The following is a 53195-nucleotide window of genomic DNA, read 5'->3' on the forward strand; positions in this document are numbered from 1 at the left end:
CCCACGGCTGTCCGGTTTAGGTTTGAGGAAGACTTAGGCACATCTGCCGCTGATCTTGGACGGTCGGCGGCGGGGCGAGCAAGTTGTCGATACGGCGGCGTTGCATGAGATTAGCGCGAACCAGCCTTGCGAAGACGAGCGGACTTCGAATGGCTTGCTGCGTGGCCTGAGCGAGGCGCAGCAGCAGGAAGGCGATCAGGGCAACGGCAATCTGGATTCGCACGGCGTTTTCTGAGGTGCCAACGAAGCGAGTGATCTTGAGGGTCTGCTTGACCCAGCGGAAGAACAGCTCGATGGCCCAGCGGCGGCGGTAAAGATCGGCGATGTCCTCGGCGCTGGCATCGAGATCGTTCGACAGCAGGCGCAGCACCTTTCCTGTCTCGGTGGTGATGCGCACCTCGCGCACCGCATCCTGCATCGGGTTGCGGCGGCATCTGGCTTGGCGTGCCGGGAGGAAGCCGATGCGATCGGACAGGATGTTGCTGCCCGGGGTGACCGGCAGCTCCTTGACCACATCGATCGGGGTGTTGGATTTGAACCGGCTGACAATGCGGCAGCCGACGGCATCAAGCTCGGCCCACCAGGCATAATCGTAATATCCGAGGTCGAAGACATAGGTCGCACCCGGCGTGATCGGCATCTGATGGGCTGCAGTGATGTCGTTGACGTTAGCAGCACTGACCGCGGCATAGATCGGACGATCGGCGTCGGCATCGTAGATCACGTGCACCTTGGCGCCGCAGACCCCGGACGAGAACCGGGCCCAGCCGGAGCTGTGCTCGCTCAAACGCACACTCGTGGAATCAATTAGATAGGTCGTCTCGGCGAGCTTGCGGCGCAGCCCGCGATGGGCCTGCTTCATCATGACTTCCAGCAGTTCGCCGAACACCGCAACAGGCCGCTTGGCATTGGCATCCGACATCGTCGACCGGCGGACCGGATCCGCGCCCAGATGATAGAGCCGGGCCGCGTGGCTCGAAAGCCCGGTCACGATCTCGCGCAAGCCCGAGGCGCCCGACAGCTGGCCGTAGAGCAGTGCCACAAACTGGCCCTTGGTCGAGAGCCGGCGAACCCGCGCGTCGGCATCATGATCGTCCACAAGCGCCTCGAACCGATGCCACGGCACAAGCTTCAGCAGATCGCGAAATACTGTATTGTGGTGCGGCATGGCGCTGATCTCCATTCGTGTCCCGGAACGCTTGCAGACGTCCAGGATCGAGTAGAATCAACGCCATGCGCTTCGCCAATAAATTTAAACCGGACAGCCGTGGGTCAAGCCCGGCCATGACGATGTGGAGAGGCCTGACCCCAGTCTAGCACCGCGCCCTTTGAACATCCGCCCGTCCTATGCGACAGATGTTCATCCGCCATTCAGCAATCTCCAGCTGATATCGGCCGATCTCGCCTCGTATTCTCACCGGGACCTCATTCGTGGCTTTGATGGTGGCTTGGCGCCGCGTCGTGTTTGCTTTGCCGCTGCTGGCGCTGCCGCTGGCCGGCGCGGACAGGGCGTGCGCGTCCGATGCAATCGAACTCGCGCAAGCGCAGACACAAGCGCAGCCGCAGGCCCAACCGACACCCGCGCCCTCGCCAGCCCCATCGGCCTCCCCTGCGCCGGCCGCCGATGCACAACCCGCGGCCGTTGAGCCGATCGGCAACGTCGCGACCGTGACGGGGATCGCGACCGTGATCCGCGACAAGAACTCATATCCGCTGAGAGTGCGTGACGACATCTATCTCAACGACGTCGTGCAGACCTCCTCGAACTCGTCGCTCGGCATCACCTTCAACGACGCCACCACGTTCAACCTCTCCGCCAGCTCCAAGATCACCATCGACAATTACGTCTATGAGGACGGCGGCAAGCAGAATTCGGCGATCTTCGATGTCGGCAAAGGCACGGTCGCGTTCGTTGCCGCAGCCGTGGCGAAGACCGGCGACATGAAGATCGCGACGCCGACCGCGACGCTCGGCATCCGCGGCACCACCGGCGTCGTCGACGTGCCCGAGGGCGCGGCCGCGAGCAGCGCCAACAACGTTAACATCAAGCTCTATCCCGACGCCGACGGCCGGGTCGGCCATATCGAGGTCAACGACCGCGCCAGCGGCACGCGGCTCGGCGCGCTGACGCAGGCCTCCAGCGGCTTTGCGATCCGGCCGGGTGCGGCCGGCCCGGGCGGCATGCGCTTCGCCGCGGTGCCGATCACGATCCCGCCGCAGCAGATCGCGCGCGACCGCGGCTTCGTCAGCCAGGTTCACGCAGCGCAGACCACCGGCCGCCAGATCGTCACCGAGCAACGCGACTTCCGCCGCGCCAATCCGGCCGCGATCAGCCGCATTCCGCGGCCGGCGCAGCCGCCGCAGCAACAGCAATTGCGCCCGAATCCGGCGCCGAGCCAGCAGCCGCAGCGACCGAACGGACAACCGGGCCAGCCCGGTCAGAACAACCGTCCGGGCCAGCAGCCGCCGGGTGCGCCGGGTCGCCAAGGAACGCAACCGGGCACGCAGCAACCGCAGCGCCAAGGCGGCGGCGCCCAACCGAGTACGCCGCGCGCGGGCCAAGGTCCGCAGCAGCCCGGCCAGCAGGGCGCGGGACAGCCGGCCGCCCAGCCGCGCACCGGACAAGGCACGCAGCCCGGCGCCGCGCCGCAGACGCAGCCACAGCGCAGCGGACAACCGCCGCAGCGGCCAGGCGCGATCACGCCCCAGCCGGGCACGACGCCACAGCCGCAAACGCCGCGCACCGGATTGCAGCCCGGCGGACGGCCGACCGCCCAGCCGCAGCAAGGCGCAGCGCCACGCCAGCCCGGCTTCCAGCAGCGCTTGCCCGCCGCGCCACGCAGAGCCGCGCCTGCACCGGCGCCAAAGGAAAAGAAGAAGCGATGAAGAAGCGATAGAGTCTGGTGTGCGCTGAAGCGCTCGGTGCGCTCCCTCGCTCCGCTCTTGCGGGGAGAGGTGAAAGAGAGGTCTCACGCCTCGCCGCGCAGCCAGGCTCGCACCTTCTGCAGCAAACCGTGTCGCAGCTCATCGACGGAGGCGGCCTCAGCCGGCGTCAGCGTCTGCAAGGCCGCGTCGATATCATCGGCGGCCAGTGTCGGCGTCGGCTCAGTTGCCGCAGGCGCAAGCCCGGCCGCCGCGACCGCGATCGGGCCGACCTGGGTGAGGAACGCGCGCTCATATTCGCGCGACAGGCGCGCCAGCGCGTCGTCCAGCGTCAGCCAGTCGACGGCCTTGATGTCGTTCATCAGCTTCCGGACCGGGCCGCCCTCGGCCTCCATCCGCCAGAAATGCACGACCTTGGAGCGGCCTCCCGACTGGTACACGAGCGTGCCCAGAAATTCGTGCATCGCAACGTCGTGACCGGTCTCCTCCAGCACCTCGCGGTGCGCGGCCTGCTTCGGCGTCTCGCCGTCGTCGAGCTTGCCCTTGGGCAAAACCCATTCATTGCGCTTGCGCTGGCGTACGACCGCAATCAGCGGCGCGTCGCCCCGCCGCAGTACAATCCCACCCGCCGCCATCACCGGCGCCCGCGCCATCGCCAATCCTGTCGTGCCGTCTCGCCGTCCCCGCCGCCGATATAGGCGGCGGGGACGGCGGATTGAAGGCTAGTTTCTTTTTAGCAGCGCTTGACCGGCGCGGATGCGCGTGCCTTCGGCGATGCCGTCACAGAACGAAAAGTCACCCGGTGTGAGGATGATAATGGTCGAGCCGTGCTCGAACCAGCCGAGCTCCTCACCCTTGATCACGCTGACGTCGCAGGGGAAATTGACAGGTCCCTTCATCTGCGCGTTCAGCACCATGTCGAGGAAGTGCAGACGGATGCTCGCGACCAGGATTGCGGCCACCGGCACCAGCGTCACGGCCTCGCCGGTCGACAAATGCGTGCGGATCACCGCGCGCTCGTTCTTGCAGAACAAGCGCTCGACCCGCTTGAGCGCGATCGGATTGACGTTCCAGACATCGCCATGGATCAGCGTGACGCGCTCGATATGCGCATCATGGGGCGCGTGGAAGCGGTGATACATGCTCGAGGTCAGCCGCAGCGTCACGAAGCTTCCGTTGCGGTGCTGCTCGACCAGCGCGGGATCACCCAGCAGGTCGAGCAGCGAATAGGGCGCGCCCTTGACCTGAAACAGCTCGGTATCGGCGATCTTGCCGTGGGCACCGACGATGCCGTCCGAGGGACTGGCGACCACCGAAGGATCGGGATCGAACGGACGCAGGCCCGGCTTCAGCTCACGGGTAAAACAGTCGTGCAAGCTCTTGAAGTGGGTCTTACGCGCCTCCGACAGATCGAGGTCGGAGAACAGCTTCCACAGCGCGATCGAGAAGTCGCGCACCAGCGGGTTCTCGATCTTGGAGAACCAGCCCATGAAGCGGGTCAGGCCTGCGCGCGGGATGCGGTTGGTCAACAGGAAGTTGAGGTCTTCCTGCTGGGTGAAAGAGGCGATGAGGGCTTTGACTGTCATGAATCTGTCAGCTCACAGTATTAGCGCTTGTTGTCATGGAAACGACACTCCCGATTCTCTCGATGTCCGTGGCCGCCGCAGCGTCTGCTGCCGCCGTCCTCCCGAAGATCAAGGCGCGGGTCGAGTTGTCCCGCGCCAAGCACCGCTCGCTCGCGGGGCACTCCAAGATGTCGCGCCGGGTGGCAAAGCTGCTCCCGTTCTACGAGTTCGCGGGCGACAAGTATTTCGGCTGCGACGGCGCGCCTGACAACGTGGTGAAGCAGCGCAAGGATGCCTTCTTCCGCCTCGCAGCTCTCTACGCCGAGCGCTACCCCAAGGGCCGCGCGATGACGAAGGAGGCGGCGGAGACGATCTCCGACCTCAACTTCACCGAAAGCTACCGCGTGCCGTTCCAGTTCTCGCGGCTCATCCGCGAGCATCTGGGCACCTCGACCTTCATGGAGTCCTCGAGCGGCGTCACCGTCACCGATGTCGACGGCAACACGTCCTACGATCTCACCGGCTCCTACGGCGTCAACATCTTCGGCAACGACTTCTACAAGGAGTGCATCGAGGGCTCCGAGAAGCGTGCTCATGCGCTGGGTCCAGTGCTCGGCCCCTACCATCCCGTCATCCTCGAGAACGTGCAGCGGCTCTGCCAGATCTCGGGCCTCGACGAGGTCTCGTTCCACATGTCCGGCACCGAAGCCGTGATGCAGGCGGTGCGGCTCGCGCGCTACCACACCAAGCGCACGCATCTGGTCCGTTTCGCCGGCGCCTATCACGGCTGGTGGGGCGACGTGCAGCCCGGCGTCGGCAACCCGATCAATGCGCACGAGACCTACACGCTCTCCGAGATGTCCGAGAAGACGCTGCACGTCCTGCGCACGCGCAAGGACATCGCCTGCGTGCTGGTCAATCCGCTGCAGGGCCTGCATCCCAACGTCAACGCGCCCGGCGATTCCTCGCTGGTCGATTCCTCCCGCGGCGGCAATTTCGATCGCGCCGCCTACACCGAATGGCTCAAGAAGTTGCGCGAGGTCTGCGACCAACGCGGCATCGTGCTGATCTTCGACGAGGTCTTCGTCGGCTTCCGTCTCGCCGCCGGCGGCGCCCAGGAATATTTCGGCGTCAAGGCCGACATGGTGACCTACGGCAAGAGCCTCGCCGGCGGCCTGCCGGTCGGCGTGGTCTGCGGCAAGAAGGAGCTGATGCGCCGCTTCCGCGACGACCGTCCCGCCGACCTCTGCTTCGCCCGCGGCACCTTCAACTCGCACCCCTACGTCATGACGGCGATGGACGAGTTTCTGAGCCGGCTCGCCAGCCCGAACTTCCGTGCCATCTATGACGGCCTCGATGCGACCTGGAACGGCCGCGTCGAGAAACTCAACAAGATGATGACGGACGCCAGGCTGCCGGTGCAGTTCGCCAACTTCTCGTCGATCTGGACGGTGAAATACACCACCCCGTCCCGCTACAACTGGATGCTGCAATATTATCTGCGCGCCGAGGGCCTGTCCCTGAGCTGGGTCGGCACCGGCCGGCTGATCTTCAGCCTGAACTACACCGACGCCGACTTCGCCGAAGTCGCCGAGCGCTTCGTCCGCGCCGCGGAGAAGATGAAGGCCGACGGTTTCTGGTGGCACGACGGCGCGCTCACCAACAAGAACATCAAGCGGCAGATTTTGAAAGAGATGCTGGCCAAGCGCTTTGGGCGCTGAGGCTGGCTCTACCCTCTCCGTCATTCCGGGGCGATGCGAAGCATCGAACCCGGAATCTCGAGATTTCGGATTCGGCTCTTCGAGCCGCCCCGGAATGACGAAGCGTGAAGTGCCCCCCAAGACGTGGATGCCCGGCACGAGGCCGGGCATGACGCAACCATCAGACATCGGAGTATGTGGTGAGAACAGCGCGCTCAGGCGTGCTGCTCTTCGAGCCCAGGCTCGGAGATGAGGCCGAGCGTATGCTCGGGGTTGAGATGCAGGCCGGGATCCATCAGTTCGCCGCGCATCAAGGCAAGCGGAGCGCTGCGATAGAGCATCAAATCGTGGAAGGGGTCGGTCAGGATCTTGGTCATCCAGACGAGGCCGGTCTCGACGTCACGGATGAAGAACAGGTGCACGGTGCGGAACAACAGACCGCCGCCGCCGATCACGAGCCAGATCTTGGCCACCTGGCGCATGAAGTCGGTCGCGCTGGCCCAGGGCGTGAACAGGCCGAACAGCGTCGGATCGACGAACAGCACCAGCGGCGACAGCGCCCAGATCGCCATCAGCACCACCTTGCGCTGCAAATTGTAGCCGACCTTGATCTCTTCCTTGTACTCGTGGGTCGCCTGGTTGATGTGGTCGTAGTCGTGCGGCTCGAAGAAGAAGTGACCCGCCTGGCGCGAGGTCATCGAGACCAGCCAGCCGACCAGCGCCGAGATCATGGGGTCGACGAACAGCCAGACATAGGCGAACAGAAAGCTCAGAGCGCTGACGAAGTGCAGGCTCTGATTGATGCGGCTATGGTGATAGTAGCGATGGTCGTCCCAGCGCTGGATCCGCAGCTGCTCGAGATAATTCTTGATCATGCTCTTCCCCAAAATGCTTTCGGGTTCAGGATTTACAGAGATTCGATGTACGCCGTGTGACATCATCATCTTGTCATGTGACGATGCGCAGTGACGCGGTGACGCACGCGAACGCGTGAGCGGCGGAGCGAGCCGCCGCTCGTACGCAAGCCCTGCTCAGGCCGCCTTGGCGATGTCGACCTTGCGGAAGCGCACCAGCGAGAAATGGCCGAGCGGCGGAATCAGGCGGCGCTCGGCGAGCTCGATGCCACGCGCGCCGGCCAGCCATTTGGCGTAACGCGACCAGGCGAACTCGGCGGTGCGGAAACCGAGCGGACGCACCACCGGCTGGAGCTTCTGCTCGATGAAGCGGCGCATGCCGGTGTCGGCGCTGACGCGGGTGAGGATGATCAGCTCGCCACCCGGACGCAGCACGCGGGCGAATTCGTCGAGCGCCTTCTCCGGATTCGGCACGGCGGTGACGACATACTGGGCCATGACGACGTCGAAGGAATTGTCGGGGAATTCGAGCTTCTCGGCGTCCATCACCGCGAGGCCTTCCACGTTCTTCAAATTGCCTTCGCTGACGCGGCGGCGCGCCTTGTCGAGCATCGCCTCCGAAATATCGGTGCCGAAGATGCGCAGGTTCGGGGCATAGAGCGGCAGCGAGATGCCGGTGCCAACGCCCACTTCGAGCACGCGACCGCCGATCTTGTTGGTCGCCGCGATCGCGGCCTGGCGGCCCTTGGCGAACACACCGCCGAACACGAGATCGTAGACGGGCGCCCAGCGATCATAGGCTTGCTCGACCGTGCCACGGGTGAGGTCGAGCTGCTGGGTGCCGTCAAGGTTCATGATCTTAGCCATCGATGAGGTTCTCGCTGTGGGTCAAAATGGGGATCAGCCGCGCACCGGTCGCCGCGCCATGCGAGGCGAGGCGCGCAGCACACGGCTGGGCTGGAGTGAGGTGAGATTGCCGACGAACTGGCGCGCGCTGTTTTCCCAGGAGCGCTCCAGCGCGAAATTGCGGCAGGTCTCGCGCGACATGGTGAGCGCGCGCAGGCACGCGGCGCGCAGATCGTTGTCGATCGCGCCGATCGGATGATCGGCAATGACGTCCTTCGGTCCGGTCACCGGGAACGCCGCAACCGGCGTGCCGCAGGCCAGCGCCTCGAGTTGCACGACGCCGAAGGTGTCCGTGAGGCTCGGGAAGACGAAGACATCGGCGGCTGCCAGATGCGCGGTCAGATCCGCGCCCTTCTTCTCGCCGAGGAAGACGACATCCGGGTATTTCTTCTCGAGCGCCGCCTTCTGCGGACCATCGCCGACGACGACCTTGGTGCCGGGCAGATCGAGCGCGAGGAACGCCTCGAGATTCTTCTCCACCGCCACGCGGCCCATGGTCATGAAGATCGGGCCCGGCAGATCGAGCTTGGCCGGAGCGTCCGGATGGAACAGCTCGGTGTTGACGCCGCGCGTCCAGAAGCCGAGCCGCTTGAAGCCGCGCGCCGAGAGCTCCTGGCGCAGCGAGGGCGTCGCCACCATGGTCATGGCAGCAGCATCATGGAAGTGCCGCAGCACGGCATAGCCGACCGCGGCCGGGATACCGGTCCGCACCGAGACATATTCCGGAAAGCGCGTCGTGTAGGAGGTGGTGAAGGCAAGCCGGTTGCGGCGGCAATAGGCGCGTGCGGCCCAACCGATCGGCCCTTCGGTCGCGATGTGCAGCGCTTCCGGTGCGGCTTTCTCGATCCGCCGCGCGATCTCCTTAGCCGTAGGCAGCGCCACGCGCAGGCCCGGATAGGTCGGCAGCGGCCACGACCGGAAGCCGTCCGGCGTCAGGAAGTCGATCTCGACATCGAGGGCCTTGGCGGCGTTCGCCAGCGAGGTCAGCGTCCGCACCACACCATTAACCTGCGGATGCCAGGCGTCAGTCGCGATTAATACCCGCATGGGGAAATCCCGAGAGTTTGATGATTCTCGGTTTAGGACCATCAACGAAGGATATTTCAGGCGTGTGACGTCACAGAAGTGTCGGCCCGCTGTTTTGTTCGTTAACGGACCCCTGCGGCCACGAAACTGTCATGAAACAATCCTTGCCGCGACGAAACCGTTTTCGGTTTTCCGCGCAAATGTCCCGAAACGTTTTGTCGTTAGTGATTTAGGCAACGGAGCACCGAAACGGTGCCGGGGTGATCAAAAACACCAAGCAAACAGGGGCGACCAATGTTCAATATGGACACGTTCAAGACGTTTTCGCGCGCCGTTGCTGTCGGTGCGGTGGCTGTGACCGCAATCGCATTTGCCGGCCCGGCCAAGGCCGCGCCCGTGCAGCTGTTTCCGTTCTTCCAGCCGCTGCCGACCATGACCGCGCCGCAGCCGCTGCAGCCTTACCAGCCCTATCAGGCGACGCCGTATCAGGCCGCGCCATCGGAGGATCAGGACACTGTCGAGACGCCGGCGCGCTTCCGCCGCCAGACGGTTTCCTACGCGACGCGCGAGGCGCCGGGCACCATCGTCATCGATACGCCGAACACCTATCTCTATTACGTGCTCGGTAACGGCCAGGCGATCCGCTACGGCATCGGCGTCGGCCGCGACGGCTTCACATGGTCCGGTGTCCAGTCGGTGACCAAGAAGGCCGAGTGGCCGGATTGGACCCCGCCGCCGGAAATGATCCAGCGCCAGCCGTACCTGCCGCGCCACATGGCCGGCGGCCCCGGCAACCCGCTCGGTGCCCGTGCCATGTATCTCGGCGGCACCGTCTACCGCATCCACGGCACCAACGCCCCCGACACGATCGGCAAGCACGTCTCCTCCGGCTGTATCCGCCTGACCAATGACGACGTCTCCGACCTCTACTCCCGCGTCAACGTCGGCACCAAGGTGGTCGTGCTGCCGATGACGGAGCGACGCGCCGAGCTGAGGTAGCGCCGCGCTTAAGCGAGATTGGGATACGAACGGCCCCGGCGATGCCGGGGCCGTTTTCGTTTTCGCCACGCACTCCGCGATGAGATATCGTTGCCCACATGATCAGACTGCTCACACCCACTGACGCCGCCCGCTACCGCGCCATTCGTCTGGAAGCGCTTGCGGCGCATCCCGAAGCTTTCGCCAGCACCTTCGCGCGCGAGCAGGAAAAGCCCCTCGCCTGGTTCGCGGAGCGCCTCACCAATTCGGACGTCTTCGGCGCCTTCATCGACGACGAGATCGTCGGCGTCGCCGGCTTCCGCCGGCAGGATGGTCCCCAGACCCTGCACAAGGCCGACCTCTGGGGCATGTATGTCCGACAGTCGGCGGGCAGAGCCGGCGTCGGTCGGCGTCTCGTCGACACGGTCATTGCCCATGCCGCAAGGCACGTCGAAAAACTCCAGCTCAGCGTTATGAGCAAAAATGAAGCGGCGTTGCGCCTCTACAAGGCCGCCGGCTTCGTCGAATACGGCCGCGAGGTGAAGGCACTGAAGCAGAACGGCCGCTATTTTGATGAAGTCCTGATGGAATTGTTCGTCGACGGAAGCGGCAAATAGCGAAAACGGCCCCGGTGAGGCCGGAGCCGTCTGCGATTTTGCGCCGATAATCTGTTCAAGCCCGCCCGGCGCGTGGCCGCCCCGACATCAGCCGCAGCCACGCCGCCGAGTGAAACGCACTCATCAGCAGATACATCGGCACCATCCCGCCCAGCGACAGCCCGTGGCCGGCGGAGCAGAGCATGTCCGCCGGGCCGCCGCTGAACATGGCCGTCAGCACGGCCATGATCGCAAAGATCGGGCTGGCCGCAAGACCCAGCCATCGGGCAAGGTGGGATGCGGCTTCGCGGCTGGCGCCGGCGGGATGGAGTTCGGTCATTGCGCCCCCGGCGTGCGAAGCGCGATCTCTCCGGCATCGGACACCTCGACCCATTTCTTGTCGGGCGCAGCGCCATCCTCGTAGCTATCGTGCCAGTTCCACCATTTGTAGGTCGCCGTCTGCGGATAGCCGGCCGGCGACTGTTCCCAGACCTCCTGGCGGCCGAGCGGGGTGATGTCGAGATAGTTCCAGGTGCCGCCCATCTGCTCGTCGCCGCGGCTCTTGATCAGATAGGTGCGGAAGATGCGCGTCCCGTCGCGATAGAACACGTTGGTGCCGTGCCACTCGCCGACGCCGAAATCGGCATCGAAGCTGTCGGTTATGGTGACCCACGGCATGGTCCAGCCCATCCGCGCCTTCAGCCGCGCGATATCCGCCTGCGGCGCACGCGAGGCGAACACCAGCGTGGTATCGCGGGCGTTCAAATGGGAGACGTGGGCAACCTGATCGGCCACCATCGAGCAGCCGCGGCAGGCATGGTCGGGCCAGCCGAACACACCCGGCTCGAAGAAGGCGCGGTACAGGATCAGCTGCCGCCGGCCCTGGAACAGGTCGAGCAGACTGGCCTTGCCCTTGGGCGTCTCGAATGCGTAGGCTTTGTCCACTTCCATCCACGGCATGCGCCGGCGTTCGGCGGCGAGTGCATCGCGGGCGCGGGTATGCGCCTTTTCCTTCACGAGCAGTTGCTGACGGGCTGCCTCCCAGTCCTGCGGCGACACCACCGGCGGTGTCTGCATGGCGGTCTGTCCGTTACTTCCTGCTTTGTCTGCTGATGTCATGATCGCTCTCCAAACCTTTCGCTCACCGCCCATTGTCGGCCGTCGACGATTTCTGGCACCAGACGGTTGCGCGGTGGGAGTAACAAGTGTGGCGGGATTTTCATGGAGTCGCTGATCACGGCCGCCGCACGGGCGCTGGAGGCCGGCGATCCACTCGGCGCGCTGAACCGCGTCGCACTGCGCAACGATGCGCCCTCGCTGGCGCTGCGCGGCATCGCGATGGCCCAGCTCGGCGATCTCGCCAAGGCCAAGACGCTGCTGCGAAGCGCCGCGCGCGCCTTCGGTCCGAGAGAGGCGGTCGCGCGTGCGCGGTGCGTCGTCGCCGAGGCGGAGATCGCGCTGGTCTCGCGCGACCTGAGCTGGCCGGCCAAGACGCTTGCAGCCGCACGCGCCACGCTCGCAAGCCACGGTGATCTCGCCAATGCCGCCCATGCGGGCCATATCGAAGGCCGTCGTCTTCTCCTGCTCGGACGCATCGACGACGCCGAGCGCACGCTGACCGAGATCGGCGCCGCCCCGCTCCCGCCTGCATCTGTGGTCGTGCGCGAGCTCGTCGCCGCCGGCATCGCCATCAGGCGGCTGAAAACAAAAGATGCGCGCGCCGCACTCGATCGCGCGGGCAAGGCAGCGCGGCAAGCGAATATCCCTGCGCTCCTCGCCGAGGTCGACAGCGCCAACCTCATCCTCGATACGCCGGCCGCGCGGCTGATCGCGCGTGGCAGCGAGCACCCGCTGCTGCTCGGAGAGGTCGAGCGACTGGCGACCTCGACCGCGCTCGTCGTCGACACCTTCCATCATGTCGTGCGCCGGCAAGGCACGACCGTGCCGCTCGGAACGCGCCCGGTGCTGTTCGCGCTCGCCCGTCTCTTGGCGCAGGCCTGGCCCGCGGATGTCTCGCGCGAGGCGCTGATATCGGGCGCGTTCCAGGCCAAGCACGCCGATGAGTCCCATCGCGCACGCTTGCGTGTCGAGATCGGGCGGCTCCGCACCCAGCTCAAGCCGCTGGCCGAGATCAGCGCGACCAAGCAGGGTTTTGAGCTGGCGCCGCGCAAGACCCGCGACGTCATCGTGCTGGCCCGGCCCGTCGAGGAGAAGCACGCCGCCGTGCTGGCCATTCTCGCCGACGGCGAGCCGTGGTCGAGCTCTGCCCTCGCGCTCGCACTTGGCATGAGCGCGCGCTCGGTGCAGCGGGCGCTCGAAGAGCTGGCGCGATCGAACAAGGTGCAGTCGTTCGGCCACGGTCGCGCCCGCCGCTGGATGACCCCGCCCGTCCCGGGATTCCCGACAGGCTTGTTACTCCCCACGCCGTTGTTGAAGGCGTAGGTTGGTCGCATCACAGGGATCTAGCACATGAAGCGTTCCGCCGCAGAGATCGTCACCGAGTACGGCCCCTTTCCGGGCGTCGAGGCCGTGCATGGCGTCAGTTATGACGGCAGCCATGTCTGGTTCGCATCGGGCGACAAATTGAACGCGGTCGATCCGGCCAACGGCAAGATCGCGCGCTCGCTCGATGTCGCCGCACATGCGGGAACGGCGTTCGACGGCCGGCATCTGTTCCAGATCGCAGAGGATCGCATCCAGAAGATCGACGCGGCGAGCGGTGCGGTCGTCGGCACGATTCCCGCGCCCGGCGGCGGCGGCGATTCAGGACTAGCCTGGGCCGAAGGCTCGCTCTGGGTCGGGCAGTATCGCGACCGCAAGATCCATCAGATCGATCCCGACACGGGGAAGATTCTCCGCACCATCGAGAGCAAGCGCTTCGTGACCGGCGTGACCTGGGTCGATGGCGAGCTCTGGCATGGCACCTGGGAAGGCGAGGACAGCGACATCAGGCGGATCGATCCTGACACGGGCAAGGTGCTCGAGCAGCTCGATATGCCGGCGGGCACGATGGTCTCGGGGCTGGAGTCCGACGGCGGCGATCGCCTGTTCTGCGGCGGCGGCGCCAGCGGCAAGGTGCGCGCGGTCCGCCGCCCCAGGCGCGGTTAGCGCGGGCAGAAAGAACAAACGGCAACGGCATGGCCGCTTCCGTTAACGCATTTGCCGCAATTCCACCCCATCGGTGCGCTCTAGCGCCCTCCTCGCCTGCCCTGTAAAATCTCGCCGGGGCGGCCAGGGGGATTGATGCGTCTGACGTTGAATTTGAAGACCGTGCTGATCGCCGTTGCGGTGCTCGCGGCGTCGTTTTTCATCAGCCTGAAGGCGATGGACTGGCTCGCGCCGCGCGCGACCAATTCCACGCCACCGGTCGCAGAGATGCCGCCGCTGCCGCCCGCGTCCAAGAGTTCGATCGTGGTGGCGCCGGTGGCGATCGCGCTGTCGGCGATCCGGGAGCAGGCCGAGAAGGCCTCGCCGCGCAATTTCGCCGGCAAGGCGGACAACCCGATCTCGCAGATCCTGGAGAACGCCGATATCGGCTGGACCGCCGCCCGCGGACCGATGTCGGCGACCGGTGACAAAGACGTGCTGACGCTGTCGACGCCGATCACCGGCAAGCTGAACGTGACGGGGTCGCTGTCGGCGAAAGCCACCGGCGCGCTCGGCGATGCGCTTGGCAGCGTGCTCGGCGGCGACGCGGCGAAACGGATCGGCGCGGTCAACATCAAGAATTTGAACGCCAGCGCCGAGATCAAAGGCAATGTCGTCGTCACCTCGCGCCCGAAGCTCGCCGCCGCCTGGCATCTCGAGCCCAATCTCGGCGCCCAGGTCAATCTCGGTGACACCAATCTCAACGTCGCCGGTGCCAAGGTCAACGTTCCCGCGCAGGTGAAGCCGCTGATCGACAAGACGGTCGGCGATCAGCTCAACGTCGTCGCCGAGCGCATCCGCAACGATCCCAGCCTGCGCGACAACGCGAAGGTGCAATGGGCCAAGGCCTGCCGCTCGATCCCGCTGCAAGGCAGCAGTTCCTCGGCCGCGCTGCCGCCGCTCTGGCTCGAGATGAAGCCGACCCGCGCCATCGCGGCGCAGCCGCGCGTCGATGCGCAGGCCGTCACCCTGCTGCTCGGCCTGGAGGCCGAGACGCGCGTGACCTCGACGCCGACCAAGCCGGACTGCCCGTTCCCCGACAAGATCTCGATCGTGCCGCCGACCGGCACCGGCGTGAATATCGGCGTACCGATCGACGTGCCTTTCACCGAGATCAACAAGCTGATCGCGGCCCAGATGGTCAGCCACACCTATCCCGAGGACGGCTCCGGCCCTGTCGACGTCACGGTGAAGAGCGTCAACGTCGTCCCGTCGGGCGACCGGCTGCTGATCTCGCTGCTGGTCCGCGCCAAGGAAAAGAAGAGCTGGCTCGGGCTCGGCGCCGAGGCGACCGTGCACATCTGGGGCCGGCCGATGCTCGACCAGGCGCAGCAGACGCTGCGGCTCGCCGACATCCAGCTCGCGGTGGAATCCGAGGCAGCCTTCGGCCTGCTCGGCGCCGCAGCCCGTGCGGTGGTACCACAGATGCAGCAGGCGCTGGTGCAGAAGGCGACGCTCGATTTGAAGCCGATCGCCGCCAATGCGCGGGAGAAGATTGCGGCCGTCATCGCCGACTTCCAGAAAAGCGAGGACGGCGTCAAGGTCGAGGCCAATATCAGCAGTCTCACCTTGGCCGACATCGCCTTCGACGCCAAGACGCTGCGCGTGGTCGCGGAAGCCGGCGGCACCCTGAACGTCTATGTGACCAAGCTGTCGGGGATGTAGCGCGCCGGCCCCGAGCTGGCCCGTCGCTTGCATCGCTGGCATTCTCATTGGAGGATGCTAAGCTGCCTGTTGCAACCTCGAAAAGGGGTGGCGACACCAGTGTAGCTTGATGCGCGAGGACAACATGGAAGCCGGCATGGTCACATCTGCGCCGGCACTGGTGCGCTTTTCCGGCATTCAGAAGACCTATGATGGCGAGCATCTCGTGGTGAAGAACCTCGATCTCGACATCAGGAAGGGCGAGTTCATCACCCTGCTCGGCCCGTCGGGCTCGGGCAAGACCACCACGCTGATGATGCTGGCCGGCTTCGAGGTTCCGACCCAGGGCGAGATCTACCTCGCGGACCGTCCGATCAAGAACATGCCGCCGCACAAGCGCGACATCGGCATGGTGTTCCAGAATTATGCCCTGTTTCCCCACCTGACGATCGAGGAGAACGTCGCCTTCCCGCTCTCCGTTCGCAAGACGAACAAGGCCGAAACGCAAGCGCGCGTCAAGGCGGCGCTGCGGATGATCAAGATGGAGACCCTGGCGCAGCGGCGGCCCGGGCAACTGTCCGGCGGCCAGCAGCAGCGTGTGGCGCTGGCCCGTGCGCTGGTCTTCAACCCGCAGCTCGTGCTGATGGACGAGCCCCTGGGCGCCCTGGACAAGAGGCTGCGCGAGCAGATGCAGCTGGAGATCAAGCAGCTGCACGAGACGATGGGCATCACCGTCGTCTATGTCACCCACGACCAGAGCGAAGCGCTCACCATGTCGGACCGCATCGCCGTGTTCAACGACGGCATCGTGCAGCAGATCGACAAGCCCGACGCGCTGTACGAGCATCCGGTCAACAGCTTCGTTGCCAACTTCGTCGGCGAGAACAATGTGCTTGATGGCACCGTGGAGACGGTCGACAAGGATTATTGCCGCGTCGCGCTCGCGGCCGGAGGCTCCGTCATGGCCCGTGCCGTCAATGTATCAGGCGCGGGCGCATCGACTTCCCTATCGGTGCGGCCGGAGCGGGTCGCGATCGTCCCCGATGGTACCTCCAGCGACGGACCGAACCGCCTGCCGGCCAAGGTGCAGAACACCATCTATCTCGGCGACCACGCGCTGGCCGTGCTGGATGTCTCGGGGAATGCCGAGTTCATGGTCAAGCTTCAGCCGGGCGCGCATGACAGCCTGAAACACGGAGAGAGTGTCTTCATCACCTTCCGCCCCGAGGACTGCCTCGCCCTCGATCCCGCCTGATCCCAACGATCAACCTCAACGTAACGCACATGAAGAAGGAACAAGGACCATGCTGAAGCGCAAGATTGCTCTGGGTTTCGCCGCGGCGTTCAGCGCCAGCGCCGCGCTGGCCACGGTCGCGCAGGCGCGTGACCTCACCGTCGTGTCGTGGGGCGGTGCCTATCAGGAGGCCCAGAAGAAGGTCTATTTCGAGCCGTTCAAGAAGGCATCTGGCGTTGCCATGAACGACGAATCCTGGGACGGCGGCGTCGGCGTGCTGCGCGCCAAGGTCCAGGGTGGCGCCGCCACCTGGGACCTCGTCCAGGTCGAGAGCGACGAGCTCGCGGTCGGCTGCGAGGAAGGCCTGTACGAGAAGCTGGATTATTCCAAGATCGGCGGCGAGGCCGCTTACATTCAGCCATCGGTCAATCCCTGCGGTGTCGGCGCCATCCTCTATGATTTCGTGCTTGGCTACGACAAGGACAAGCTGAAGGAAGCCCCCAAGGGCTGGGCCGACTTCTTCGACACCAAGAAGATTCCGGGCAAGCGTGCCTTGCGCCAGGGCCCGAAGACCACGCTCGAGATCGCGCTCATGGCCGACGGCGTCCCGCCGAAGGACGTCTACAAGGTGCTGGCGACCGACGAAGGCGTCGAGCGCGCGTTCAAGAAGCTCGACACCATCAAAGGCGACATCGTCTGGTGGAAGGCCGGCGCCCAGCCGCCGCAATTGCTCGCCTCCGGCGAGGTGGTGATGACCTCCGTCTACAATGGCCGCATCGACACCGCGAACAAGAACGAGAAGAAGAATTTCGGCATGGTGTGGGACGGCGCGCTGTTCACGCTCGACAGCTGGGTCATCCTGAAGGGCAGCCCGAACAAGGACGCCGCCTACAAGTTCCTGGACTTCGCCGGCAAGGCGGAGAACCAGTCGAAACTGTCGGAGAACATTGCCTACGGTACCTCGAACAAGAACGCCGCCGCCCTGATTCAGCCGGCCGTCCTGAAGGACCTGCCGACCGCGCCTGACAACATCAAGAACGCGGTCGAGATCAACGTCGCCTTCTGGCTCGAGAACATCGACAAGCTGACCGAGCGCTTCAACAAATGGGCCGCGAAATAGCGCGCGACCGAACCAGCGTGCGGCGCAGGCGGAGGGCGATGCCCTTTCGCCTGCGCCACGCCCCTTTGCCTGAAATGATCACGCCATGACAGCAGTGTCCCTGACCGGCGTCGATGCCGAGACCAAGGTGCCGCTCAAGCGCCGCCTGAAGCGTGCGGAGCGCGCGCGCCAGATCAAGGCGCTGGCACTGGTGCTGCCGTTGCTGCTGTTCTTGCTCTTCACCTTCGCCGGCCCCATCGCCGGAATGCTGTGGCGCGCGGTCGATGACCGCGAGGTGCGCCAGGTTCTGCCGCAGACCGTCACCGCGCTCGCCAATTGGGACGGCAAGGACCTGCCGGACGAGAAGGCCTATGCGGCGCTGGCGAGCGACATCGTAGCGGCGCGCGCGTCCGGCACCGTTGCGATCGCAGCCAAGCGGCTCAACTACGCCCTGAACGGTTTTCGCACGATCCTGACCAGCACGGCGCGCAATCTGAAGGCGGTGCCTGAACCCGGCACCGCAAAGGAAGCGCTGATCAAGATCAACCCGGCCTGGCGCGAACGAAACACCTGGACGACGATCAGGGATGCCGGCGGCCCGGTGACCAGCTTCTACCTGCTGTCGGCGCTCGACCTGACGCGCAACGTGGACGGCGCGATCGTCGCGGCCTCGCCGGATCAGGCCATCTACCGCGAAATCTTCGCCCGCACCTTCCTCATCAGCATCAGTGTCACGGCCCTCTGCCTGATCCTCGGCTTCCCGGTCGCCTATTTGCTGGCGGCGCTGCCGTCCGGCCGGTCGAACCTGCTGATGATCTTCGTGCTGCTGCCGTTCTGGACCTCGCTTCTGGTCCGCACCTGCGCCTGGATCGTGCTGCTGCAGAGCCAAGGCGTCGTCAACGACAGCCTGCACTGGCTCGGCATCATCGATGCGCCGTTGCGCCTGATCTACAACCGCTTCGGCGTCTGCGTGGCCATGACCCACGTGCTGCTGCCGTTCATGATCCTGCCGCTGTACAGCAGCATGAAGGCGATCTCGCCGGCTTACATGCGTGCCGCCGCCTCGCTCGGTGCGCCGCCCCTCACCGCCTTCCTGCGCATCTACCTGCCGCAGACCCTGCCCGGCATCGGCGCGGGAAGCCTGCTCGTCTTCATCCTGGCGCTCGGCTACTACATCACGCCGGCCCTGGTCGGCGGCGCCGCCGACCAGATGATCAGCTACTTCATCGCGCTCTACACGACCGAGACGGCCAATTGGGGTCTCGCTTCGGCGCTGGGTGCCGTGCTGCTCCTCGCCACCGTTCTGCTCGCGCTCGTCTACGGCAAGCTGGTGCAGGGCCAGCAGGTCACGGGAGGGATGAAGAATTGAGCGACGCTCCCTCCCTCCGCACGCCCAGCCAGCGCGTCGCCTGGACCGCAACCATCGTCATCTCCACACTGGTGTTCATCTTCCTGATCGCGCCGATCCTTGCGATCATGCCGTTGTCCTTCAGCTCGGGCTCATACCTCACCTATCCGCTGCCCGGCCTCTCCTTGCGCTGGTACGATGATTTCATCAATTCGCCACGCTGGATGAACTCGCTGAAGAACAGCATGATCATCGGCGTCGCCTCGACCCTGCTGTCGATGGCTCTCGGCACGCTGGCAGCTCTGGGGCTCGCGCAGTGGAAGAGCCGGTTCAAGCCGCTGGTGCTGGCGTTCGTGCTGTCGCCGGTCGTCGTGCCCGGCGTCATCACCGCGGTCGGCCTGTATTTCTTCTTCGCGCCGATCGGGCTGACCGGCAGCTATCTCGGCCTGATCCTGGCTCACACCGCGCTGGCGACGCCCTTCGTGGTGATCACGGTCGGCGCCACACTGCAAAGCTTCGACACCAACCTCGCACGCGCCGCGGCCTCGCTCGGCGCGTCGCCGCTCGAGGCGTTCCGTCGCGTGATCCTGCCGCTGATCCTGCCGGGGCTGGCCTCGGGCGCGCTGTTCGCCTTTGCGACCAGCTTCGACGAGGTGGTGATCGTGCTGTTCATGGCGGGGCCAGAGCAGCGCACCCTGCCCCGCGAAATGTTCAGCGGCATCCGCGAGAACATCAGCCCGACCATCACGGCAGCAGCGGTGATCCTGACGACGGTCTCGGTCATCCTCCTCGCCACCCTCGAAGGTCTGCGCCGACGCAACGAACGGCTCAAGGGCAGCGAAGGCTGAGGGGCGTCAGGGGTATGGTGGCGTCACACTCCCGGTAGAAAGACTTCTCGTCATTCCGGGGCGCGCGCAGCGCGAACCCGGAATCCATCGCGCCGCAGCGACGGTGGATGAATGGATTCCGGGTTCGCGCTATTGCGCGCCCCGGAATGACGGAATCCCATACTTGTTCTCGACGCGTCCTCGCGTCGCCCCGGCTTTGCCCCCGCCACGGTTTCTGGCTAAAACCGTCCCCGCAACAAAGCCCAAACAACAACACTAAGGGAGAAAACAACATGCAAAAACTCATCGCCGCCGTCGCGGCCGGCTTCGCCATCGCCGCAACCTGCGGCGCGGCGCAGGCGCAGATTTCCGACAATGTCGTCAAGCTCGGTGTGCTCACGGACATGTCGAGCCTTTATGCCGACGCGACCGGCAAGGGATCGCTCGCCGCTGTCGAGATGGCGGTTGCCGATTACGGCGGCAAGGTCGCAGGCGTCCCGATCCAGATCGTGTCCGCCGACCACCAGAACAAGCCCGACGTCGGCGTCAACATCGCCCGCAACTGGTACGACAACGAAAAGGTGGACGCGGTCATGGACGTGCCGACGTCCTCGGTAGCGCTGCCGATTTCGGCGCTGACGCGCGAGAAGAACAAGATCAACATCAATTCCGGCGGCGGCTCCTCCGACATCACGGGCGTCGCCTGCTCGCCCAACACGGTGCACTGGACCTACGACACCTACGCACTGTCGAACGTTGCCGGAAAGGCGATGGTGAAGCGCGGCGAGGACACCTGGTTCTTCGTCACCGCCGACTACGCCTTCGGCCAGGCGCTCGAGCGCGACGCCGCCAACGTCGTCAAGGAGAGCGGCGGCAAGGTGATCGGCGACGTCCGCCATCCGCTCAACTCGTCGGACTTCTCCTCCTTCCTGCTGCAGGCCCAGGCCTCGAAGGCCAAGGTGGTCGCGCTGGCGAACGCCGGCGGCGACACCACCAATGCGCTGAAGCAGGCGGCCGAGTTCGGTCTCGTCCAGGGCGGCCAGAAGATGATCGCACTGCTCCAGGAAATCACCGACACGCATTCGCTCGGCATCAAGGCCACCCAGGGCCTGATCGTCACCGATGCGTTCTACTGGGACATGAACGAGGAGACCCGCGCCTTCTCCAAGCGCTTCAACGAGAAGGTCGGCCACATGCCGACCATGATCCAGGCCGGTCTTTATTCAGCGACCATGCACTATCTGAAGGCGATCGAAGCGATCAAGACCGATGAGGCGCCCAAGGTGATGGAGCAGATGCGCAAGACGCCGATCAACGATTTCTTCGCCAAGAACGGCAAGATCCGCATCGACGGCCGCATGGTCCACGACATGTATCTGTTCGAGGTGAAGAAACCGGAAGAGTCCAAGGGCGAATGGGACCTCTACAAGCTGATCGCCACCGTGCCCGGCGACGAAGCCTTCCGCCCGCTCGACAAGGGCGGCTGCCCGCTGGTGAAGTGAGGCACCCCCATCCTCCGTCATTGCGAGCGCAGCAAAGCCCGTCCTCCGGACCGCCGGAGGCGGGACCGGGTGGCTCCTCGCAATGACGGGTGTGAAAAGGTCACGACAGCGCGCCCGGTGAAAACCGGGCGCGCTTCGCTTCGGCACTCACGCGATCCGTATTACTCCGAGTACTTGAACTCGGGCATGTTCTTCAGCTGATCCTTGGTCGCGTTGAACACGGCATGGTCCGGATACCACTTCGACGACGAGCTGGTCGTGGTCGTTGTGGTCTTCTCGGTACCGGTGGCAGCGCCAGTCGTCGTGGTCGCGGCGGGCTTGGCGTTCGGGTTCGCGCTGGTGCCGGTATAGGCCACGGCCTCGTTGACGAACTTCAGCTTCTCATAGGGCACGGCGACGAGATGCTCGCCCATGCCGAGGAAGCCGCCGACGCCGATCACGGCGATCTTGACGGCACCGCTCTTGTCCATCAGCAGATCGTTGATCGAGCCGATATTCTCATTGGCCTCGTTATAGACCTTCACGCCGGCCATCTTCGAGGCACGCCACTCGCCTGATGCGCTCGTGGTTGTCGTCGTCGCGGTGGCCGCGGGCGGCGACTTGTCGGTGGTGGCGGTCGGATTTTGCGCGAACGCAACGGTCGCAAGCAAAGCCGTGCCGGCGAGGCCGGCGGCGATCGATTTCATCAACATTGCTGTCCTCTCCTTCAGCAGAAAACTCGTGCGGAGAGAACAGCTACGAAGACGCGCAGTTCCTAATGTGCGTCAATTTCCCTGCGCCATTTGCAGCGTTGCGGCGCGAAGAAGGTTCCTGCCGAGGAACGTGCGCGAAAGCACAATTCCTCGCCGACGATCGTGCGCCCTGGGATGAAGCACGATCGCGGCGAGGAACGCGCTGGCCTGCGTCGCTTCAGGTCAGCTCTTGTAGTCGATCAGCAGGGCAGAAAAATCCGAACTGCTCGACGAGCCCGTCGTGCTGCCGTTGGCGCCGTAGGACGAGCTCTGGGATTGCGACTGCTGCAGCGCCTGGAGAAACTGCTCGAGGATCTTGGCGGTGCTGGACTCGCTCGAGCTGCTGGTCGGGTCCGTCGTCGACGACGAATCCGAAGAGCCGTCATCCGACGGCGGCGGGCCGGGAGGCGGGCCACCGGCGCCGCCGGGACCGCCGGGTCCCTTGCCGAAGGCGGACTGAAACACGCCCTTCAGCTCGTCGGCCTGATCCGATGTCAGCGTCCCGTTCGAGACCTCGCCCGCGATGAGATCGTCGATCTTGGATTTCAGGCCGTCCTTGGACGGCTTGGTGCCGCTGGATTGGTCGCTGGAGCGGCTCTGCTGGAGCGCGGTATCGATGTCTTGCAGGGCAGTCGTCAGTGCGGACTGGTCCGACGACGAGATCGTGCCGTCGGACACTTCCGATTGCAATTCCTGCTGAAGCCGCTGGAGCGGCGACTGGTGATTACTGGCGGAGGCCGCCGAAATCGAGGTCATGAGGGCACCGTGGGTTTTGCGGGGTTTCGTACATTGCTGCGCCACGCTATGGTTAATGGGCTTAACGAGACCTTGCCGTATGACGACCCAGTCGTTGCGGGGTGTTGCGGAAATACATTCGGAAACAAACGGAAACAAAAATCTTCGCCTTTTGGCCCGAATCTTGGACAAACAAAGCTCATGGCCAATCCCTCTCCCAACATCCTGGTCGTCGAGGACGACCGCGAAACCCGGACGTTGATTGCGAAATATCTGCGCAACAACTCCTGCAACGTGACCGCTGTGAGCGACGGCCGCGAGATGTCGCGCGCCATGGCCGACCACCGCGTTGATCTCATCATCCTCGACGTCATGCTGCCGGGCGAGGACGGTCTCAGCCTGTGCCGCAAGGTGCGCTCGGAAGCACAGACGCCGATCATCATGCTGACCGCGCGCGGCGAGGACGTCGACCGCATCGTCGGCCTCGAGATGGGCGCGGATGATTATCTGCCGAAACCGTTCAATCCGCGCGAGCTGCTCGCCCGCATCAATGCGGTGCTGCGGCGTCAGGCCTCCGCGCAGGCCGCAAGCTCGATCGAGGGCGCCTCGACGCTCGCCTTCGAAGGCTGGCGCATCGACTTGCGCCTGCGCGAGCTGCGCAATCCGGAAGGCGCGCGCGTCGCGGTGACCAGCGCCGAGTTCGACCTGCTGCGGACGTTCTGCGAACGCCCCGGCCGTGTGCTGTCGCGCGACAGCCTGCTCGACCTCACGCAGGGCCGCAACACCGGCTCGTTCGAGCGCTCCATCGACGTGCTGGTCAGCCGCATCCGCCGCAAGATCGAGCCCAATCCGGCCGATCCCACCATCATCAAGACGGTGCGCTCCGGCGGTTACCTGTTTACGCCCCGAACGGAAGCGGTTACGACGCCCCTGAGCAACTGACGGGGCTTTGAGACGATGAGGCCGTTCGGGTTCTTCCACCTCAAGGGCATCGGCGGGCAGATCGCCGCGCTGGTGCTGGCTTCGACCGTCGCGCTGCATCTCGTCGTCACCACCGCCTTCCTGATCAGCCGGCCGGATCGCCCGGACACGCCGCCGGACGGCGGCCATCAACTGACCGACGCGGCGCTGCTGCTCGGCTCGGCCAGGCCGGACGACCGGCCGCGCCTCGCCGCAGATCTCGCCCGCGCCTTCCCCAAGCTCAACATCGAGATATCAGCGCCTGATACGGCAACGGTGATCGAGGACAGTGAAGGCCAGCACCTGCACGGGCTCCGCCGCCATCTCGGCCATGGCTACAAGGTGGTGCAACTCGCGCCCGAGGGCGGCGCCAACCGCATCGGCGTGCAATTGCCCGACGGCACCGTGATCGCGGGCCATGTCGAGAGCGGCCCGCGTCCGTGGTTCTGGGGCGCGCCCTGGCTGGTGACGCTGATGACCGCCTTCATCTGTATCACCGTGCTCGGCCTGTGGGCCGCGCGCGCGCTGGCGGCGCCGCTCTCGTCTTTTGCAACGGCCGCCGAGAATTTCAGCCTGGACGGCGAGGCAGAGCCGCTGCCCGAGCGCGGCCCGGAGGAGATCCGCTCGGTCGCCCGCGCGCTCAACCGCATGCACGAGCGGATCGCGCGGCTGATGTCGGATCGCACCAAGATGCTGGCGGCAATCAGCCACGATCTGCGCACCCCGATCACGCGGCTGCGCCTGCGCGCCGAGTTCATCGAGGACGAGGGCAACCGCAAGCGCATGCTGATCGACCTCGACCAGATGCGCTCGATGCTGGAAAGCGTGCTGTCGCTGCTGCGCAACGACCGCAAGATCGAGGCGGTGACGCTGGTCGATATTGCCAGCACGCTGCAGCTCATCGCCGACCAGTTCGGCGACATGGGCCACGTCGTTCACTATGACGGCCCGACATCCGCGACCGCCGCCGCGCGTCCCGACGACCTGCATCGCGGCGTCACCAATCTGGTCGAGAACGCGGTGCGCTTCGGCGCCGAGGTGACGATCCGCCTCGATGTCTCGGGCACCAGGCTCGTCATCGACGTCGAGGACGACGGCCCCGGCATCTCGGATGCGCGCAAGCAGGAGATGCTGGAGCCGTTCGTGCGCGGCGACGACGCGCGCACCATGGACGATTCCACCGGCTTCGGCCTCGGCCTGTCGATCGCGCGCGCGATCGCGCTCGCCCATGGCGGCGAGCTGTCGCTGCACGACCGCCAGCCGCACGGACTGATCGTGCGGATGCAGCTGCCGGTGTGGCAGCAGCCGCGGCTGGCCGCTTAGGGCATGATCCGGAAAAGTGTGAAGCGGTTTTCCGAAAAGATCATGCCCTCTTGAAAGACAAGCTCAGGCTGCGAGCGGCGGATGTTCGATAGCCGCCTCATGGTAGATCGCGATCGCCTCGAAGCGATAGCCGCAGGCGTGGCAGCTCCAGAGATAGGAGACGCGTCCCTCGCCCGGCTCGATCCAGTCGGGCCGCGCGATCGGCGCGCCGCACTGGGCACATGGGTTCTGTGTGGGGATATCGTCGATGTCTGCTCGGGTCATGGACGTCCTCCCGAATGCTGGTGTCGCGTTTTTGGGCGGTTGCACGAATGGACAGACCTGCTGTCGCGTAAGGCACTCCGCCAGCTCCGAAATTAACCCATGTTTGAGTCGTAAAAACGACGGCTCGGCGAAAATCGCCGCTGGTGGCATTTCGCCACATCATCGCCGTGTTCCCACGGCCTAACGCGCACGGGGCGGGTCAGTTCTGCCGAGGAATACTTCAATGAAAATTTTGCGTATTGCCGTTCTCGCTGCGGCGGGGCTGATGTTGCCGCAGGCCGCCTTCGCAGGCCAGGCCGAATATGCCGAGATGGTCGCCATGCATGCGCGCGCCAACGGCGTGCCGGAGGCGCTCGTGCATCGTGTCATCATGCGCGAGAGCCGTTATCAGCCTGGCCTCGTCGGCCGTGGCGGCACGATCGGGCTGATGCAGATCAAGCTCGCGACCGCCCGCGGCCTCGGCTACACCGGCGATGCGAGCGGCCTGCGCGATCCCAACACCAACCTCACCTACGCGGTCAAATACCTCGCCGGCGCCTATCACGCCGCCAATGGCGACCACGCAAGAGCCGTGCGTTATTTCGCGGGCGGCTATTACTACGTTGCAAAGCAGCAGCGCCAGCAGCAGCAGCGGGCGATGGTGCAGGAGGCCAGCAACGAGCCCTGGCTCGAGCCGAACGGCAATCCGCAGCCGATGTTCGGCAGCCTCCCGCACCGGAAACTCACCCAGCATGTCCGCAACGCGCGGGCGCAGGTTCCACACTATTGATCGTCATTCCGGGGCGATGCGGAGCATCGAACCCGGAATCTCGAGATTCCGGGTCTGGTGCTTCGCACCATCCCGGAATGACTGGTCTGTGGCTAACGCGTTGACCACCCCGCCCCACTAGCCTACATTAGAGCCGTTCCGAGGGGTGCTCCGAGGAGGAGCTGAGATACCGCTAAATGGGCTATACGGCCAACACCGGCTGCCCAGGACCGCGGTGACCCTTTGAACCTGATCCGGGTCATGCCGGCGAAGGGACAGGGATGTTGCAGACGACCAAACGACCGGATTCACCGGTATCCATCATCGGAGCAGGCATTGCGGGGGCCTGGCAGGCGCTGTTGTTCGCGCAGGCCGGCCATGCGGTGACCCTGCACGAGCGCGGTGACGCCACCATGACCGATGCCACCAGCCATTGGGCCGGCGGCATGCTCGCGCCCTATTGCGAGGCCGAGGTCGCCGAACCCATCATCTCCAGGCTTGGCCAGCGCTCCCTCGACATCTGGCGGCGCGAATTGCCGGATACGCCCTTCAACGGCTCGCTCGTCGTCGCGCACCCGCGCGAGCGCAACGATTTCGAGCGCTTTGCGCGCATGACCGAAGAGCACCGCCGGCTCGATGCCGCAGGCCTTGCCGAGCTCGAGCCGTCGCTGGAAGGCCGCTTCCGCGATGCGCTGTTCTTCCCGAACGAGGGCCATGTCGAGCCGCGCCGCGTGCTGCCGAAGCTGCACGAGCGCATCAAAGCTGCCGGCGGCACCATCAAGTTCGACAGCGACGTCACCGCCCAGGACCTGCAAGGCCAGGGCGGCATCGTGATCGACTGCCGCGGCCTCGGTGCGCGCGACGAGCAGCCGGAGCTGCGCGGCGTCAAGGGCGAGATGATCCTGATCGAGACCGACGAGGTGCAGCTGGCGCGCCCGGTGCGGCTGATCCATCCGCGCTGGCCGCTCTACGTGATCCCGCGCGAGGACAATCTGTTCATGCTGGGCGCGACCTCGATCGAGGCCGAGGACACCGGCGTTTCCGTCCGCTCCGCACTGGAGCTGCTCGGCGCGGCCTATGCGGTGCATCCGTCCTTCGGCGAGGCCCGCATCGTCGAATTCGGTTCGGGCCTTCGCCCGGCTTTTCCGGACAATCTGCCGCGTATCGGGGTGCGCGGCGGCCGGATCAGCGTCAACGGGCTCTACCGCCACGGCTTCCTGATCGCGCCCGCGCTGGCCGAGCTGACGCTTAATTATGTCGAGCGCGGCCAGATCGACAATGAGGTGATGCAATGCTTGTGACCGTCAACGGCGAGCAACGCGAAATCAATTCGGCCAGCGTCGACGCGCTGCTCTCAGAGCTCGACTACGAGGGCACGCATTTCGCGATCGCGCTCAATTACGACGTGGTGCCGAAGAGCCGCTGGGCCGAGACCCACCTCAAGGCCGGCGACGAGATCGAGATCATCACGCCGCGGCAGGGAGGATGAGATGATGGTGGCGCAGACCCCTTCCACCTGTCGTCCCGGCGAAGGCCGGGACCCATACCGCGTGATCTCGCTTGGGGCACTCGGGGAGAGACCAACTGTCCCAACCAAATCCTGTGGTTATGGGTCCCGGCCTTCGCCGGGACGACAGTGAGATTGAGGAGACACCTCCAACATGGTGACCTTCTACGGCAAAACCTTCGCCTCCCGCCTGCTGATCGGCAGCGCGCTCTATCCCTCGCCTGCGATCATGCAGGCGGCGATCCGCGCCGCCGGCTCGAACATCGTCACGGTGTCGCTGCGGCGCGAATCCGCCGGCGGCAAGACCGGGGACGCGTTCTGGAAGCTGATCCGCGAGCTCGACGTCGCCGTGCTGCCGAACACCGCCGGCTGCCGCAGCGTGCGCGAGGCCGTGACCACGGCAAAGCTCGCACGCGAATTGTTTGCGACGTCCTGGATCAAGCTCGAGGTCATCGCCGACAACGACACGCTGCAGCCCGATGTCGTGGGCCTCGTCGAAGCCGCAACCATCCTGATCAAGGACGGTTTTGAAGTATTTCCCTACTGCACCGAGGATCTCTCGGTCGCCAACCGCCTGGTCGATGCCGGCTGCAAGGTGGTGATGCCGTGGGCCGCGCCCATCGGCAGCGCCAAGGGCATCATCAACCGCGACGCACTGAAGCTTTTGCGCGAGCGCCTGCCCGACATCACGCTGGTGGTCGACGCCGGCATCGGCGCGCCCTCGCATGCCGCCGAGGCGCTCGAACTCGGCTATGACGCCGTGCTGCTCAACACCGCCATCGCCAAGGCCGCCGATCCCGTCGCCATGGCCAACGCCTTCCGCCTCGGCTGTGAGGCCGGCCGCACCGCCTACGAGGCCGGGCTGATGAACGCCCGCGATTTCGCCTCACCCTCCACCCCTGTCGTTGGGACCCCGTTCTGGCATGCCGTATCCTGATCGCAACGCGTATCCTGATCGTTTCTATCCCGTCGTCGACAGCCTCGCCTGGGTCGAACGCCTGACAAAGCTCGGCGTCGGCACCATTCAGCTGCGCACGAAAGAGCTGAACGACGCCGACGCGCTCCAGATCGTCACCGATGCGCTGGAGATCACCAAGGGCACGCAAGCCAAGCTGGTCGTGAACGACTACTGGCGCGCGGCGATCGTCGCCGGCGCAAAATATCTGCATCTCGGCCAGGAGGATCTCGCCGACGCCGATCTCAAGGCGATCCGCGAGGCCGGCATGTCGCTCGGAATCTCCACGCATGACGACGACGAGCTTGCGACCGCGCTCGCCGCACAACCCGATTACGTCGCGCTGGGCCCGATCTTCTTCACCACGCTCAAATCGATGCGCTTCGAGCCGCAGGGCATTCCGAAGATCACGGAATGGAAGAAGCGCATCGGCGACATTCCGCTGGTCGCGATCGGCGGCATCAAGTTCGAGCACGCCGCGGAGATCTTTGCGGCAGGCGCGGATTCCATCGCGGTGGTCAGCGACGTCACCCAGAACGCCGACCCCGACGCGCGGGTGCGGCAGTGGCTCGGCCAGAAGGAGCCGGCGTGATGCACTCCACTCTCTCCACCCGTCATTGCGAGGAGCACTTGCGACAAAGCAATCCAGACCGTCTCCGCAGAGAGATTCTGGATTGCTTCGCTGCGCTCCCAATGACGGAGCAAGAACTCACCAGCGTCGCCCAGACGCACGCACACCAGAATTAAACCGGAGGATCCAATGAACATCCGCTCCAATCCCGACAAGACCATCCCCGCCGTCACCACCGGCCCGCTGCCCTCCTCGCGAAAAATCTTCGCCTCGCCCGATGCCGCGCCCGATTTGCGCGTGCCGCTGCGCGAGATCATCCTGTCCGAAGGCGCCGGCGAGCCGAACCTGCCGGTATACGACACCTCGGGCCCCTATACCGATCCGTCCGTGACCATCGACGTCAACGCCGGCCTCGCGCGCGGCCGCAAGCAATGGGTGCTGGAGCGTGGTGGCGTCGAGGAATATCAGGGCCGGCAGATCAAGCCGGAGGACAATGGCAGCGTCTCCACCGACAACGCCGCGCGCGCCTTCTCGGCCTATCACAAGCCGCTGCGCGGCCTCGACGGCCACAAGATCACCCAGCTCGAATTCGCCCGCGCCGGCATCATCACCAAGGAGATGATCTACGTCGCCGCCCGCGAAAACCTCGGCCGCAAGCAGCAGCTCGAGCGCGCGGAAGCAGCCCTTGCCGACGGCGAGCGCTTCGGCGCTTCGGTGCCCGCCTTCATCACGCCGGAATTCGTGCGTGACGAGATCGCGCGCGGCCGCGCCATCATCCCCTCCAACATCAACCACAGCGAACTCGAGCCGATGATCATCGGCCGCAACTTCCTGACCAAGATCAACGCCAATATCGGCAACTCGGCGGTGACCTCGTCGGTCGAGGAAGAGGTCGAGAAGATGGTGTGGGCGATCCGCTGGGGCGCCGACACCGTGATGGACCTCTCGACGGGCCGCAACATCCACACCACGCGCGAATGGATCCTGCGCAACGCACCGGTGCCGATCGGCACGGTGCCGATCTACCAGGCGCTGGAGAAGTGCAACGGCGATCCCGTGAAGCTGACCTGGGAACTCTACAAGGACACGCTGATCGAGCAGTGCGAGCAAGGCGTCGACTATTTCACCATCCACGCCGGCGTGCGCCTGCAATACATCCACCTCACCGCTAGCCGCGTCACCGGCATCGTCTCCAGAGGCGGCTCGATCATGGCGAAGTGGTGCCTGGCGCATCACAAGGAAAGCTTCCTCTACACGCATTTCGACGAGATCTGCGACCTCATGCGCAAGTATGACGTCTCGTTCTCGCTCGGCGACGGCTTGCGTCCCGGCTCGATCGCCGACGCCAACGACCGTGCGCAGTTCGCGGAGCTGGAGACCCTCGGCGAGCTGACGAAGATCGCGTGGGACAAGGGCTGCCAGGTCATGATCGAAGGCCCCGGCCACGTGCCGATGCACAAGATCAAGATCAACATGGACAAGCAGCTCAAGGAGTGCGGCGAAGCGCCGTTCTACACGCTTGGACCGCTGACCACCGACATCGCGCCGGGCTATGACCACATCACGTCGGGCATTGGTGCCGCCATGATCGGCTGGTTCGGCTGCGCCATGCTCTGCTACGTCACGCCGAAGGAGCATCTCGGGCTACCCGACCGCAACGACGTCAAGACCGGCGTCATCACCTACAAGATCGCAGCTCACGCCAGCGATCTCGCCAAGGGCCACCCGGCCGCCCAGCTCCGCGACGACGCGCTGTCCCGCGCCCGTTTCGACTTCCGCTGGAGCGACCAGTTCAACCTCGGCCTCGACCCCGACACGGCGAAAAACTTCCACGACGAGACCCTGCCGAAGGAAGCCCACAAGGTCGCGCATTTCTGCTCGATGTGCGGCCCAAAGTTCTGCTCGATGAAGATCACGCAGGACGTCCGCGACTACGCCGCGACGCTGAACGATCCGAACTCGGTTGGGATGTCGATGCAGGGCACCGCAGAGGATGGCATGGCGAAGATGAGCGCGAAGTTCAAGGAGATGGGGAGCAGCGTTTATCTGGATGCGGAGAAGGTGAAGGAGAGTAATCGGGTGTTGTGAGGCGGCTTCACACTTCCAAATCTGCCGCGTCAGCAGTTTCACCTTTGGGTACAACGGGAGGGGGAGCATCGTAATCTCCCTCCCGTTCTAGCTCTCTTCTGCATGGAGGTATCCAGATTAGCCTGGGTGCCTCAATCAAGTCTTCTTTACGCCAGACAAACCACGCGTAGCCGGTTGCCGTGGATGCCTTTTGGTCTAACCGGCCTTTGACCATTGGCACACGCTCAACGAATTGCGCAAAAGCGCTAGGCGGCCTGTCTCGAAATACCGAGCGGTATCTCCCCACACTTTCAAGAAACACGCTACGAGCCAAAATTGCTACACCACACTTGGCAATTTCTAGAGCGTGCAGCACAAACGTTTGCGCATGCTTGAATGGTGGGTTGGTTATGATCCAATCACACGAGTGGTCTTGAGGTCGCATTCTCACAAAATCAAAGATGTTTCCGTACCCATATTCGTACGCATCTGAGGAACAAACCACTTCGAAATAGTCTACAAGAACCTTCGACATGTGACCTGCCCCACAGGCGGGCTCCCAGCATGTCAGCCGTTTCAACGCGGTCTTCTCTTGCAAGACGTGTTCGATCAATGCCCGCGTTGCCCACGGCGGAGTGGGAAAATCGTCAGCGCTAGCTTTAGACTCAACTCGCTGAGACATGACAGCGTGCGACGTATTTTGCATAAATCACCGAGAATCGAGAATGGTACTTTTCACCATTCTCGACTTTGGCAGCAACGACCACAAGTCCAAGGCTTGTCTTACCGACCTTCTTACCTAGCAGCGCTAGGCTCGTTTACCTCGAATGGCCTCGCTGACACGGCCGTGATTGACGTTGAACGCCTCTGCAATTGCTTGCTGTGACATTCCCGGATTCGCCTTGGCATAGTCCCGAATATCTTGGGCGAGATCTGGCGTCATTGGCGTACTGGTTGCCGGGGCGCGAGCGCCGATTGAGGGCCTACGCCGTAATTCATCGGCTAACTCTACCAGCTCTGTAGCCTCGCTCGGGCGGGAAAGCTTCAATTTAGTGGCGATAGCACGTAGTCGACTAGCTACTTCAGGCACTTTCACGCGTTCCTCCAATGGTTTACAATTTTCACCCCCTAAACCTTAACTAGATATGGATCATTCCGTCGCGTTGCCAGATCTCCTTTGGGGAAAAAATGGCAAGATCAATCGGTAACATAGTCTGGATCTTAGTGACTAAAACGTTCGATCGGCATCCCGAAGACGAAGGTTGAATTCGTTCGGAATTACCTCATTCCAATATTGAGCGAACCATCGCACCTTTTCAAAATGCCGGGGAGAGTCCATTGACTCCTCGTAGCGCTGCTGAATTCGCTCACGAATGCCAAGATACTTACGATGCCTGATCTTCTCCTCCGACGTAAGCTTCTGGAATGGATGCTCGTTCTTTTTTAGCAGCGAGACCACGGGCCGTAAAATATCGAGGTACATTGGCCCATCTAGAGATTGCCGCAAGCACTTCGCGTCAGGAGAGCTCACGCGAAGCTTGGAATCTGCCGCGAAACGGATGATATCGTCGCGGACGTTGCGCGCTACCATGATGCGGGGAAATTTAACGACCTCTGATTCAAGGCTGTACGCTTGTACAAGCGCCCTGCCGAATACCATTTTGTCGTCGTGATAAAGGGGCGCACGCACAACTGCGCCGCGGATAAAGTATCCTTCGACGAGCAGATCAACTGCCAGCAATTCTAGCACATTGAAGATTTCAGCTAAGCCGCTCGGCGTAGGTAGAGTGGAGATCGCAACAGCGTCGGATATGCTCTGCGCGCGGAAGTCAGACTGTTGCTCGCTAGGACCATCAGACTTGGCTCCATGCACTCTTGCGAGTAACGCTCGCAGCGCGTCGAACTGACTTGACTCAGTACCTAGACGATCAATCAGCTGTCGAAAGCCTAGGATATCGACGAACGCGCAATACCGATCCCGATATGCTCCGACCTCTTTTTCAGACATCTGGTCCAGCACCGAATAGCCCCCTCAAGGCGGCAAATGAGATCCGAAAGAGCGGCAGAGAATGAAAAGATCAATCAAGGAACATATCCAGAACAATCAAAATTGGAAAGCTCGTGACAGAAGCTATCCACATGCTCGGTCAGCTCTTAGGATCAACCACGAAGCGATCGGCGAGCACACTCATTCTCTAATGATCGCACGGATCCGCAATTTGCCTACGGTTGCTACCCACCGCCTCCCCGATCAGCTCCTTCCCAACCTCCGCCTCGTCTTCGTCGGCACCGCCGCCTCGACGCGCTCGGCCGAGCTCGGGCATTACTACGCCCATCCCGGCAACCGCTTCTGGCGCACGCTTCATGAGGCCGGCATCACGCCGCGGCGCTATCAGCCAAGCGAGTTCGCCGCGCTGATCGAACTCGGGATCGGCTTCACCGATCTCTCCAAGTCGGGCGCGGGGATGGATCACCAGATCGCGGCGGAGACGATCGACGTGCCGGGGTTCAGGGCGAAGATCGAAAAATATCGGCCGCGGACGATTGCGTTCACGAGCAAGAAGGCGGCGAGCTTGTTTTATGGCAGGCCGTCAGCTGCGATTGCGCTCGGGCGGCAACCGCGCGATGCGAGCTTGCCGGAGATCTTCGTGCTGCCGTCGCCGTCGGGGGCGGCGTCCGGGCATTGGACACTGGAGCCGTGGCTGCAACTGGCAAATTGGATCTCGCACCTCGACTCCTGAGATAGCTCTAACTGCCACGCACTTACGGCGCCGTCAAAACGCTTCTGGAGAAGGGGTCTTCTCGTCAGTTCGGCCAGACTGCATGGCGATCAGGGAGCGGATGATGGCTCCGACCAGTTGCTCTGCAAAATCTTGGGGCATACCACCCGCGACGAGCCGCTTCTTCGCATCCTCTAGGCTGCCCACACTGATCTCGTCTGACGAGAGGACCTCGTTGAGGCCAAGCTTAGTTATGCCGACCAACCAAGCCTTTCTTTCTTCTTGAACTGGATACCTTGACCAGACAAGTTTCAAAATTTCCTCTTCGCGACCTCCCATAACTGCGGTCGTAATGTCTCCAAGCAACGCGCCAAGTTCGAGTTCAGCGCGTTGAGCCACAGGAGCTTCTGGCTCCCTGCGAAAGAGAAACACAATCAAATAAATTCCACCAGTACAGACGACCAAGACAATCCATATCTCAAATGGAACTTCCACACGAAGAAGAATGAGGAGGAAAGGATTAGACATTGTCCTTCTCCGCTGTACTCGCAGAAGCAATCAGGGCTGCGAGTCTTGCATAGTTTTCATCACGCTTCGCAGGATCGGATACTTTGGCCAAGAGAAAGTTTGCGAAATGCAAATGGTTAGTGGTCACTAGCTTTCTGTGGAATCCAGTCAACGTCGTTATCGTCTCGGCAAACATCTTAAGGTAAATCGCCGCCACAAAATTAGTTAGCACTCCGGAGACCAATCCAAACGCCCCTGTCAGGACTTTCTCGGACAAGCCTTCGACGTGCTTCAGGTCGTACAATGTATAACCGACGATACCGAAGCCGAGCACGACGCAACTAATTCCGGTAGCGAAGACGAATGCGCTATGGCGAAGCGTTTGCTGATAATATCTTCGCAAGTCGATACCGTGAGCCTTGAAGAGACGCTCAGCTCTCTGTTCTGTCGCTTCGGCTCCCGTTAGTCGAAGTGCAATTTCGCTTTCGATAGCTTCAATTTCAGTATCGATCGCTCCGGCGTAGGAAAACATCGGAAAGGCGATTGCCACGATCAGATAAAAGGCGCCTGCTGCCAACAGATAGGGAGATTGCCATTTGATGTAGATCGCAAAAAACGCGACGAAGAATAGCAACCCCGTCGCTGGCACGAATCGACCCAAGGCCGTATAATACGACCTCTTTTGCCTTAACTCCTGAAGCTGACGGCGAAGCCCCTCGACTTCGCTCTTGTTCAGATCAAGATCAAAGTCTTTAAACGCTTCAGGATTGAATGTCTTTCCAGGACCATCAATGGAGTGCATCGCAATCGTCGCAGACTACACGCAAACAGTATCCAGTAGCGCACGTAATTGACTGCGTTATTTCTACAACTTATGATTGATCACGTCAATCATATTGAGCGACAGAGCAAACGATTTCCGCCGAGCAGTAAGCAGCGCCTCGCTAAGCCACCCTGCGAGAGTAGGCCTAAAGATCGAAATTCGTCGGCATCATCACCACGTCGCGGATGGTCATGCCGCGCGGCCGCGTCAGCATGAACATCACCACACTAGCCACTTCGCTCGCCTCCAGAAGGCTGCCCGAATCCCTTGCTTCCTGCAGCTTCTCGGGCGGCCAGTCCGCGAGCAGCGCGGTGACGACCGGGCCGGGCGAGATCGAGCCGACGCGAATGCCGTGCTTGAAGACCTGGCGCCGCACGGTCTGGACAAAGCAGTTGATCGCCCATTTGGACGACGCATAGACCGGCTCCCATGGCGTCGGAAAATGTGCCGCCAGCGAGCTGGTGACGATGATGTCGCCGGTCCGCCGCGCGATCATGTGCGGCAGCACGTCGTGCACGTTCTTCATCACGACGTTGACATTCAGGTTCAGCATCCGGTCGATCGCCGTCGTGTCGGCATCCACCAGATCGCCACCGACATAGGTGCCGGCATTCGCATGCAGGATGTCGAGCTGGCCTGCCTTCTCCAGAATGCGCGGCAGCAGCGTGGCGCAGTCTTTGGGATCCAGGAGGTCGACGACCAGCGGGATCAATGCATCGCCGTGCTTGTTGCGGAGCGCATTCAGCGCCGCCTCGTCGCGGTCGACCATCACCACGCGCGCGCCCGCAGCCAGCATCGCCTCACTGCTCGCGAGCCCGATGCCCGACGCGGCCCCGGTCACGGCCGCAACCTTGCCTTCCAATTCGCTTGTCATGAGATCACCATTCAGCTGAAGTCGGCAGTATAGCGATGCAAGACGGATTGAAGAAGCGGGTCGCTGTGAAGCTTGGATTACCGATAGCGCGTCAAACACCGCCGTCGTCCCGGCGAAGGCCTAGACCCATAACCACAGGCCGAGGTTTGGCGAAGACTCGCCGTTCGGTACTTCTACCGTCCACAACCGATGGACTGCGCGGTATGGGTCCCGGCCTCCGCCGGGACGACACAGTGAGTGCCCACCCTACGGCACCGTCATCCCCCATACGCATCGTCCCTCTCCACCGGACGATTGATCTCGCGCATCCTCCGATCGATCGACGTCGCGAGCGGACTATTGCAAGGGCGTGACCAGGGCGATACGACTTTGAATGGAAGAACCGGGATCAACCGGCAAAATCATTCAGAGGAAGCCGCCGCATGAGCGACGATCTCTCCGGTGTCTGGGACGGCACTTACATCCAGCCTGGCACGGGAATGGTCACGTTCACGGCGACGCTGATCGAGGCTGGCGGCGCGCTCGGAGGCCACGTCACCGAGCCCTGCTCGAACCCGCGCTGCCCGGTGCGCACCCACAGCGCCTCGATATCAGGCCATCGCGCCGGCAGCGTCGTCTCCTTCGTCAAGCGCTACGAGCCGCCGGGCTATGGCTTCGACATCGTCCAGTATGATGGCATCATGAATGGCGAGGCGACCGAGATCGACGGGCGCTGGCGACTGCCGGGCACATCCGGATCGTTCCTGATGATCCGCTCCGGCAAGCGCGCACAGGCGAGCACGACGGACAAACGGGCGGACGTACCGGCCCGGGAGTAAGGAGGCCACCATGCTGACCCTCTATTCCTATCCAGAACTGTTCGGCGTCGCCGACAACAACGGCTATGGGCTCAAGGTCTATGCCTTCCTCAAGCTCGCCGGCGTGCCGTTCGTGCATGAACATGTGTTCGATGCCTCCGCCGCGCCGCGCGGGCAGCTGCCTTACGTCGTCGACGACGGCGAGACCATCGGCGACAGCGAGACCATCATTGCGCATGCGATCGCAAAATATCACCTCACCATCGATGCCGCGCTGTCGCCTGCGCAGCGCCGGACGCATCATCTCGTCACGCGCATGCTGGACGATCTCTACTGGGTGATGTCGTATTCGCGCTGGAAGGACGAGCGCTACTACCCCGCGTTTCGCGACGGCTTCATCGCCCAGCATCCGCAGATCGACGCAGCAGGTTTCGAGAAGGCGAAGGCCTACAATGCGCAGCGCTATCACTACCAGGGCATCGGCCGCTACTCGCCGGAGCAGGCCTACGCGCGGGGACTTGCCGACTTACAGGTGCTGGCCGAGATCGTACCCATGAGCGGTTTTGTCGACGGCGAGCGGCCGACCAGCTGCGATGCCGGCATCTACGGCTTCATCGCCAATATCTATTATTTTCCGATCCCGACGCCGCTGAAAGCGTTCGTCGACGCGCAGAAGAACCTCGTCGCGCATTGCGAGCGGGTGCATGCGATGGTGAGTGGGTAATCCGCAGTCCGTAGGGTGGGTTGGCCCGCGGCTACGCGAAGCGTAGTCCGCAGGCGTAACCCACCTCTTTGGTCTCCGCGGTGACAGACGTGGTGGGTTACGCTTCGCTGACCCACCCTCCGGCACCTTGTCCTACGGCACCGCGCCTTACCGCATGGTGATCGCAAGCCCGCTCAAATCCGCATTCGCCATCAGGCCGGTCTGGTAGCCCGACAGCTCCAGCACCGCGCCCTTCTGGTTGGTCAGCACGATGGCGCGGGCGCCGCGGCCGACGGCGAGGCCGGCGCCGGCGGCGCCATAGACGCCGGCGACGTCAGAGGGACGATTGATGTTGGAGACGCGGCCGCGCAGCACGGTCTTGGAGCCGCCGAAGACCAGGCCGTAATCGAGCCCGCCGGTCGAGAGCGCATAGGAGCGGCCATGGAAGTTCAGCACGCCCGAGCCGCCCGAACCGCCGATGAACCAGCCCGCCTTGTAGATCGTCAGCACCACGGTGCCGCCGTCGGCCTGCGCCGCGGTCGAGAGGCCGGCCAGCGCGGCAATGGCGACGAGCGCGGCACGCAAGGTGGAAGCAATCTTCATGGGGCGTCTCCGGGGCTATTTTCTGGGAGGAAAGCGAATCAGACGCCGCAATCTATCCGATCGATCGCGGCGGCAACATGATGGGGGTGTCGAGGCGCGAGCGGAGCGTGGTGCTGCACACCCCGCGTTATCCCACCATGCCATCCTGCCCCTGTTTTGCCCGACGGGTCAATACAAATTTCTTAATTACCGAATTTCAATTTCGGCAACGATTTCTACTGTGCATGGGGTTGTTTTCGCGTTTTCTGTTTGGAGCACGCCTCGCACACCGCTACGCTCTTCGCGAACGCCGTCACCATTGCATCCGAGGTCCCCATGCCGATCCAGCATTTCGCACCCCCGCCACATGTCAAGGCGCCGCCGCTGTCCTTCGCGACGCGCGTTGGAGATCTTCTGTTCGTGTCGGGCATTCCCGGCTTCGACGCCAAGGGCGCATTGCCGGACGGTTTCGAAACGCAGTTCGCCAATGTCGTCGTCAACATCAAGCGCGTGCTGGACGAAGCCGGCGCCACCACGCGCGACCTCGTCAAGGTCAATGTGCTCTTGACCCGCACCTCGGACGTCGCCGCGATGAACGCGCTCTATGCCGGCGCGTTCGGTCCGCCGCCTTTTCCGGCACGCACCACCTGCGTGGTGCAGGCGCTGCCCGATCCGAAGATGCTGATCGAGATCGAGGCGGTGGCGTCGCTGGCGAAGTGAGCCGTGTGACTTGCCGGGCACGCGGCCAAACCAAATGTCCGGCTCCGCCTGACATATCCGTGAAACGGCCGCGCCCCGGCTTGCAAAGGGCCTGCTTTTCCCGCACGAATTTTCGCGTCACACGTCCCCAAAGGAGATACTTCATGCGTCGCGTTCTCGCCCTCTGTGCCGTTGCCGGCATCGCCAGTTCCGTCTTCGCCGTGCCGGCCTCGGCGAAGGTCGGTTATTACGTGATCCGCTGGGACAACACCGGCATCTGCCAGGTCTGGAACGAGGACCTGAAGTACAAGCCGTTCCAGTGGGGCGTGTCGACCTACAAGGTCGTCAGCAAGCCGCTGCCGACCTTCACCCAGGCCTCCGAGCTCCAGATCAAGATGCGCGCCGAGCGCCGCTGCACGCTCTGAGCCGGTCGGCTGGTCCAATTCTCGAGGGCGGGTTGCGCGAGCGGCCCGCCCTTTCTCTTTGCGCCAGGCCCATGGCCGGCGCCCGTTTTTCTTGCCGCGAATTTCGCCAATTCGTCCGTGCGCGCTTTGAACCTGATCAGCACACGGAACTACTCACACCTTGTCCGGGGCGCAACGCCAGGACGCGTCCCGCACTCCCCTCCCCGCATTGTCGGGAGGCGCATCACATCTTTCAATTTGAGGAGCTGATCCATGCGTCGTTTTTCCATGCTCTGCGCTGCCGCCGGTCTCGCTGCTGCCGCCTTCGTCGCCGCAAGCCCGGCCGAAGCCAGCTATCATTTGATCCGCTGGCAGGACAGCGGTGTGTGCCAGATCTGGGACGAGAGCATCCCGACCACGCCGTGGCCGGCCGGCTATCATCGCGCCAGCGCGTCGGTGCCGACCTTCCTCGACGCGCTCGCGCTGAAGGATCACGCACTGAAGGCCGGTCACTGCAACTGGTAGGAATTCGATCGGCGGACGACAAGGGCCGGGCAAGGATGCGATGCTAGCATCCTTGCCCGGTCGTTTTTTGAGCCGGATTGGAGCAGGTCGATGCGCACACGGACGATGACGCTGGCGGCTTTCGCCGCTTCGCTCCTGCTTACCGCAACGGCCAAGGCGCAGGCTCCGCAATCGTTCCGCGTGATCTCGCCGATCTTCGGCCAGCTCGTCAGCTTCGCGATGCCGTCGAATTTCGTCGCCGTGTTCGAGAACACCAAGGGCGGCCACTACATCCGCGAAGCCGTGCTCAAGGGCGAGACGCCCGAGCGCTGGACGCAGATGATCACGGTCACCGGCGAGAAGGGCATGACATTGACGCCAGGCGCCTCGCCGCAGATCTTCGCAGGCACCATCGCAGGCGGGTTCAAGACGGCCTGCCCCGACAGCTTTGCGGCCAGGCCTTTGGGCGAGATGAAATTCGGCCGCTTCGATGGCTTCGTCGCGGTGATCGGCTGCAGCCGCATCGACAGCGGCCCGACGCGGCACAGCGAAACAGCGCTGCTGATCACGCTCAAGGGTGCGACCGACTATTACACCATCCAATGGGCCGAGCGCGGCCCCGAAAGCGACGAGCCGCCGGTCAACGACGAACGCTGGGAAGCACGCCTGCGCGACCTGAGCCCGATCGAGCTCTGCCCGATCATGCCGGGCGAAGCCGCGCCCTATCCGAGCTGCGTGAACAAGAGCTGAGTGCCCTCACGCGTCCTTGTGCGCGCCGGGGTGAATGAGAATATCGCGCGCGGAGCTGAGGTCGATGAAAGCCTGCGCGCTGCCGCCCTGATCGGGATGCATGCCCTTGGCAGCGCGGCGATAGGCCTGGTTGATGTCGTCGCAGGTGAGCTGCACCGCGAGCGGCAGGCCCAGCATCTTGCGCGCGCGATCCTCGCTGGACAGCTTCTTCGGCGCCGCATTGCGGCGGCCGAAGCGCGGCGCCGTCAGATCATGGACGACATCGAGGATCACGCCGACACGGCGCCTCGCCGCCAGCGTGACGCCATGATCGTCATTGTCCGCGGCCTGGCGCAGCACGGGAAGCGCCTGCTCGGCGGCCTGACGCAACATCGTATCGGTGCTCATCCGCACGATCTCGGCCACCAGCCGGCCGGCCTCGGCCCAATCGGCGTGCTCCGCCGACCGCAGGCGCTCGAGAGCGAGTTTCCAGGATTCCAGCCGTTCCATCATGCGCGCAACGTTTAGCAATGAAGATCAGTATGCCAAGGCCGCCGTTTCCGACCCCTTAATTTCGAGTTAGCCTTTCATGAAACTTAGAAACGAATTCGGGAGAAAAATGCCATGGCATTGCTGGCAAACCACATCGCCGTCGTCACCGGCGCAGGCTCCGGCATCGGCCGGGCCATCGCCGCCGGCTACGCCCGCGAAGGCGCCCAAGTGGTGCTGCTCGACGTCAATGCCGACACGGTCGCGGAGGCCGCCGAGGAGATCCGCAAGGCCGGCGGCAGGGCCGAGAGCTTTGCGCTCGACGTGACGAAGCGCGACGACTGCTTTGCGCTGGCCAAGCAGGTCGCCGACGAGGTCGGGCAGGTCTCGATCCTCGTCAACAATGCCGGTATCACCCGCCGCAATGCCTTTACCGCGGAGACCGAAGCGGTGGCGAAGGACTGGAACGACATCATCTCGCTCAACCTCAACGGCGTCTTCAACATGACGCAGGCCTTCCTTAGCCCCTTGCGCGCGAGCAAAGGCCGCATCGTCAATATCGCCTCGATCCAGTCCTTCGTGCATCTGCGCACGCCGAGCTCGGCGGCGTACACGACGTCAAAACACGGCGTGCTCGGCTTCACCAGGGCGCTCGCGGTCGAGCTCGGCAAGGAAGGCGTGCGCGTCAACGCGATCGGCCCCGGTTTCATCGAGACCAACATCAACGCCAAGGTGCGCGCCACCAATCCGGCACTGGTCCAGGCCTTCGTCGACCACACCCCGCTCGCGCGCACCGGCAAGCCCGAGGACATCGTCGGCCCCGCGATCTTCCTCGCCTCGGACCTGTCGTCTTACGTCACGGGAACGATCGTGATGGTCGATGGGGGATATCGCACGGTGTGAGCGAGATCGGTCCGCATCGCTGTGCATCTCGTGCCAATCACGGCAACGCGGCGGCATTCCCAAGGTCAATTCGTGCGACGGCGCGCAATTAACCTTTCGTTAACCAAACCCGCCCACCGTGGATCTACGGCTTGGGGGTCGTTTGTTCTCGATCCGCTTCCAACGGTGGAAGCGGGCGTTGATCGGGGAGTGTTTTGATGACCACAGTTCATGTCGCGGCGTCCGAGCAGGGCGCGCAATTCCTTGCACCCAACGAGATCGTTCCACTGCTGATCGGCGCAACTGTCGGCGAGGTCGAGCGCGAGCTCGTGCTCCAGACGCTCGCGCGCTGCGACGGCAACCGCACACGCGCCTCGCGCGTGCTCGGCCTGTCGGTGCGCACGCTGCGCAACAAGATCAGGCTCTATGCGGCTTCCGGCATCGAGGTGCCGGCCTATCATGACTAGCGCATGACGGCGTGATCATTCCGCGCGCGGTACCGTGTGGAAGACCATCTGATACAACTTGGCGCCGACGAGCACCGACAGCGTGATGATCGCGACCCAGGCCGCGGTCAGCGCGATCGCGCGCAAGACGAAGGCCGTCAGGATCGCCCATGACGCCTGTGGCTCTTCGGCGTAGCCGACCGGGACGACATCGGGCACGATCAGATGGGCAAGACCGACCGCTGCCGCGAGGATGATCGCCGACAGACAGAAGACTTTCCACGCTGCACGCATCGGTCGCTCCTCGCAAGCATGATGGCCTCGCGTCATCCATGCCACGACGCCCCTGGCGCCGATTGATGTTGATCAAGCCCGACGCGAAGCGCGGGTGGAATTGCTGCTGTCGTCAAACGCCGCTAAGTAGCTTGCATGCGCAGAAGGAGTAGCGGCGTGGCAGACGATCAGGGACGGCAGGGACCGCAGGGTCCGCGCGGACGGCAGGGCGAGCCGGGACGGCCGGGGCCGCAGGGTCATCCGGGCAAGCGAGGCCCGGACGGTGCGCGCGGCAAGCCGGGACCGCAGGGCAAGCCGGGTCCCGCCGGAAAAGCCGGAGCGCAGGGCAAGGCCGGTCTGCCGGGCAAGCCAGGCGAAGCCGGACTACGGGGAGCAGCTGGACCACAGGGCGCCGCGGGTCCTCAAGGCGTCGTGGGTCCGCAAGGGCCCGCCGGTCCTCAAGGCCCGCGTGGCGAGCCCGGTCCGCCCGGCCAGTTGCCGTCGATCGAGCAGGTGCTGCCGTGGCTGGAGCAACTGTTCGATGCCTGGGACGAACGCCGTCGCCAGCGCGAGCAGGAGGCCGCCGAGCGCGCGGCGCTCGAAGCCGCCGTTCACGAGACTGAAGAGGCGCCCGCCGACGACGAGAGCGAGCACGACGACGGCGACGAGCACAAGAAAAAGAAGAAAAAGAAGAAGCACGGCCACAAGGACTAGCGCGTCTAATTCGCCGGATCCTCACGCCGCGGCAGCATACCCATGCGCTCGAATTGCCAGCGCATGGCGCGGTACCAGAGATAGCCGACCGCTGCGCCGCAAAAGGCGAGGACCACAACGTTCGCGCTCGAGAACGAGCCGCTCCACCACATCATCCACGCGGTCCACAACAGCGTGAAAACGATGGCACCTGCTTTCAGCGGAAGAAGGGGGCGGCTCATGCTCGTGCTCCGGGTTGTCAAAAACCCCGGCGAACATCATCGCGCATGAAGACCGCCACTTCCGTGAGCCAGATCACGGTGGAGCTTTACGGAGCCACTAGCCAAAACGCAGCCGCGAACGCTCCTTCGCCTTCTCCGCCTCGACCTCGCGGTCGCGCGCCGGCGCGTGGGTGTGCAACGAGGTCAGCAACCGCCGCGCAGCCTCCGAGACTTCGGCCACAGCGCGGTCGAATGCCGCCTCATTGGCCTGCGAAGGCTTGTTGAAGCCTGAGAGCTTTCGCACGAACTGGAGCGCGCTGGCATGAATCTCGTCCTCCGTCGCCGGCGGTTCGAAATTGAACAGCGTCTTGATGTTGCGGCACATGAGTTCCTCCTGAAAGACGATTCCGTTCAAGGACGATCGGCGGCACCCGGATGCTACATGCCGGATCAGCCACTGTCATCGGCGCCCGGCGCGGGGTCTCAGAACGGAATCGAAATGCCGAGCCGTCCGAAGAAGGCGCGCCCTTTCGGGGTGAGACGAAGCGCGCGTGGGACACGGTGCGGGGCCAGCGCATGCGCCCCGATCAACCGCTTCAGGATCGCATTGGCGAATGGGCCTGCCAGATGCGGAACACGCTCGGTCCAATCGTTGCAGAGCCGCATGTGAGGATCGCGGCCTGGCTTGAAGTCGATCGCCTCCGCGCGGCACCAGGCGAGCCCCTGGTCGGTGATGGAGGCCTCGCGGCCGCGCAGCGTGATCAGCTTCTTGTCCACCAAACCGTCCCGCAACGCCACGCCGAGCTGGCCGGCGAGATGGCAATAGCAGGTTCGCGACTGACGGAGCGGCGTCGGCACGCCTCGCGCGCGTTCCGCATGGTCGGTCCTGGCGGCGACATTGACGAGGTTTTCGATCAGGGCCGCGACCTCATCGTCGGCGATGCGATAGTAGCGAAACCGCCCCTGCTGCCACACCGAGAGCAGGCGCGCATCCGTCAGCTTCTGCAGATGCGCACTGGCGCTTTGCGGCGACACACCGGCAAGCGCGGCCAACTCGCCCGCGGGCAGCGCCTTGCCGCCGAACAGCGCACTGACCATGGCTTCGCGCGCCGGATCGCTCAAGGCGTCGGTAAGCCGCGAAAATCCCGATTGTACTGATTGTCTGACTGCGACCATCAAAAACTCCCGTCCCCGATGTGGGCCTGCCGCCGCGTCATCGCAATCGTTCTCCAAACCGCTCATTTCAGAATTCAGTGAAACTTGGGCGGCGCGTCCTCTGCGATGACCCCGGAAGTCGCCCCGAATCCAGAGGATTACAGCATGATCAAGCCAGCACACCAGAGCGAGGCAGAACGCATCTGCAAGCTGTGGGATGAAGCCCTCGGCAACAAGGACCTCGAGGCGTCCCTCGCACTCTATGCCGATGAGGCCTCCATCGAAAGCCCGCTGGTTCAACATCTCATGAAGACCCCGGCCGGGATCGTCCAAGGCAAGGACAATCTGCGCGTCTTCATTACGCGCGTATTCCAGACCAATCCGCCGCAACGAAGGCGCTTCAAGCAAGGCTTCTTCACTGACGGCCGGATCATCACCTGGGAATATCCGCGCGTCACTCCCGATGGCGAGCAGATGGAGCTGGTCGAGATCATGGAAATCGACAAGGGACTGATCCGGCGTCACAGGGTCTACTGGGGCTGGTATGCGCTCAGCTTGCTCCGGGAGCATTGAGCCGCCTCCCTCGCCGGCTCTCGATATATTCCGCTTGCGCGATGCACCAATTGCGAAATGTTTTGGCGGCCGGCGCCACATCCGCTCTCGATCCCTCAGGTACCCCTGATAAGATCGTGCGCGAAGCGGCCCGGATGCCAGCGGCCGCAGCGGGAGGACATCATGAATATCTCGAGCGCGCTGCTTGCCGCAGCCTTGCTATCAGTCTCGATGCCGGCGATAGCGGCCGATTACCCTGCGCCGAAACAGGGTGATTGGGTCGCCAAGGATTTCAAGTTCCACACTGGCGAGGTCATGACGGACCTGAAGCTGCACTACACCACTGTCGGCGACCCCAGCGGTCAGCCCGTGCTGGTGTTGCACGGCACCGGCGGCTCGGGCGCGAGCATGCTGACGCCCGCCTTCGCCGGCGAGATGTTCGGCGCCGGACAGCCGCTCGATGCGTCCAAGTATTACATCATCATTCCGGACTCGGTTGGCCACGGCAAATCGTCAAAGCCATCCGACGGCATGAAGGCGAGCTTCCCGAAATATAACTACGATGACATGGTCGAGGCGCAGCATCGCCTTGTGACCGAGGGCCTCGGCGTCAAAAATCTGCGGCTCGTGATCGGCAATTCCATGGGCGGCATGCAGACCTGGCTGTGGGGCGAGAAATACCCCAAGGACATGGACGCGCTGGTGCCGATGGCCTCGCAACCGACCGAGATGGCGTCGCGCAACTGGATGATGCGGCGGATCATGCTCGACACCATCCGCAACGATCCCGATTACAATGGCGGCAACTACTCCAGCCAGCCGCGCATGATGAAATACGCGATTACGGCCTACGGCATCGCCAGCATCGGCGGCACGCTAGCCTATCAGCAACAGGCGCCGACCGCGGCGAAGGCGGACAAGATCGTCGATGAACGGCTGGCGACGCCGATCACGGCGGATGCCAACGACTACGTCTATCAGTGGGACTCCTCGCACGACTACAATGCCGCCGACAAGCTGGAAGCTATCGAAGCTTCGCTGCTGCTGATCAACTCCGCTGACGACGAACGCAATCCGCCCGAGACCGGCGTGACGGAGGCAGCGATGAAGCTGGTCAAGAACGGCAAGCTGTATCTCATCCCCGCGAGCACCGAGACGCGCGGCCATGGCACCACCGGCAATGCGAAATTCTACAGCGAGCAGGTCCGCCAATTGCTGCAAACTGCACCGCAGCGTACGATGTAGGCATCATCGGAGCTGCAGCGATATCGCGATGCATCAAATGCGGCGCCCCGGCGCCGCATATTTTTTGAGCATGCAATGAGCTGACGGCTCAGGCTTAATCGCCCAAACGATACGAATCGACACGCGATGAGGAGGATCGTATGCACAGGTTTGCGCTGTGCGTTTGGCTGGCCGCGATGACCGGCGCCGCGTTCGCGTTCGACAATGGTCAATATGAGAACGTGCCGCCGGATATCCGCGCCTGGTTCAAGAGCGTGATCGCACCGAACGGCGTGCCCTGTTGCGACATCTCCGATGGCCATCGCACCGATTACGACGTACGCAAAGGCGCGTATTGGGTGCCGATCGAGGGCCAGTGGATGGAGGTGCCTGAGCGCGCCATCATCATCAGTTGCTTCGTGCCCGCGGACTCGGTTTAGCATCTCGCGATGGATATCGTTGGCTGACTTGGTCTCGATCGGGTAGTTTGACGCCGAACTTATCCGGAGGCATGCCGTTGACCGACCTTTGCGCCGAAGACCTCGCCACGATCTATGCGAAGCCGACCCCGCGCGTGATTGCGAAAGCGCGTCCCGCGATCGACGTGCATGCGCGGAAGTTCATCGAGATGTCGCCATTCTGCGTGCTGGCAACATCGGGCGTCGACGGCAGCGTCGACGCGTCACCGCGTGGCGGCAGCGTGGGCTTCGTCCATGTCGCCGGCCCCAATCAGTTACTGATGCCCGACCGTGCCGGCAACAATCGCATCGACAGCTTTCGCAACGTCGTCGAGGGCTCCGGCTTCGTGCATCTGTTGTTCTTCGTGCCCGGCATCGACGAGACGCTGCGCGTCGGCGGGCGCGGCACCTTGTCGGCCGATCCGGATCTGCTCGCGTCCATGGTCGAGTTCGGCAAGCCACCGCGCGCGGTGCTGAACGTTGCCGTCAGCGAAGTCTACTTCCACTGCGGCAAGGCGCTGATGCGTTCAAAGCTGTGGTCGCCGGAAAAGGTGCAGCGCTCGGTGATGCCGAGCATCAGTCAGGTTATCCACGATCAGACCAGCCTCGGCGAGCCTGAGAGCCAGGAGATCGTGGAGGAGCGCTACAAGACGCAGCTTTAGCTGGTGCCGCAATCTCGGTGTCATCCCGGACAAGCGCAGCGCGGATCCGGGATCCATAACCACGGGAAGTGGTTTGACGAAGACTCGTGGCCACCAGTTCGCGCCACAACCACTCCCTGTGGTTATGGGTCCCGGCCTTCGCCGGGACGACATAGGAGTGTGTGGCTACAGCTAGCGCCTAACGGCTCAGTGCCCCTCGCCCTCGAGCCCGCCGACGTGCTTCTGGGTGTAGAGCTCGAGGCCGATGCGGCCGATCAGATCGAGCTGGGTCTCGAGGAAGTCGATGTGGTGCTCCTCGTCGCTCATCAGCTTCTCGAACAGGTCACGGGTGACGTAATCCTTGACGCCATGGCAGTAGGTCGCCGCTTCCTGGTAGAGCGCGCGCGCGCTCATCTCGGCAGCGAGATCGCACTCGATGATCTCTTTCACGTTCTGGCCGATGCGCAAGGGATCGAGCACCTGCATGTTCGGAAAGCCGTCGAAGAACAGGATGCGCGCGGTGAGCTTGTCGGCATGCTCCATCTCCTCGATGGACTCCTTGCGCCAGACCTTGGCCATGTCGAGGAGGCCCCAATTGTCGAGGAAGCGGTAGTGCAGCCAGTACTGGTTGATCGCAGTCAGCTCGTGACGCAGCGCCTTGTTGAGATAGTCGATGACTTTTGCGTCGCCTTGCATGGCTTACTCCAGCTCTTGCAGTCCAAATCGGCCCTATCCGACTTTAGAATGCTTCTAAGTCAGATTAGACATGGGGGCAACCGGCTACGGAGACGCAGCCGGGGAAAAGCTCTGGCGATGGTGTCGAAAATTTCAGCAGGCTGCGAGAGCGAACTGGACGGGCTCGGCCGTCTCGTCGTTGGCGGCGACGGCGTGGCTATGGGGGCAGCCCGAGCAGCAGGACTGGGCGCAGGGGCCAAGCGCTTCATCGATGATCGTCTTGATGGTGCGGGCGCAGCGGCCGCATTCAGCGCTGCAGCCGAGACATCCATAGACTTGCTTGGCATGACGCACAGCATCGTCGGACTCGGCGACGGCGGCGCGGATGTCGTCATCGCTCAGCACGTTACAGGAACAAACGATCATGGAAGTGGCAGGCCCTTCGGTGATGCACCATCATCGATATTTAACGGGCCGTCCGGATGCAAAAGGAAAAACCGGAATTTGAAGCTATTCCAAACTGGCCCGGAAACAGCCTAGAACGGCTCTAAAATTGCAAATTGCGCTGGATCAAGATGATGCCGAATACGGCCTAATCGCTGCTGCCGCCTCCGCCGCCATCTCCGCCGCCGCCACAATCTCCGCCCCCACCGCTATCGCTCGTGGAGCAGTTGCCGCTGTCGGTCGAGTTGCTGGAACTGTCGCTGGAGAACCAGCTTCCCAGCGAGAAACCGTCATTCGTTGTATCCGAATAGCTGTCGCTCCCTCCGCCGTCGCCGCCTGCTCTCGCGCGCGGCCGCGGTGCGCGATTCTGCAAATGGGTCATCAGGGCATAGCCAATCACGCCGACGGCCCCGAGGGCGATCAGGGCATTGGTCAGGACGTTCATCACCGTCTCCTGGGCTTGAAAGCCAACGCTTCCTCTCATTTGGTCGCACCCGGCAGATGGACCGTTCATTGATCATTCAAACGAAGTATGGAACTTTGGCCGCAAGAGTTCCGTGTTCCCGTGAAAGGTCGCTCCAATGAAGAAGATGCTTATGGCAGTTGCTGCCACCGCCGCCCTGGTCCTGGCCGCGGGAACGCCGGCCCATGCACAGCGCGGTGTCGCGGCCGGCGTGGCTGCCGGGATCATCGGAGGCGCCATCGTTGGCGGGGCGCTGGCCTCTCCGTATTATTACGGACCCGGCCCGGGTTATGCCTACGGTCCGGGCTACGGCCCCGGCTACTACCCGCCCCGCTACTACGCGCCGGGTCCCGGCTACGTCGCCGACGACTATTATGGCAACGGCTGCGTCTGGCAGAGGCAGCGCTTCTGGGATGGCTATGCCTGGCGCGTCCGCCGCGTCAGAGTCTGTGGCTGAGGCGCGTTCGGCTTGCGCGATTGCGGTTGGACCGGTTCATTACGGATCCGCTGTTCATCTCAGGGCCTGAAAAAGACCGCTTTTTCTCGTCACAGCTCCGTGTGCGTTTACCGTGGATTGACCATTTGCGCGCTTCCTAGCCGCAAGGCCAATTCCATCAGAGTGTGCGTGAACCTTTGATCCCCGGACGCTCCTAACAAGGGACGTCCTTCTCCCAGGAGAGCCAAGAGCATGAAGAAGACTATTGTTGCCGCCCTCACGGTTGCGACGATCGCCGGTTCGCTGGTGACCGCCACGCCGTCCGCCCAGGCCCATGACGGCGTCGGCGCCGGTATCGCTGCCGGCCTGCTCGGCGGCGCGATCATTGGCGGCGCCATCGCCTCGAGCCGTCCGGCCTATGGTGGTCCGGTTTACGTGGCCGAGCCCGGCCCGCCCCCGCCGCCCTGCTACTGGCAGCGCCAGCGCTATTGGGACGGCTACGGCTGGGTCGTCCGCCCGGTTCGCGTTTGCTACTGATTTGATCGCACCGGCGCCCATGAGCGCCGCGATCGGAGCCCGGCCGAAACCATCGGCCGGGCTTTTTCGTTTTCGAGAGCCGTTCAGCGTGCCGCCTGGATCGAACGCAGCACGTCTTCGCTCGGCCAGCAATCGACCTTGAGCCCTGCCGACTTCTGATAGGCGCCGAGCGCAGCGCGGGTCTGCATGCCGGCCTTGCCGTCGATCTTGTCCTTGTAGAGCCCGGCGCGCGTGAGGCCGCGCTGCATCGCCTCGACATCCCTGGTGCGCAACTGCTTCGACGTCGCCCACGGCGTCGCGAACGGAAGCGGGCTCGTCATGCGATCGCTGAGATGGCCGACGAACAGCACGTAGAGGTCGGAGAAATTGTACTCCTTGATGACGAAGTAGTTCTTCGTAGTCAGGAACGCCGGACCATAGATGCCCTCCGGCTGCAGCAGTGATGCCGGCTGCGCCTGTTCGGCCGCGCTCAGCTTCTGCCCCCGCACCGGTACGAAGCCTTCGCGCAGCCACTGGCCGATCGGCTTCGTCACCTCCGGCACGCCCGTGGTGCAATCGACCCTCGCCGGCGCCTGCACTTCGTAGGCCCAGCGCACGCCACTCTGCCAGCCCTTGTTGACGAGCTGCTGCGCGGCGGAGGCCAGTGCATCCGGGACCGAGTGCCAGATGTCGATGCGACCATCGCCGTCGAAATCGACGCCGTGCTTGTAATATTCGGACGGCAGGAACTGCGTGAGTCCGGTGGCGCCGGCCCAGGACGAACGCATGTCCTTGCGCGTCACCACGCCCTCGTCCAGGATCTTCAGCGCGAGGATGAACTCATTGCGATAGGTGTCCTTGCGCCGGCCGACATAGGCCTGCGTCGCCAGCACGCGGACCAGATCGTAAGGCAGCGTATAGCGGCCGTAGTCGGTCTCACGTCCCCAGATCGCGAGCATGACGGTCGCGGGCACGCCCGAGCTCTTCTCGATCTTCGTCAGCGCGGCATTGTATTTCTGCAGCAGCCGCTGTCCTTCGCCGGCAAGATTCGCAATCGAGCCTTCCCTGACATAGTCCGCCGGCACCTGCACAAACTCGGCCTGCGACGGCGCGCCGGTCGCGGGCCGACCAGGCAGGATCAAATCAGGCAGCTTGTAATCCGGCTCGAGCCCGCGCGTCTGCTGATCGAACGTCGCGCGCGAGACCCCGGCCTCTTGCGCCTCCGGCCAGAGCGAAGCGATGAACTGGGTGAAGGCGGCGTCGGCGGCGTGGATCGGTTGCGAGCCGAGCAGAACCATCCAGAGCAGGGCGCCGGCCAGCTTGATCATTGTCCGATATTGCATTTCCGCACCTGTTCCTGAAGGCTCGGAGACCGACCGAGTCGCAACGCTCGTTTGCGGTTGTAGCCGGAGAAGATCGGAAGCGCGATGTTCTTACCGAAGGTCAATGTCAAGGACGACCCGGTTCGACGATGGCACCGGCCGGACCGCCAGTTCTTCGCCAACGGCGCCTGCCAGGTCCTGGCCTTTGCGTTCCTCGATCGCTACGCGGATCTTGGATTCCACGCCCGCTGGATCAAGCCTGCGGCGGGCTTCATCGGCAACCACATCTTCGTCACCGACGAACACAACGCGTTCGACTATCACGGCCTGACGACAGAGGCGCAGTTGCTGTCGCTCTGCTTCAGGCGCGCCCGTCGCTTTCATCCGGGCTGGAATGCGACGCTCGTCGATCTGCCAATGGATGCGCTGATCTCGGAGCGACGCTCGCGCCAATTCGAGGGGCTTTGGCTGCGTGAGCCAAAGCAGTTTCTTCACGACGCGCTGCCGCGCGCCCAGGCCTTTCTCGACAGGTTCGACAACCTGCGAGACCGGCTGATTACCGCGTCAGCTTCTTGTACTTCACGCGGTGCGGGATGATCGCGTCCTGGCCGAGACGGCGCATCTTGTCCTTCTCGTAATCCTGGAAGTTGCCTTCGAACCATTCGACGTGGCTATCACCCTCGAAGGCCAGGATGTGGGTCGCGATGCGGTCGAGGAACCAGCGATCGTGGCTGATGATGACGGCGCAGCCGGCGAAATCCTCCAGCGCCTCTTCGAGCGCGCGCAGCGTGTCGACGTCGAGGTCGTTGGTCGGTTCGTCGAGCAGCAGCACGTTGGCACCGGACTTCAGCATCTTGGCGAGATGCACGCGGTTGCGCTCGCCGCCCGAGAGCGCGCCGACCTTCTTCTGCTGGTCGGCGCCCTTGAAGTTGAACGACGAGCAGTAGCCGCGCGAGTTCACTTCCTTCTTGCCGAGCAGGATCAGCTCGTTGCCGCCGGAGATCTCCTCCCACACGGTCTTCTTGCCGTCGAGCGCGTCGCGCGACTGGTCGACATAACCGAGATGCACGGTCTCGCCGACCGTGATCGTGCCCTTGTCCGGGGTCTCCTGCTTGGTGATCATCTTGAACAGCGTGGTCTTGCCGGCGCCGTTGGCACCGATCACGCCGACGATGCCGCCGGGCGGCAGCTTGAAGGTGAGATCGTCGATCAGCAGACGATCGCCATAACCTTTGCTGAGCCCTTCGAAATCGACCACGTTGGCGCCGAGGCGTTCGGCGACCGGGATGATGATCTGCGCGGTCTGGGTCTGCTTCTCGCTCGCCTGCTTGAGCAGCTCCTCATAGCGCTGATAGCGCGCCTTCGACTTGGCCTGGCGCGCCTTCGGCGAGGACGCGACCCATTCCTGCTCGCGGGCAATCGTCTTCTGGTGCGCGGCGTCCTCGCGGCCTTCCTGCTCCAGGCGCTTCTGCTTCTGCACCAGCCAGGACGAGTAATTGCCCTCGTAGGGAATGCCCTTGCCGCGATCGAGCTCGAGGATCCAGCCCGTCACGTTGTCGAGGAAGTAGCGGTCGTGGGTCACGATCAGGATCGCGCCGGGATAGTTGCGCAGATGCCCTTCGAGCCAAGACACCGACTCGGCGTCGAGATGGTTGGTCGGTTCGTCCAGCAGCAAAAGCTCCGGCTGGTCCAGCAGCAAGCGGCACAGCGCGACACGGCGGCGTTCACCGCCGGAGAGCTTGGTCACGTCGGCATCATCGGGCGGGCAGCGCAGCGCGTCCATGGCCTGATCG

General features: G+C 63.7%; 63 protein-coding genes and 1 riboswitch (1 of these 64 running past the window's edge). Of the genes, 37 read left to right on the forward strand and 26 right to left on the reverse strand.

All coding sequences use genetic code 11. The features are described 5' to 3' along the window. Positions 1-16 precede the first annotated feature (16 nt). Positions 17-1168, reverse strand: coding sequence for an IS4 family transposase (locus tag JQ587_RS24700; RefSeq protein WP_212427121.1), 1152 nt, complete (start codon positions 1166-1168; stop codon positions 17-19). Between the two features lie 272 nt (positions 1169-1440). On the opposite strand from JQ587_RS24700, the gene JQ587_RS24705 reads away from it, so the two are divergent. After that, positions 1441-2886, forward strand: a complete 1446-nt coding sequence (locus tag JQ587_RS24705; protein ID WP_212427122.1) for a FecR domain-containing protein — start codon at positions 1441-1443, stop codon at positions 2884-2886. Between the two features lie 83 nt (positions 2887-2969). Here the strand turns inward: JQ587_RS24705 and JQ587_RS24710 are convergent, their stop codons facing one another. Beyond that, on the reverse strand, positions 2970-3536 hold the full coding sequence (locus tag JQ587_RS24710) for an NUDIX hydrolase (protein WP_212298934.1): 567 nt from the start codon (positions 3534-3536) through the stop codon (positions 2970-2972). A 69-nt stretch (positions 3537-3605) separates the two neighbouring features. Next, entirely contained in the window at positions 3606-4469 is an 864-nt protein-coding gene (asd, locus tag JQ587_RS24715; protein ID WP_212427010.1) for an archaetidylserine decarboxylase, read from the reverse strand. Between the two features lie 35 nt (positions 4470-4504). Between asd and JQ587_RS24720 the strand changes: the two genes are divergently transcribed. Continuing rightward, positions 4505-6169 (forward strand): aminotransferase class III-fold pyridoxal phosphate-dependent enzyme, encoded by a 1665-nt coding sequence (locus JQ587_RS24720; RefSeq protein WP_212427011.1) that lies wholly within the window; start codon positions 4505-4507, stop codon positions 6167-6169. A gap of 194 nt (positions 6170-6363) precedes the next feature. On the opposite strand, the gene JQ587_RS24725 is transcribed toward JQ587_RS24720, so the two are convergent. From JQ587_RS24725 to JQ587_RS24735, 3 genes are all read right to left on the reverse strand, one after another. Next, positions 6364-7023, reverse strand: a complete 660-nt coding sequence (locus JQ587_RS24725; protein WP_212427012.1) for a hypothetical protein — start codon at positions 7021-7023, stop codon at positions 6364-6366. Between the two features lie 156 nt (positions 7024-7179). Then, on the reverse strand, positions 7180-7869 hold the full coding sequence (locus JQ587_RS24730) for a class I SAM-dependent methyltransferase (RefSeq protein ID WP_212298938.1): 690 nt from the start codon (positions 7867-7869) through the stop codon (positions 7180-7182). Between the two features lie 33 nt (positions 7870-7902). Further along, positions 7903-8955 (reverse strand): glycosyltransferase family 4 protein, encoded by a 1053-nt coding sequence (locus tag JQ587_RS24735; RefSeq protein WP_212298939.1) that lies wholly within the window; start codon positions 8953-8955, stop codon positions 7903-7905. Positions 8956-9228: 273 nt separating this feature from the next. On the opposite strand from JQ587_RS24735, the gene JQ587_RS24740 reads away from it, so the two are divergent. Together JQ587_RS24740 and JQ587_RS24745 are read left to right on the forward strand one after the other, a co-directional pair. Next, the gene (locus JQ587_RS24740) at positions 9229-9933 is read left to right on the forward strand and encodes a L,D-transpeptidase (RefSeq protein WP_212427013.1); all 705 of its coding nucleotides are present in this window, start codon (positions 9229-9231) and stop codon (positions 9931-9933) included. A gap of 98 nt (positions 9934-10031) precedes the next feature. Continuing rightward, entirely contained in the window at positions 10032-10529 is a 498-nt protein-coding gene (locus JQ587_RS24745) for a GNAT family N-acetyltransferase (RefSeq protein ID WP_212427014.1), read from the forward strand. 55 nt (positions 10530-10584) lie between these two features. Here JQ587_RS24745 and JQ587_RS24750 read toward each other — a convergent pair whose 3' ends face one another. Both JQ587_RS24750 and JQ587_RS24755 read right to left on the reverse strand, forming a co-directional pair. Then, complete coding sequence (locus tag JQ587_RS24750; RefSeq protein ID WP_212298942.1) at positions 10585-10848, reverse strand: hypothetical protein; 264 nt, start codon at positions 10846-10848, stop codon at positions 10585-10587. Beyond that, a complete protein-coding gene (locus JQ587_RS24755) occupies positions 10845-11627 on the reverse strand; it encodes a DUF899 domain-containing protein (protein ID WP_212427015.1) in 783 nt (260 codons plus the stop codon). The genes JQ587_RS24750 and JQ587_RS24755 overlap by 4 nt, the downstream gene beginning before the upstream one ends. A 102-nt stretch (positions 11628-11729) precedes the next feature. Between JQ587_RS24755 and JQ587_RS24760 the strand changes: the two genes are divergently transcribed. The 8 genes from JQ587_RS24760 to JQ587_RS24795 all read left to right on the forward strand — a co-directional run bounded on the left by JQ587_RS24760 (position 11730) and on the right by JQ587_RS24795 (position 21309). Next, positions 11730-12950, forward strand: a complete 1221-nt coding sequence (locus JQ587_RS24760; RefSeq protein ID WP_212427016.1) for a helix-turn-helix domain-containing protein — start codon at positions 11730-11732, stop codon at positions 12948-12950. Positions 12951-12977: 27 nt separating this feature from the next. Next, positions 12978-13616, forward strand: a complete 639-nt coding sequence (locus JQ587_RS24765; RefSeq protein ID WP_212427017.1) for a Vgb family protein — start codon at positions 12978-12980, stop codon at positions 13614-13616. Positions 13617-13751: 135 nt separating this feature from the next. After that, a complete protein-coding gene (locus JQ587_RS24770; protein WP_212427018.1) occupies positions 13752-15320 on the forward strand; it encodes a DUF4403 family protein in 1569 nt (522 codons plus the stop codon). 124 nt (positions 15321-15444) lie between these two features. Continuing rightward, a complete protein-coding gene (locus tag JQ587_RS24775) occupies positions 15445-16554 on the forward strand; it encodes an ABC transporter ATP-binding protein (protein WP_212427123.1) in 1110 nt (369 codons plus the stop codon). A gap of 49 nt (positions 16555-16603) precedes the next feature. Next, the gene (locus JQ587_RS24780) at positions 16604-17653 is read left to right on the forward strand and encodes an ABC transporter substrate-binding protein (protein ID WP_212298948.1); all 1050 of its coding nucleotides are present in this window, start codon (positions 16604-16606) and stop codon (positions 17651-17653) included. An 85-nt stretch (positions 17654-17738) separates the two neighbouring features. Next, positions 17739-19001: an ABC transporter permease gene (locus tag JQ587_RS24785; RefSeq protein WP_212427019.1), complete on the forward strand. Its 1263-nt coding sequence runs from the start codon at positions 17739-17741 to the stop codon at positions 18999-19001. After that, entirely contained in the window at positions 18998-19828 is an 831-nt protein-coding gene (locus tag JQ587_RS24790; RefSeq protein WP_212427020.1) for an ABC transporter permease, read from the forward strand. The genes JQ587_RS24785 and JQ587_RS24790 overlap by 4 nt, the downstream gene beginning before the upstream one ends. Positions 19829-20100: 272 nt before the next feature. Further along, the gene (locus JQ587_RS24795; RefSeq protein ID WP_212427021.1) at positions 20101-21309 is read left to right on the forward strand and encodes an ABC transporter substrate-binding protein; all 1209 of its coding nucleotides are present in this window, start codon (positions 20101-20103) and stop codon (positions 21307-21309) included. A 161-nt stretch (positions 21310-21470) separates the two neighbouring features. Here JQ587_RS24795 and JQ587_RS24800 read toward each other — a convergent pair whose 3' ends face one another. Then, a complete protein-coding gene (locus JQ587_RS24800; RefSeq protein ID WP_212298952.1) occupies positions 21471-22001 on the reverse strand; it encodes a PRC-barrel domain-containing protein in 531 nt (176 codons plus the stop codon). A gap of 222 nt (positions 22002-22223) precedes the next feature. Continuing rightward, positions 22224-22796, reverse strand: a complete 573-nt coding sequence (locus JQ587_RS24805) for a hypothetical protein (RefSeq protein WP_212427022.1) — start codon at positions 22794-22796, stop codon at positions 22224-22226. Positions 22797-22976: 180 nt separating this feature from the next. Between JQ587_RS24805 and JQ587_RS24810 the strand changes: the two genes are divergently transcribed. Both JQ587_RS24810 and JQ587_RS24815 read left to right on the forward strand, forming a co-directional pair. Continuing rightward, positions 22977-23717 carry a response regulator gene (locus tag JQ587_RS24810; RefSeq protein WP_212298954.1) on the forward strand — a complete coding sequence of 247 codons (741 nt, stop codon included), beginning with the start codon at positions 22977-22979 and terminating at the stop codon, positions 23715-23717. 15 nt (positions 23718-23732) lie between these two features. Continuing rightward, entirely contained in the window at positions 23733-25058 is a 1326-nt protein-coding gene (locus tag JQ587_RS24815) for an ATP-binding protein (protein ID WP_212427023.1), read from the forward strand. Positions 25059-25121: 63 nt separating this feature from the next. Here JQ587_RS24815 and JQ587_RS24820 read toward each other — a convergent pair whose 3' ends face one another. After that, positions 25122-25322, reverse strand: a complete 201-nt coding sequence (locus JQ587_RS24820; RefSeq protein ID WP_212298956.1) for a hypothetical protein — start codon at positions 25320-25322, stop codon at positions 25122-25124. Between the two features lie 223 nt (positions 25323-25545). On the opposite strand from JQ587_RS24820, the gene JQ587_RS24825 reads away from it, so the two are divergent. The 6 genes from JQ587_RS24825 (at position 25546) to thiC (ending at position 31191) form a co-directional block, all read left to right on the forward strand. Beyond that, positions 25546-26091: a lytic transglycosylase domain-containing protein gene (locus JQ587_RS24825; RefSeq protein WP_212298957.1), complete on the forward strand. Its 546-nt coding sequence runs from the start codon at positions 25546-25548 to the stop codon at positions 26089-26091. Positions 26092-26222: 131 nt separating this feature from the next. Further along, positions 26223-26364, forward strand: a riboswitch (TPP riboswitch). Next, complete coding sequence (locus JQ587_RS24830; protein WP_212427024.1) at positions 26352-27371, forward strand: FAD-dependent oxidoreductase; 1020 nt, start codon at positions 26352-26354, stop codon at positions 27369-27371. Its footprint overlaps the riboswitch before it by 13 nt. Continuing rightward, positions 27362-27559, forward strand: coding sequence for a sulfur carrier protein ThiS (gene thiS / locus JQ587_RS24835; RefSeq protein ID WP_212298959.1), 198 nt, complete (start codon positions 27362-27364; stop codon positions 27557-27559). Before JQ587_RS24830 ends, thiS begins: the two co-directional genes overlap by 10 nt. Positions 27560-27731: 172 nt before the next feature. After that, on the forward strand, positions 27732-28514 hold the full coding sequence (locus tag JQ587_RS24840; protein ID WP_212298960.1) for a thiazole synthase: 783 nt from the start codon (positions 27732-27734) through the stop codon (positions 28512-28514). Beyond that, positions 28501-29124: a thiamine phosphate synthase gene (locus JQ587_RS24845; protein WP_212427025.1), complete on the forward strand. Its 624-nt coding sequence runs from the start codon at positions 28501-28503 to the stop codon at positions 29122-29124. Before JQ587_RS24840 ends, JQ587_RS24845 begins: the two co-directional genes overlap by 14 nt. A 168-nt stretch (positions 29125-29292) precedes the next feature. After that, on the forward strand, positions 29293-31191 hold the full coding sequence (gene thiC, locus JQ587_RS24850; protein WP_212427026.1) for a phosphomethylpyrimidine synthase ThiC: 1899 nt from the start codon (positions 29293-29295) through the stop codon (positions 31189-31191). A 1207-nt stretch (positions 31192-32398) separates the two neighbouring features. On the opposite strand, the gene JQ587_RS24855 is transcribed toward thiC, so the two are convergent. Next, positions 32399-33190 carry a hypothetical protein gene (locus JQ587_RS24855; RefSeq protein WP_212427027.1) on the reverse strand — a complete coding sequence of 264 codons (792 nt, stop codon included), beginning with the start codon at positions 33188-33190 and terminating at the stop codon, positions 32399-32401. Between the two features lie 178 nt (positions 33191-33368). Here JQ587_RS24855 and JQ587_RS24860 point away from each other — a divergent pair, with 178 nt between their 5' ends. Further along, positions 33369-33911: a mismatch-specific DNA-glycosylase gene (locus JQ587_RS24860; RefSeq protein ID WP_212427028.1), complete on the forward strand. Its 543-nt coding sequence runs from the start codon at positions 33369-33371 to the stop codon at positions 33909-33911. Positions 33912-33944: 33 nt separating this feature from the next. Here JQ587_RS24860 and JQ587_RS24865 read toward each other — a convergent pair whose 3' ends face one another. The 3 genes from JQ587_RS24865 to JQ587_RS24875 all read right to left on the reverse strand — a co-directional run bounded on the left by JQ587_RS24865 (position 33945) and on the right by JQ587_RS24875 (position 36094). Continuing rightward, a complete protein-coding gene (locus tag JQ587_RS24865) occupies positions 33945-34418 on the reverse strand; it encodes a hypothetical protein (protein WP_212427029.1) in 474 nt (157 codons plus the stop codon). Then, positions 34411-35199, reverse strand: a complete 789-nt coding sequence (locus JQ587_RS24870; protein ID WP_212427030.1) for a hypothetical protein — start codon at positions 35197-35199, stop codon at positions 34411-34413. Before JQ587_RS24870 ends, JQ587_RS24865 begins: the two co-directional genes overlap by 8 nt. A 166-nt stretch (positions 35200-35365) precedes the next feature. Further along, complete coding sequence (locus JQ587_RS24875) at positions 35366-36094, reverse strand: SDR family oxidoreductase (RefSeq protein ID WP_212427031.1); 729 nt, start codon at positions 36092-36094, stop codon at positions 35366-35368. 422 nt (positions 36095-36516) lie between these two features. Here JQ587_RS24875 and JQ587_RS24880 point away from each other — a divergent pair, with 422 nt between their 5' ends. Both JQ587_RS24880 and JQ587_RS24885 read left to right on the forward strand, forming a co-directional pair. Next, positions 36517-36912: a hypothetical protein gene (locus JQ587_RS24880; protein ID WP_212298968.1), complete on the forward strand. Its 396-nt coding sequence runs from the start codon at positions 36517-36519 to the stop codon at positions 36910-36912. 10 nt (positions 36913-36922) lie between these two features. After that, positions 36923-37615 carry a glutathione S-transferase family protein gene (locus tag JQ587_RS24885; protein ID WP_212427032.1) on the forward strand — a complete coding sequence of 231 codons (693 nt, stop codon included), beginning with the start codon at positions 36923-36925 and terminating at the stop codon, positions 37613-37615. A 147-nt stretch (positions 37616-37762) separates the two neighbouring features. Here the strand turns inward: JQ587_RS24885 and JQ587_RS24890 are convergent, their stop codons facing one another. After that, positions 37763-38197, reverse strand: coding sequence for a hypothetical protein (locus tag JQ587_RS24890; protein ID WP_212427033.1), 435 nt, complete (start codon positions 38195-38197; stop codon positions 37763-37765). A 315-nt stretch (positions 38198-38512) separates the two neighbouring features. On the opposite strand from JQ587_RS24890, the gene JQ587_RS24895 reads away from it, so the two are divergent. From JQ587_RS24895 to JQ587_RS24910, 4 genes are all read left to right on the forward strand, one after another. Beyond that, the gene (locus JQ587_RS24895; RefSeq protein WP_212298971.1) at positions 38513-38896 is read left to right on the forward strand and encodes a RidA family protein; all 384 of its coding nucleotides are present in this window, start codon (positions 38513-38515) and stop codon (positions 38894-38896) included. A gap of 143 nt (positions 38897-39039) precedes the next feature. After that, a complete protein-coding gene (locus tag JQ587_RS24900) occupies positions 39040-39300 on the forward strand; it encodes a hypothetical protein (RefSeq protein WP_212298972.1) in 261 nt (86 codons plus the stop codon). Between the two features lie 252 nt (positions 39301-39552). Continuing rightward, positions 39553-39804 (forward strand): hypothetical protein, encoded by a 252-nt coding sequence (locus tag JQ587_RS24905; RefSeq protein WP_212427034.1) that lies wholly within the window; start codon positions 39553-39555, stop codon positions 39802-39804. A 90-nt stretch (positions 39805-39894) separates the two neighbouring features. Beyond that, entirely contained in the window at positions 39895-40533 is a 639-nt protein-coding gene (locus JQ587_RS24910; RefSeq protein WP_212427035.1) for a hypothetical protein, read from the forward strand. 6 nt (positions 40534-40539) lie between these two features. Here JQ587_RS24910 and JQ587_RS24915 read toward each other — a convergent pair whose 3' ends face one another. Further along, positions 40540-41025 carry a J domain-containing protein gene (locus tag JQ587_RS24915; protein WP_212298975.1) on the reverse strand — a complete coding sequence of 162 codons (486 nt, stop codon included), beginning with the start codon at positions 41023-41025 and terminating at the stop codon, positions 40540-40542. Positions 41026-41136: 111 nt separating this feature from the next. On the opposite strand from JQ587_RS24915, the gene JQ587_RS24920 reads away from it, so the two are divergent. Together JQ587_RS24920 and JQ587_RS24925 are read left to right on the forward strand one after the other, a co-directional pair. Further along, positions 41137-41904 (forward strand): SDR family NAD(P)-dependent oxidoreductase, encoded by a 768-nt coding sequence (locus JQ587_RS24920; protein WP_212427036.1) that lies wholly within the window; start codon positions 41137-41139, stop codon positions 41902-41904. 197 nt (positions 41905-42101) lie between these two features. Beyond that, on the forward strand, positions 42102-42350 hold the full coding sequence (locus JQ587_RS24925; protein ID WP_200512381.1) for a helix-turn-helix domain-containing protein: 249 nt from the start codon (positions 42102-42104) through the stop codon (positions 42348-42350). Between the two features lie 15 nt (positions 42351-42365). Here JQ587_RS24925 and JQ587_RS24930 read toward each other — a convergent pair whose 3' ends face one another. Continuing rightward, positions 42366-42623, reverse strand: a complete 258-nt coding sequence (locus tag JQ587_RS24930) for a hypothetical protein (RefSeq protein ID WP_212427037.1) — start codon at positions 42621-42623, stop codon at positions 42366-42368. Between the two features lie 156 nt (positions 42624-42779). Here JQ587_RS24930 and JQ587_RS24935 point away from each other — a divergent pair, with 156 nt between their 5' ends. Then, entirely contained in the window at positions 42780-43316 is a 537-nt protein-coding gene (locus tag JQ587_RS24935; protein ID WP_212427038.1) for a collagen-like protein, read from the forward strand. Positions 43317-43321: 5 nt separating this feature from the next. Here the strand turns inward: JQ587_RS24935 and JQ587_RS24940 are convergent, their stop codons facing one another. The 3 genes from JQ587_RS24940 to JQ587_RS24950 form a co-directional block, all read right to left on the reverse strand. Then, on the reverse strand, positions 43322-43537 hold the full coding sequence (locus JQ587_RS24940) for a hypothetical protein (RefSeq protein ID WP_212298979.1): 216 nt from the start codon (positions 43535-43537) through the stop codon (positions 43322-43324). 97 nt (positions 43538-43634) lie between these two features. Beyond that, positions 43635-43901, reverse strand: a complete 267-nt coding sequence (locus JQ587_RS24945; RefSeq protein ID WP_212298980.1) for a DUF2277 domain-containing protein — start codon at positions 43899-43901, stop codon at positions 43635-43637. Between the two features lie 98 nt (positions 43902-43999). Next, positions 44000-44692: an ArsR/SmtB family transcription factor gene (locus tag JQ587_RS24950; protein WP_212427039.1), complete on the reverse strand. Its 693-nt coding sequence runs from the start codon at positions 44690-44692 to the stop codon at positions 44000-44002. Between the two features lie 144 nt (positions 44693-44836). Here JQ587_RS24950 and JQ587_RS24955 point away from each other — a divergent pair, with 144 nt between their 5' ends. From JQ587_RS24955 to JQ587_RS24970, 4 genes are all read left to right on the forward strand, one after another. Next, complete coding sequence (locus tag JQ587_RS24955; RefSeq protein WP_249154509.1) at positions 44837-45244, forward strand: nuclear transport factor 2 family protein; 408 nt, start codon at positions 44837-44839, stop codon at positions 45242-45244. A 162-nt stretch (positions 45245-45406) separates the two neighbouring features. Then, positions 45407-46468, forward strand: coding sequence for an alpha/beta fold hydrolase (locus JQ587_RS24960; protein WP_212427041.1), 1062 nt, complete (start codon positions 45407-45409; stop codon positions 46466-46468). Between the two features lie 140 nt (positions 46469-46608). Further along, positions 46609-46887: a hypothetical protein gene (locus JQ587_RS24965; protein ID WP_433995309.1), complete on the forward strand. Its 279-nt coding sequence runs from the start codon at positions 46609-46611 to the stop codon at positions 46885-46887. A 77-nt stretch (positions 46888-46964) separates the two neighbouring features. Next, positions 46965-47567: a pyridoxamine 5'-phosphate oxidase family protein gene (locus JQ587_RS24970; protein WP_212427042.1), complete on the forward strand. Its 603-nt coding sequence runs from the start codon at positions 46965-46967 to the stop codon at positions 47565-47567. Positions 47568-47753: 186 nt separating this feature from the next. Here JQ587_RS24970 and bfr read toward each other — a convergent pair whose 3' ends face one another. The 3 genes from bfr to JQ587_RS24985 all read right to left on the reverse strand — a co-directional run bounded on the left by bfr (position 47754) and on the right by JQ587_RS24985 (position 49110). Further along, positions 47754-48242, reverse strand: a complete 489-nt coding sequence (bfr, locus tag JQ587_RS24975) for a bacterioferritin (protein ID WP_011089420.1) — start codon at positions 48240-48242, stop codon at positions 47754-47756. A gap of 132 nt (positions 48243-48374) precedes the next feature. After that, positions 48375-48647, reverse strand: a complete 273-nt coding sequence (locus tag JQ587_RS24980; protein ID WP_212298986.1) for a (2Fe-2S)-binding protein — start codon at positions 48645-48647, stop codon at positions 48375-48377. A gap of 166 nt (positions 48648-48813) precedes the next feature. Then, positions 48814-49110 carry a hypothetical protein gene (locus JQ587_RS24985; RefSeq protein ID WP_249149382.1) on the reverse strand — a complete coding sequence of 99 codons (297 nt, stop codon included), beginning with the start codon at positions 49108-49110 and terminating at the stop codon, positions 48814-48816. A 136-nt stretch (positions 49111-49246) separates the two neighbouring features. Between JQ587_RS24985 and JQ587_RS24990 the strand changes: the two genes are divergently transcribed. Together JQ587_RS24990 and JQ587_RS24995 are read left to right on the forward strand one after the other, a co-directional pair. Further along, positions 49247-49585, forward strand: coding sequence for a hypothetical protein (locus JQ587_RS24990; RefSeq protein ID WP_212298988.1), 339 nt, complete (start codon positions 49247-49249; stop codon positions 49583-49585). Between the two features lie 231 nt (positions 49586-49816). Further along, the gene (locus tag JQ587_RS24995) at positions 49817-50101 is read left to right on the forward strand and encodes a hypothetical protein (RefSeq protein ID WP_212298989.1); all 285 of its coding nucleotides are present in this window, start codon (positions 49817-49819) and stop codon (positions 50099-50101) included. An 83-nt stretch (positions 50102-50184) separates the two neighbouring features. Here the strand turns inward: JQ587_RS24995 and JQ587_RS25000 are convergent, their stop codons facing one another. After that, positions 50185-51408 (reverse strand): lytic murein transglycosylase, encoded by a 1224-nt coding sequence (locus JQ587_RS25000; protein WP_212427124.1) that lies wholly within the window; start codon positions 51406-51408, stop codon positions 50185-50187. A gap of 99 nt (positions 51409-51507) precedes the next feature. Here JQ587_RS25000 and JQ587_RS25005 point away from each other — a divergent pair, with 99 nt between their 5' ends. Further along, positions 51508-51999: a hypothetical protein gene (locus JQ587_RS25005; protein WP_212427043.1), complete on the forward strand. Its 492-nt coding sequence runs from the start codon at positions 51508-51510 to the stop codon at positions 51997-51999. Here JQ587_RS25005 and ettA read toward each other — a convergent pair. Next, positions 51959-53195: the 3' portion of an energy-dependent translational throttle protein EttA gene (ettA, locus tag JQ587_RS25010; protein ID WP_212298991.1), read on the reverse strand. Its footprint extends 413 nt past the window's final position; only the last 1237 of its 1650 coding nucleotides appear in the window; its start codon lies beyond the right edge, outside the window; the stop codon is at positions 51959-51961. The two genes, JQ587_RS25005 and ettA, sit on opposite strands and share 41 nt — an antisense overlap.

The organism is Bradyrhizobium manausense, from assembly GCF_018130615.1.
Lineage (GTDB): Bacteria > Pseudomonadota > Alphaproteobacteria > Rhizobiales > Xanthobacteraceae > Bradyrhizobium > Bradyrhizobium manausense_A.

Coding starts and splice junctions, on each gene's coding strand:
- JQ587_RS24700 (WP_212427121.1), bottom strand. CDS start 1,168: ATGCCGCACCACAATACAGTATTTCGCGATCTGCTGAAGCTTGTGCCG.
- JQ587_RS24705 (WP_212427122.1), top strand. CDS start 1,441: ATGGTGGCTTGGCGCCGCGTCGTGTTTGCTTTGCCGCTGCTGGCGCTG.
- JQ587_RS24710 (WP_212298934.1), bottom strand. CDS start 3,536: ATGGCGCGGGCGCCGGTGATGGCGGCGGGTGGGATTGTACTGCGGCGG.
- asd (WP_212427010.1), bottom strand. CDS start 4,469: ATGACAGTCAAAGCCCTCATCGCCTCTTTCACCCAGCAGGAAGACCTC.
- JQ587_RS24720 (WP_212427011.1), top strand. CDS start 4,505: ATGGAAACGACACTCCCGATTCTCTCGATGTCCGTGGCCGCCGCAGCG.
- JQ587_RS24725 (WP_212427012.1), bottom strand. CDS start 7,023: ATGATCAAGAATTATCTCGAGCAGCTGCGGATCCAGCGCTGGGACGAC.
- JQ587_RS24730 (WP_212298938.1), bottom strand. CDS start 7,869: ATGGCTAAGATCATGAACCTTGACGGCACCCAGCAGCTCGACCTCACC.
- JQ587_RS24735 (WP_212298939.1), bottom strand. CDS start 8,955: ATGCGGGTATTAATCGCGACTGACGCCTGGCATCCGCAGGTTAATGGT.
- JQ587_RS24740 (WP_212427013.1), top strand. CDS start 9,229: ATGTTCAATATGGACACGTTCAAGACGTTTTCGCGCGCCGTTGCTGTC.
- JQ587_RS24745 (WP_212427014.1), top strand. CDS start 10,032: ATGATCAGACTGCTCACACCCACTGACGCCGCCCGCTACCGCGCCATT.
- JQ587_RS24750 (WP_212298942.1), bottom strand. CDS start 10,848: ATGACCGAACTCCATCCCGCCGGCGCCAGCCGCGAAGCCGCATCCCAC.
- JQ587_RS24755 (WP_212427015.1), bottom strand. CDS start 11,627: ATGACATCAGCAGACAAAGCAGGAAGTAACGGACAGACCGCCATGCAG.
- JQ587_RS24760 (WP_212427016.1), top strand. CDS start 11,730: ATGGAGTCGCTGATCACGGCCGCCGCACGGGCGCTGGAGGCCGGCGAT.
- JQ587_RS24765 (WP_212427017.1), top strand. CDS start 12,978: ATGAAGCGTTCCGCCGCAGAGATCGTCACCGAGTACGGCCCCTTTCCG.
- JQ587_RS24770 (WP_212427018.1), top strand. CDS start 13,752: ATGCGTCTGACGTTGAATTTGAAGACCGTGCTGATCGCCGTTGCGGTG.
- JQ587_RS24775 (WP_212427123.1), top strand. CDS start 15,445: ATGGAAGCCGGCATGGTCACATCTGCGCCGGCACTGGTGCGCTTTTCC.
- JQ587_RS24780 (WP_212298948.1), top strand. CDS start 16,604: ATGCTGAAGCGCAAGATTGCTCTGGGTTTCGCCGCGGCGTTCAGCGCC.
- JQ587_RS24785 (WP_212427019.1), top strand. CDS start 17,739: ATGACAGCAGTGTCCCTGACCGGCGTCGATGCCGAGACCAAGGTGCCG.
- JQ587_RS24795 (WP_212427021.1), top strand. CDS start 20,101: ATGCAAAAACTCATCGCCGCCGTCGCGGCCGGCTTCGCCATCGCCGCA.
- JQ587_RS24800 (WP_212298952.1), bottom strand. CDS start 22,001: ATGTTGATGAAATCGATCGCCGCCGGCCTCGCCGGCACGGCTTTGCTT.
- JQ587_RS24805 (WP_212427022.1), bottom strand. CDS start 22,796: ATGACCTCGATTTCGGCGGCCTCCGCCAGTAATCACCAGTCGCCGCTC.
- JQ587_RS24810 (WP_212298954.1), top strand. CDS start 22,977: ATGGCCAATCCCTCTCCCAACATCCTGGTCGTCGAGGACGACCGCGAA.
- JQ587_RS24815 (WP_212427023.1), top strand. CDS start 23,733: ATGAGGCCGTTCGGGTTCTTCCACCTCAAGGGCATCGGCGGGCAGATC.
- JQ587_RS24820 (WP_212298956.1), bottom strand. CDS start 25,322: ATGACCCGAGCAGACATCGACGATATCCCCACACAGAACCCATGTGCC.
- JQ587_RS24825 (WP_212298957.1), top strand. CDS start 25,546: ATGAAAATTTTGCGTATTGCCGTTCTCGCTGCGGCGGGGCTGATGTTG.
- JQ587_RS24830 (WP_212427024.1), top strand. CDS start 26,352: ATGTTGCAGACGACCAAACGACCGGATTCACCGGTATCCATCATCGGA.
- thiS (WP_212298959.1), top strand. CDS start 27,362: ATGCTTGTGACCGTCAACGGCGAGCAACGCGAAATCAATTCGGCCAGC.
- JQ587_RS24840 (WP_212298960.1), top strand. CDS start 27,732: ATGGTGACCTTCTACGGCAAAACCTTCGCCTCCCGCCTGCTGATCGGC.
- JQ587_RS24845 (WP_212427025.1), top strand. CDS start 28,501: ATGCCGTATCCTGATCGCAACGCGTATCCTGATCGTTTCTATCCCGTC.
- thiC (WP_212427026.1), top strand. CDS start 29,293: ATGAACATCCGCTCCAATCCCGACAAGACCATCCCCGCCGTCACCACC.
- JQ587_RS24860 (WP_212427028.1), top strand. CDS start 33,369: ATGATCGCACGGATCCGCAATTTGCCTACGGTTGCTACCCACCGCCTC.
- JQ587_RS24865 (WP_212427029.1), bottom strand. CDS start 34,418: ATGTCTAATCCTTTCCTCCTCATTCTTCTTCGTGTGGAAGTTCCATTT.
- JQ587_RS24870 (WP_212427030.1), bottom strand. CDS start 35,199: ATGCACTCCATTGATGGTCCTGGAAAGACATTCAATCCTGAAGCGTTT.
- JQ587_RS24875 (WP_212427031.1), bottom strand. CDS start 36,094: ATGACAAGCGAATTGGAAGGCAAGGTTGCGGCCGTGACCGGGGCCGCG.
- JQ587_RS24880 (WP_212298968.1), top strand. CDS start 36,517: ATGAGCGACGATCTCTCCGGTGTCTGGGACGGCACTTACATCCAGCCT.
- JQ587_RS24885 (WP_212427032.1), top strand. CDS start 36,923: ATGCTGACCCTCTATTCCTATCCAGAACTGTTCGGCGTCGCCGACAAC.
- JQ587_RS24890 (WP_212427033.1), bottom strand. CDS start 38,197: ATGAAGATTGCTTCCACCTTGCGTGCCGCGCTCGTCGCCATTGCCGCG.
- JQ587_RS24895 (WP_212298971.1), top strand. CDS start 38,513: ATGCCGATCCAGCATTTCGCACCCCCGCCACATGTCAAGGCGCCGCCG.
- JQ587_RS24900 (WP_212298972.1), top strand. CDS start 39,040: ATGCGTCGCGTTCTCGCCCTCTGTGCCGTTGCCGGCATCGCCAGTTCC.
- JQ587_RS24905 (WP_212427034.1), top strand. CDS start 39,553: ATGCGTCGTTTTTCCATGCTCTGCGCTGCCGCCGGTCTCGCTGCTGCC.
- JQ587_RS24910 (WP_212427035.1), top strand. CDS start 39,895: ATGCGCACACGGACGATGACGCTGGCGGCTTTCGCCGCTTCGCTCCTG.
- JQ587_RS24915 (WP_212298975.1), bottom strand. CDS start 41,025: ATGATGGAACGGCTGGAATCCTGGAAACTCGCTCTCGAGCGCCTGCGG.
- JQ587_RS24920 (WP_212427036.1), top strand. CDS start 41,137: ATGGCATTGCTGGCAAACCACATCGCCGTCGTCACCGGCGCAGGCTCC.
- JQ587_RS24925 (WP_200512381.1), top strand. CDS start 42,102: ATGACCACAGTTCATGTCGCGGCGTCCGAGCAGGGCGCGCAATTCCTT.
- JQ587_RS24930 (WP_212427037.1), bottom strand. CDS start 42,623: ATGCGTGCAGCGTGGAAAGTCTTCTGTCTGTCGGCGATCATCCTCGCG.
- JQ587_RS24940 (WP_212298979.1), bottom strand. CDS start 43,537: ATGAGCCGCCCCCTTCTTCCGCTGAAAGCAGGTGCCATCGTTTTCACG.
- JQ587_RS24945 (WP_212298980.1), bottom strand. CDS start 43,901: ATGTGCCGCAACATCAAGACGCTGTTCAATTTCGAACCGCCGGCGACG.
- JQ587_RS24950 (WP_212427039.1), bottom strand. CDS start 44,692: ATGGTCGCAGTCAGACAATCAGTACAATCGGGATTTTCGCGGCTTACC.
- JQ587_RS24955 (WP_249154509.1), top strand. CDS start 44,837: ATGATCAAGCCAGCACACCAGAGCGAGGCAGAACGCATCTGCAAGCTG.
- JQ587_RS24960 (WP_212427041.1), top strand. CDS start 45,407: ATGAATATCTCGAGCGCGCTGCTTGCCGCAGCCTTGCTATCAGTCTCG.
- JQ587_RS24965 (WP_433995309.1), top strand. CDS start 46,609: ATGCACAGGTTTGCGCTGTGCGTTTGGCTGGCCGCGATGACCGGCGCC.
- bfr (WP_011089420.1), bottom strand. CDS start 48,242: ATGCAAGGCGACGCAAAAGTCATCGACTATCTCAACAAGGCGCTGCGT.
- JQ587_RS24980 (WP_212298986.1), bottom strand. CDS start 48,647: ATGATCGTTTGTTCCTGTAACGTGCTGAGCGATGACGACATCCGCGCC.
- JQ587_RS24985 (WP_249149382.1), bottom strand. CDS start 49,110: ATGAACGTCCTGACCAATGCCCTGATCGCCCTCGGGGCCGTCGGCGTG.
- JQ587_RS24990 (WP_212298988.1), top strand. CDS start 49,247: ATGAAGAAGATGCTTATGGCAGTTGCTGCCACCGCCGCCCTGGTCCTG.
- JQ587_RS24995 (WP_212298989.1), top strand. CDS start 49,817: ATGAAGAAGACTATTGTTGCCGCCCTCACGGTTGCGACGATCGCCGGT.
- JQ587_RS25000 (WP_212427124.1), bottom strand. CDS start 51,408: ATGATCAAGCTGGCCGGCGCCCTGCTCTGGATGGTTCTGCTCGGCTCG.
- JQ587_RS25005 (WP_212427043.1), top strand. CDS start 51,508: ATGTTCTTACCGAAGGTCAATGTCAAGGACGACCCGGTTCGACGATGG.